A 55,690-nucleotide genomic window follows, 5' to 3' on the forward strand; every position below is an offset into this window, starting at 1 on the left:
GATGACGGCGACTTCGGCGGGGCGGTCCCAGCGCTGGCGGGTGAAGGCGATCACTCCCGCGCGGCTGCCACCGACGCTGAACGAGCCCGAAGCGTAGGGCCGGCCAAGGCTGGTGCCGCCGACCTGTTCGGTCCGTACCCGGATCGTGCCGTCGAGGCTGATCTCGACCAGTGCGGTCTGGCCTTCGACCTCGGCCAGGGCGAAGACGGTCCGCCCGCTGGGCGCAAACACGGGATTGCTGACCGGGTGATCGTAGTCGCCGGTCAGCTTGCGTGGTTCGGAACCGTCGGCGTTCATGACGTACAGGTCGTTCTGCTGATAGGCAAGCAGCTGGTCGTCGAAGCCGGTGTAGGCGATGCGTGCCCCGTCCGGAGAAACCGCGGGGCTGGCATCCGGCCCGTCGCGGCTGGTCAGTGCGGTGCGCGAATCGTCGCTGAGGTCGACGGCGTAGATTTCGCTCTCGATCGGATCGAGTTCGGCCTCGGGCACGTCGTTGCCGACCACGAGCACGGTATCGTCATCGAGCCAGGCGGGGTCGGAGAAATCGTTGTCGCCATCGGTGATCTGGCGCGGCTCTCCGCCCTGCGCGCCGACCACGAACACGTGCGTGGCGCCGTCGCGCAACCACCCCTGGCCGTCGAAGCGGATGGTCAGGTCGTCAAACACCCGCACGGGTTCGGCCCAGTCGGCGCCTTCGGGCGCTGTCGGCGGCGTGGCAAACGACGGTTTCTCACCGGGCACGAACATTGAGAACGCCAGCTGCGAACCGCTGGGCGACCACGCAAACTGACCCGGGCTCTCGATGAACTGGGCGACGGCAAAGTCGGAGCCATCGTCGAGGTAGCGTATCCGGATCTCGGACCCCTGCTCATGGCTGGCCCGGTAGGCGATCCGCCCGCCGGACGGCGACCAGCGCGGCGACGAAACGTGGCCGTCGGTGATCAGCGGCCGATGGCGGCCGCTTTCCACGTCCAGCAGCCACAACGATCCGCGCGGGCGGTCGGCGAGCTTGTCGTAGGCGGTCCGAACGTAGACGATTCGGGTGCCGTCGGGAGAGACCTGTGGATCCGCGGCCCATTCGAGCGCGAACACGTCCATGGGCTCGAAGCGCCGGTAGTCGTCGGCGGCGGCTGACAAGGCCAAAAGCGTGGCCGCAGCGATGATCGTGGTCAGGATGAATTTCATGCCAGGTGTCCTCAGCGAATGGCGGCAAAGCCGTAGCCGCGTCAGTTTAGCGGAATGGCCACCCGGGCGAAGACCGGTCCGGGTGTCATCAGAGCACTCAACCAGGCTGGTAGTCAACGGATCGCCTTGGACTGCCCGCCGTCGACGAGCAGGGCCGCGCCGTTGACCCAGCCGGCGCGCGGCGAGACCAGCCATACGGCCGCGTCGGCGATTTCCTGCGGGGTGCCGAGGCGCCCGGTGGGTACGCTCTGGCGGACCATCTTGTAGATGTCGGGCTGATGCTCTCGCATCATTTCCCAGCCGCCGCCGGGGAATTCGGTCGAGCCGGGCATCAGGACATTGGTTCGTATCCCGTGCGAGCCTTCGACGACGGCCAGCTTCTTGGCGAAGGCATTCAGGGCGGCCTTGGCGGAGGTGTAGGCAAAATCCGACATTGGCGCGGCCTCGATCGCCGAGCCCGAGGACACCAGCAGGATCGTGCCTTGTTGCCTGTCACGCATCAGCGGCAGTACCGCCTCCACCAACCGCACGGCACCCATCACATCGACGTTGAGGCTGGCGTCCCAGCTTGATCGTTCTCCGGTCACGGCCAGCGCCGAGGCGTTGCTGATCAGGATATCGATCGTTCCGAAGCGCTCGCAGGCTTTGGCCACCAGTGCTTCCACGCCGGCGTCATCACCGACATCGGTCGGCACCGCCAGCACCTCGGCACCCATTGCTTCCAGCGCGCGTTTGGCCTCCTCCAGCGCCTCGGCACCGCGCGCCGCGATCACCAGTCTTGCCCCTTCTGCGGCCAGTCCTTCGGCGATGGCCCGTCCGATGCCGCGGCTTGCGCCGGTCACCAGTGCGACCTTGCCGGTCAGTTCAAGATCCATGTTGGTCCCTCCGCATACTTTGAACAGGGAACAATCACGAGCGCAAGCGCTTGGTCAGAACTTCCCATCATCGACATTCCTCAAGAACTGCACCAGGCCAGGAAAAAAGTGCTGCCGATCGTCGTACTGCGACAGGTGGCTGCCGTTCGGGCAGTGCAGGTAGCGACCGTGTTGGACCTGGCCGGCCATCCACTCCATGTGCTTCGGGTCCATGGTGTCGTGAGCCGCACCGATGGTGAGCGTCGGGACCTGGATCTTTGGCAGGTCGGCCGAACGGTTCCAGCGGCCCAGAGTGGCGTTGGGCGTCATGCCGAACTCGCTATGGCCTTGCATGTGCACATACAGATCCTTGTTGAGATGCTTGAAGGTGCGCAGGATCGAATCCGGCCATTCATCGAGCGGCATGCGCAGCACGTGCTCGGTGTAGTGGTGCTGCATCAACAGTTCCTCGTAGCGCGGATTCTCGTAGTCTTCATTGGCTTCGAGTTGCCGGATCTCGGCAAACACGGCCGGGTCCATCTGCGGGCCCAGCACCTCGCGCGCATAGCGGTTGTAGCCCTGCACGTCGGAGACCATGTTCGAGATGATCAGGCCCTTGAGGTGCTGCTGGTGGGCGAGCGCGTACTCGAGGGCCAGCATGCCGCCCCAAGACTGGCCGTAGAGAAAGAAGTTGTCCGGGTTCAGTCCCAGCGCTTGCCGGACCTGTTCGACCTCGTCGACGAAATGCTCGATGGTCCAGAGATCCGGGTCCCTGGGCTGATCGCTGTAATACGAGTCGAGCTGGTCGTAGTAGATGTACTCGATGCCTTCGGTCGGCAGATAGCCGTCGAAACATTCGTAGAGCTCATGCGTCGCCCCAGGGCCGCCGTGGAGCAGCAACAGGCGGATCTTCGGGTTGTTGCCGACGCGCTTGATCCAGACGGAGAACTCGCCCTTGGGTGTGGAGATCGGGATGCGGCGCACGCCGCCGGTGAGTTGGTCGGGTGCGTTCGAATAATCCAGATATTCTGTCAGAGTGGTCATTCAGAGGCCTCCAGCTTCACCAGCGCGTTGCCCAGCCCGGTCAGGTAGATCGGACCACCCTCATGGGTGAGGATCAAGCCGGTGAACAGCCCGGGCAGGGGCGCCCACATGTCCGGACCCATGACCGCCAGGCGTGACTCGCCGGTCTGGCCGCGGCGCTGCCACTCGATCATGGCGTGTTGGTGTTCGGCGGTTTCCGGATAGAACGCCGTGGACCAGGATCCGGAGTCGGGATCGACGACCAGCAGCGCGTTGGCGATCGGCGCGGCGACCCAGAGGCGCCCGGCTTCATCGAGTTCGATGTTGTCCGGGGTCGGCAGTTCGGCCACGACGCGGCCTTCGGACAAGCGTCCGTCGGCCACCGAAAGCTCGTAGCCAACGATCCGGTCGGCCATGGTCTCGGCAACATAGATCTGACCGCGGGCCTCGTCGATCGCCACGCCGTTGCCGAAGGTCAGGCCGGACAGCTTGAGTTCGGCCACCGATTCGCTTGTGCCGTCGGCCGGTGGCGGCAGGCGAAACAGCGCGCCATCGAGAAACCCCTCATCGACCGCCGCGAACATCCGCGCTTCGGAATCGGGACCGGCGCGGTTACGCGTCGACTGACTGAACCAGATCGCGCCGCTGCTGTCGCGTCGGGCCGAGTTGGCGCCGAATTCGTGCTGGTGAATTCGAACCACCTGCTCGGTTTCGGTGTTGATGCGGTAAATGGCTCCGGTCAGGATATCGGCGACCAGTACGTGGATGCCATCCGGTTCCATGGCCACCCCGTTGGGGCCTGCGCTGCGCTCGGGCGGCTCGTGCACGTAGCCGGCCGCGGCGAAATCGCCGAACGGCCGCTTCGCGCCTTCCGGATCCAGCGCCACCAGGCCATGGACCTGGTCGGCAACCAGCAGCGTGCCGTCGGCCAGCATGACGCCGTCTTCGGGACGCACCAGGGAGCGATCGGCCGGGAACAGTGCGGATTTTTCGTAGGATTGTGTAGGCTCGGCAGTATCAGCCTGCACGGTAAACGCCACAGCAAGGGCGAATAGAGCAAGACAGGTTCGTCGCATGGTGTTGATCCTTGTAGGGTTGATTTGGGTAGGATTTGGCCTTCGTCATCAAGCCCGCATATAGCGAATCGATACGCTCCTGGAATTACTCCGGATGAAGGTAGAACACCTTGCTCATGATCTGCCATGGGCCTTCAATCTTGACCAGCGTGAAAAAGTCGGTGAAGCGGTGGCCGTTCCAGTTGTCGAGTTCGACGCGCACCGAAGCCGCGCTGCCTTCGATGTCGATGCGGATGTCGCCGGCGACCAGGTTGGCGGCCTGACCAGTCTCGGCGAGCCAGTCGTACATCATCTCGATCGGGCCTGCGAACAGGTCCGGGCCCACGTAGCCGCAGATGGTGGCTAGTTCATGGAAGATCGGGCGCAGGGTATCGATCTTGCCGGTTCGGCCGCCTTCGACGTAGGTCTGCATAACCGCTTCGATCTGGCGGAAATCTGCACTGGAATCGTTCATGCGTGCTGCTCCTGTGTTATCGAAAACGTGGGTTGTTCAAAGCAGTGCACTGATCGCACCCCGGATCGGCGAGACCGGCTCGTGAATCTTGCGCATCCGGAAGTCGTTGAGTGAGGCACCGCTGGCAACCGCAGCCAGCCATTCTTCCGGATCGAATTCCACCCCGACCGGGTTGACATCGAACGCCGGTCCGGAGATGTAGGCATTGCACTCTTCGGCGGTTTCGAAAGCGTCGACCTGGAACTCCATCTGGTTTCCGTCGGGGTCGGCGTAGTACATGGAAACCGTCACCCCGTGATGGATACACCAGTAGGGCTCGATGCCATGCTTTTTGCAGTGCTGGTAGTTCTTGAACAGGTCTTCCAGCGAGGCGAGCGTCCAGGCCAGGTGGTCGACCCCAACCCAGGCCCGGCTTTCCGGCTCGCAGCCGGCGGGGTTGACCACTGAGAGATCAAGCAAGGCAAAGCGATGATGCTCGTCGTCGAAGGTCAGAAAAGCCATGGCCGGGTTCTGACTCTGAACGGTAGCGCCGAACACGGTGCGATACCAATCCATCATTTCGGCGAAGCGACGCGTGCGGTAGACGACGTGGGCCAGGGCTACGGGTTTTACAGGCATGATGTTTTTCCTCAAGGGTGAAAGTAGCGTTCTTCGATGATCTTGCCATCGCGCACGGCAAACACGGCGATCTGGCTATGCGGCGTCCGTTGCCCGGCGTGAAAGATCAACATGTCGGCAAACAGCGCGAAGTGATCACCGGTAACGAAGGGCCCGTCCACGCTCAGGTCTTCGATGGCGTGGGTGGAAAACCAGTGAAGGTTTCTCGCGCGTACTGCTTCGATGCCTCGATAAACGCAATCAGAGTCATCGGCTTGCGGGTACGGTTCGATGCTAACCACGTCCTCGGCCCAGTATTTCTCCCCGGCCGCGCGGTAGTCGCCGGCAAGCAACAGTTCGGTAAAGTTGGCGGCAACCTCCGCCGTAGTCGGCAGATGTTCGGTCATGGCTTCTGTTGTAAACCCAGAGCAGAGTTTGCTTCGATGTCTTTACTGGCGGCGGTCACCATGTTGTTCATCATGGAACTCCAGAGATCGCAAAGCGACGAAAGGGGTCCAAACACGCTGCAAGGAACGCAGCCCTTGCAGCGTGATGGACGATAGTCGAACTACTTGAGCATGATTTCGCGAATCATGTATTCGCCCTGGATTTCACGAATCTCGTTGTATAGTTCGAGCACCGTTTCGTTGCTGTTGTCCATGTTTTCTTCGCCCCAGGCTTTCATGAACTCGTTGTAGCGTTCCCGATCCGGTCCCATCGAATCCGAGTTGGGATATTTGATGACCAGCATCAGATCGAATGAGCCCCGCGCAACGGCCTGATTGGCATAAATGGCATAGTCTTCAATGTGCCCTAACTCTTTAGCAACCTCATTAGCTGCCACCCAGGTTGCTTTCAAACCTTCCAGATAGATATTGAATGTGCCGGGCTTCAGTTTCACCGTAGTCAGTGACCAATAGGCGTCGGAAGGCTCATAGTCTTCCCAAACCTTGAGTTGGGCAGATGCCGATGAGGCGAAGGTCAGTGTGATGAGGCCCAACAAGGCCAGCGAGCTGAAACGCAATGATTTTGACTGAAACATAAATTTTCCTCGAATTGTTGTTTGGATAGAACTGCTTGAATAGCGATCGCGGCATGCGGTCGCATCTTCTGGTGTGCCACGGAGGCCACCAAAAGTTCTTTCGGCCATGACAGCGATGCTGCTCATGGCAATGCAATGCGCTTCATCTGAGGCGCTTTGCCGTAAGTCAGTGAGCGCCATAGCCACTCCATCGGTCCGTATCGGAACGACTTCAGCCACAGCAGCGAGAAAACGATTTGGCTGGCATAGATCACGCCAGAGAAGACGACCAGGGATTGAATCGACCAGAGACCCGCCTGATTCAGTCCGATGCCGTAGAAGACCGTCAGCCCGATCACGGTCTGGCTCAGATAGTTGGTCAGCGCCATGCGACCGGGCGCGGTAAGGACTCTCAGGACGGGCGCTGCCTTCTGCCAAAGCAGCACAAATCCCGCGGCATAGGCAATACCGAGCGGGATCACGGCAAAGGTGTAGGCCATGACAGCAAGCAGCAGGGTGGACAATACGTACTGGATGCCGAACAGGATGCTGAAGATACGAGCGTCCTGCCAGTCATTGAGGGTCAGGCCGCCAGCCAGCGCGGTCAGGCCCAGACCGATGAACAGACCAAACATCGTATTGCGCAGTCCAAAAAACTTCACCAGGAAAGGTGTTGCGGCCGCTCCGATGACTGCCGCGAGCAGGCTCATGGCGCTGGCGAAACTGCTGTACTGCTCGCTGGTCCAGCCCAACTGTTGTACGGCAAGCGTCGGCGCCACGGCGTCGGTGAAGGTGAACGTGGCCTGAGACAGGCCAATACCGAGCAGAAAAATGATGGTTGTCGGCACCATCAGGGCTTTGAACAAACCTTTGAGAATCGGCCACCACGCGTCCTGCTGGCGCGCCTGGCATTCGGCTGAGGGCTGGCCCTTGTTCCAGGGCATCAAACGCTCGCCGGGGCGCTCACGAAACAAGCTGACGAATCCGGAAGCCACGGCAACAAAACCCGCCAGCAGCAGCGCCATGAGGGTGATCTGGCCGGATGCCAGCAGCTGACCGGCGATGAACGCGGACGCGGAAAGCCCGAGTGTTTGGGCGGCGAACATGCAGCCGTTGATCGTCGTGCGCTCTTCGTGCGGGACGATATCCATCGTCATGCCGTCGACCGCCACGTCATTGAAAACAGCGCACAGGTTGAGGGCAAAGAAGAACGCGGTGAGCGCGAAGATGTCAGCCGAGCCGGGGGCGCTCGCAGCCAGCGCCAGCAAGACCACCAGCATCATGTCCTGGCCCCCCAGAATCCAGGATCGTCGCCGACCCATGGGCTTGAAGGTGAAGCGGTCCATCAACAGGCCGTTGAAAAGCTTCAGCGACCACGGCAGCAGCGCGGTGCCCACAAACGCGCCCACGGCGACCGGAGAGGCTCCGTCAGCAGCCAGCCAGGCCGGGATCGCGATGATCGACAGACCCACGGGAATGCCCTGCATGAAGTACAGCAGGACGATTGCAGCGAAGCGCGCGAGCCTGCTTTCCGACATGGCGGGCAGAAGGTGGGAGCGTGGAAGTCGATCAGTGTGTAAGACAACGCTCATAAATGGGCCCGAAGTGAGGTATATATCTCGTTGAGAAAGCTTGGCCCTGATGCTTCGTGGGGGCAACGACGAAAGCGTCAATAGTTCGTCAAAGTTGTCCGCTGGCCAGACACACGGCAGCACTCAGCGCCGCTATTGCCGAGAATCGGCTCGTATTGGCCCAGAGATTGAATGCCGACTGAGCCGGCGGTGGCCCTGATGTCAGCCATTCTGTTGCGCGAGCGTGGAGAATTCGGTCATGCCGAAGGCCTCCAGCACGTCCCTGTCGAACGGCTCGACGGCCGCGTTGCGCTCGCGTACGCCGACGTCCACGCCGACCACGGTGCGGAAGGGGCGTCTGCCGGCCGGGGTATCGATCAAGGCGATGATCTCCGTGACGACCATGGCCGGATCAGTGGGGGTGTCGGGGTCGTTGAACATGCCGTCGAAGGCATCGCCGACCGACTTGTAGGCGGTGCGTGCGACCTCTGGATAGTCAGCCACGCGCTGGTCTGCGTCTGCCGGCTGGGGGCTGACTTCAAACAAGGCGGTGGCGAATGGGCCCGGTTCGACCACGACCACGTCGACGCCGCAGCAGGCCAGTTCGCCGCGAAGCGCCATGGAGTAGCCTTCCACCGCCCACTTGCTGGCATGGTAGACGCCGAAGAATGGCGCGCTCAGGCGCCCGGCGATCGAGCTCAAGTTGATGACCAGGCCGCTGCCGCACTTGCGCATTTCCTGGCGAAAAGGCCAATTGATTAGGCGATTACGGAAATGTCCTGTAGGCGTAACGCGTGTCGTTGCCGTTGCCGCATTCGCCGAAGCGGGCCATCAGCCGAGCCGGTACGCTGCCTGCGTTGGTCAAGCCGGATTCCCATGCTTCATGGGCTCTGCCGAAAACCTCGGCATTGGCGCTGCGACCCAGCCAGTAGATCGTTTCGAGGTTGGAGATGTCTCCCGATTCGGTTCGAGCGCGTCACGCGACGAAAGGTCGGTAAATCACGTTTCAAACCATGGATGCAATCGGAGCAGAATGCGGGCTGCGGCACAACTGCGTCAGCGTCAAACTATCGTCATTTCTACGTGGTTCGTTGCCGGTAAGAGCTAGCGTTACGACTTCGGCGTTCAGGCATCCGGGTTGGGCAGCAGATCCGGCCAGCCGTACTTGTCCCAGGCCGCCACAAGACCGATGCGCTTGGCAAAAGGTAGGAAGTCCGGATGCAGCCGGGTGTGCCGAATGGGCTCGATATCCGCCCAAAGCGACATCAGGCAGTACATATTGGCTGGCGTGATCTGGATACCGAGGGTGTTGAAGACCATCTTGCTGTAGCCCATCCAGATCGCCGGTGCGACGATGCTGGTGTCGCAGGGATCGGGTAGGGTGGCGTGCAGGTAGTCGAGCATGGCGCAGTAAACCGCGCGATGGATTTTTCTTCCGCTGCAAACACCCTTGGCGGCAAGCTTCCAGTAAGTATTCAGCGCCGGCCCGCTCAAGGGGCGGGTGCCGGCGGGCGGGAAGATCACGGTGTTCATCAAAAGCCGGGTCTGCCAGTACTGCTCCACGGCCAGCTCGCGATCGCCGGCGGCTGCTGTGGCGACGGCCATCCACATCGACGGCAGGCCGAGATCGACCATGCGCTGGCCGGCGGCAATGGCAGCCTCGAGGTTACCCAGATTAAGTTGAGCCACGCTTAGCATGGCGAAGTTTCGCCCGTTGACCGGGTCCTGTTCGATCGCTCCCTCGATATAGGGCAGGGCCTCGCGCGTCCGGCCGATATAGAGCAGAAAAGACCCGAGCCGTAGAGTCACGTCCGGGTTGTCGGGCTCCAGGCGATGGGCCTCATGCGCCAGGTCCAGCGCGCCGACCGGATCATTCTCGGTCCAGCGATGGATGCCCAGCAGGGCACGGGCATGACCCTGGCCGGGGTCAAGTTCGATCGCTTTGTCGGCGCATTCGGCCATGCGGATAGACTGGGCGACTCGGTCGAGACAAGGTGTGTAGACAGCGGTGTAAGCATGGGCCTCGGACAGTGCGGTCCAGCCGGCGGCGAACTCGGGTTCGAGTTCCAGCGCCTTTTCCAGCAGTTCAATGGCCCGGGCCAGGACACCGTCGCCGATCGCGCGCATGGTCAGGGCCCGGCCCTGCAGATACAGTTCCATCGCTGTCTGGCGGCGCGCAGTATGACGAAGTTCGGGCGGGCGAACTTCGAGTTTGAGCTCGCGGCCGATCTCGCCTGTGACCGACTTTGCGACCTCGTCCTGCAGGGCGAGAAGGTCGCCGGTTGAGCCACGGTAAGTCCGAGCCCAGAGTTCGAAGCCGGAATGTCCGTCGACCAGGCTGACGTGGACGCGCAGCTGCTTGTCCTGACGCTGGATCGAGCCATCAACCAGATAGGCGACGTTCAGAGCCTGAGCGATTTTCGTCAGCCGACGACCCAGTGATCTGCCATGCATGGAAGAGGTGCGTCCGGCCACCAGCAGGCGCGGCGCCTGCCCTAAAGAACTTATGAGCTCATCGAACAGTCCCTGAGCGATCAGCGTTTGTTCGCTATCGATTTCCGGCGACTGGAAAGGCAGCACGGCAATGCGGATGCGACGGTCAGTACCCGTCACGGCAGTGGAGGACGTACGCAAGCGCCAGGCGTCGCGCAAACGTCCTTCCGAGAGCCGATCGTTCCGGCGCTGGTAACCGGCCAGGGATTGTTCGACAGCAGTGAGCAAGCGCTGCTCGACCTGTTCGCGCTGACCGGCCAGCCACTGCTTGAAGGCTTCGCCCAGATCAAGCTGGTCCAGCAGCGCCTTGCCGCTCACGGCGAGCAGCTGCTGGCTGGCGCTGGCGTCGGTGCCGTTGCCGAGAGAGCGTTCCAGCTCGGACAGGTCTGACGTCACGGCCGCGGCGTTGACGCTTACCCGGTCACGCGTGATTTCAAGGAAGTCCGCGCGAATCGCGGACAGTTGTCTTTTCAGCCCGAGCAGGGTCTGGCGCAGGCTCGCCCGGGCGTGGGCCCTGAACTTGCCTGGCCACAACAGCTGGCTGAGCCGCTCCCGATCCATGGCTGAGCCGGGGCTGAGGCAAAGCATGCCAAGCAACGCCTGGGGTCGCTTTCCGCTGATGACAATTTCAGTCCCATCCGGTGCGAAGAGACGAAAGTTGCCGAACAGTGAGGCCCGCAGCCTCAATCGAACGGGTTTTGCATGCTGTTCTCCCTGATCAAAGCAGCCTCGGAAGTCGATCGCGCAAGAACACGGCACGACGTCAGGCTGTGATCGATCTCACAGTATAGAACGCACCCCTGCCTGAACCAAGTCCTGGAAGAACGGGGCGGTGATCAGCCGGTTGAAAGCAGCCTGATGACCATTTGAGCCTGCGGTGCTTCGACGCGCATGCCGTCGTATCGGCTGAATGGTCCAGTACCCGTTTCGGGCTTTCCGCCGTCGTGGTAGCCGATCGCCCGGAATGTCCAGCAGCCTCGCAGGTTCTTGACCAAGCCAATATGACGTCCGCGACGGTCGAACACGGCGTACAGATCATTGCGCAGGAAAAACAGGTCCAGCCCGTCGGCTGAGGCGGCGTCTTGGACGGGCTCGAAACGGAAGCGCTGCCAGGCCGTTGCCATGGGCGAAAAAATCGTGTTCACCGGCGCGAAACTCCGGCGGTGGTGCTCGGTGGGTCCCTTGCGCAGCAGGCCAAGGTAGTGGGCGTCAGTGCCGTAGCCGACATTGGTATGCCAGCCGTAATCCGGAAAGCGGCCGGCGAGCTCGCGCATCATCCGGTCGCGCGTGACCTTGGCTACTACCGAAGCAGCAGCGATCGACAGCGAACGGCGATCGCCCTTGACGATGGCCTCGACATTGCAGCCCAGCGCCGGCTTTGATCGACCATCCACCAGCGCGTGATCCGGCGATGCCGGCAAGGCCTCGAAAGCGCGCTTCATTGCCAGCAGGTCGGCGTGGTGGATGTTGAGCGTGTCGATCTCTTCGACCGACGCCATGCCGACGCCAACCTGGGCAATATCCTGAATGCGCCGGAAGAAATCTTCGCGTTTTTCGGCCGAGAGGAGTTTCGAGTCGGTCAAGCCGCGGAGCGCAGTCGGTTTCGGACCCGGTGGCAGGACCACCGCCGCGGCCACGACCGGACCGGCCAGCGGCGCGCAGCCGGCCTCGTCAATGCCGCATACGCGTCCGTCGCTGCGGCGCTCGAGGTTCAGCGTGGGCCATCGCGGGAGGGACGATCGAGAGGTCATGGCGTCATTATGGCGCGTCCAGCAAGGGCAAGCCGGCAATAAATTTGGTCTCATGGGCGAATGCACGGCCTAAATAATTGACCTGGTGCCCGTCATCCGGTAATATTTCCGCTCTTTGCTGAAGCACTTTCATCTGGAGCACGCATCATGTACGCGGTATTTACCACCGGCGGCAAGCAGTACCGGGCAGCGGAAGGCGACGTCCTTCGCGTCGAAAAGCTGGACGCCGACAAGGGCGCGACCGTCGAAATCAACCAGGTTCTGATGGTTGGTGAAGGCGAGGATGTGCGTATTGGCACGCCCAACCTGGAAGGCGGCAAGGTCACGGCCGAGGTGGTCGATCATGGCCGCGGCGACAAAATCCGGATCATCAAGTTCCGGCGCCGCAAGCACCACATGAAGCAGATGGGCCACCGCCAGTATTACACTGAACTCAAGATCACCGGAATTGAGGGCTAAAGACGATGGCACATAAAAAGGCAGGCGGCTCGACACGCAACGGCCGCGACTCCAATCCGAAATACCTGGGCGTCAAGCGCTACGGCGGTGAGCACGTGCTGGCCGGGAATATCCTGGTTCGCCAGCGCGGCACCCGGTTCCATGCCGGCGACAACGTCAAGGTCGGCCGCGATCACACCCTGTTTGCGCTGGCCGAAGGCAAGGTAACGTTCGAGCAGCGCGGCAAGCCGTTGCGCAAGTTCGTCTCGGTCCAGCCGACCGAATAAGCGGTTGCGCTCAATGCGTTGACGAAAAAAGCCGGCCGGTGGGCCGGCTTTTTGTTTGGGCTTGCTTTACCGCGGATGAACGCAGATGAACGCGGATTTCGCTTTTCATCTGCGTTAATCTGCGTTCATCCGCGGTCAAATCTCTCTTCGCCTAAGCCGGAATCCCACTCATGAAGTTCGTCGACGAAGCCACCATCGAAGTCCGCGCCGGCAAGGGCGGGCCCGGCAGCGTGAGCTTCCGGCGCGAGAAGTTCATCCCCAAGGGTGGCCCGGACGGCGGCGACGGGGGTGACGGCGGCAGTGTCTGGCTGCAAGCAGATTCCGGCTTGAACACCCTGGCCGACTTTCGCCACGCCCGCTTGTTCAAGGCCCGCAACGGCGAGCCCGGGGCGGGGCGACAGCGGACCGGCAAGTCGGCCGAAGACATCACCATCCGCGTCCCTCTCGGGACCATCGTTGTCGCCAGCGAGACCGATGAGCGCATCGGCGAGTTGACCAAGCCGGGCCAGCGCATGCTGGTCGCGCGCGGTGGCGAGGGCGGGAGAGGCAACGTCAACTTCAAGTCGTCGGTCAATCGGACCCCGCGCCAGTTCACGCCCGGTACGCCTGGAGAGGAGCGCGCGCTGCATCTGGAATTGAAGGTGCTGGCAGACGTCGGTTTGCTCGGCTTTCCCAACGCCGGCAAGTCCACGCTGATCAGCGCGGTCTCGGCGGCCCGGCCCAAGGTGGCTGATTATCCCTTCACCACGCTGTATCCCAATCTGGGCGTGGTCAGTCTGGAAGCGGGCCGCAGCTTCGTGATCGCCGATATTCCCGGTCTGATCGAAGGCGCGGCCGAAGGCGCCGGGCTGGGGGTGCAGTTTCTCAAGCATCTGCAGCGAACCCGTCTGCTGCTGCATCTGGTCGATATCGCGCCGATCGATGGCGCCGACCCGGTTGATCAGGTGCGGGCACTGGAGCGCGAGTTGGTCCGTTTCGACGAAGACCTGGCCCGGCGCGAGCGCTGGCTGGTGCTGACCAAGACCGACCAGGTCGGCGAAGACGAGCTGGACGCGCTGATCGATCGGATTGTTGGTGGCCTGAACTGTCAGGGGCCCTGGTTTGCGATCTCTTCGGTGGCCCGGCGCGGTCTGGAGCCGCTGGTCGGGCGCATCATGGAGCACCTGGAGCGGGTCGGAAAGTCCGATGCGCCCATCGATGAAGAACCGAGGTTTTCTGATGACCGACAATGAGCCGACGCGTTTCGACGCCCTTGGCCTGCCCCAGAGCCTGATCGTAACCCTGGACGAGCTCGGCTACGAAGCGCCGTCACCCATCCAGGCCGAGACCATTCCGGCGCTGCTGGCCGGGCGCGATCTGGTCGGCCAGGCCCAGACCGGCACCGGCAAGACCGCGGCGTTCGCCCTTCCCATCCTGGCCCGGCGCCAGGCCGATGCGCCAAAACCCTCCGCGCTGGTGCTGGCGCCGACGCGCGAGTTGGCCATCCAGGTGGCCGAGGCCTTTCACCGGTATGCCGGCCGGGTGGAGGGGTTTCACGTCCTGCCGATCTACGGCGGTCAGTCCTACGGCCCGCAACTGGCCGGACTGAGACGCGGCGCCGACGTGGTGGTGGGAACGCCGGGCCGGGTCATCGACCATCTAAACAAGGGCACCCTCGACCTGAGCGCGCTGTCCACGCTGGTTCTCGACGAAGCCGACGAAATGCTGCGCATGGGGTTCATCGACGATGTCGAGCAGGTCCTGGCCAAGCTGCCCGGCAGCTGTCAGATCGCGCTGTTTTCGGCCACCATGCCGACCCAGATCCGGCGCATCGCCGAGCGCTATCTGAAATCACCCCAGCAGGTCACGATCCGTTCCAGGACCACGACTGCTGCCGGCATTCGCCAGCGCTACTGGCTGGTCAGCGGAATGCACAAGCTCGACGCCTTGACGCGCATCCTGGAGGTCGAGGAGTTCGACGGCATGATCGTGTTCGCCCGCACCCGGATCGCGACCGAAGAACTGGCCAGCCGGCTGGATGCGCGTGGTTTCGCCGCCGCAGCCCTGAACGGCGACGTGCCGCAACCGGTTCGCGAGAAGCTGGTCGAGAAGCTGCGCAAGGGCGAGATCGACATTCTGGTGGCCACCGACGTGGCCGCCCGTGGTCTGGACGTCGAACGTATCTCCCACGTGGTCAACTACGACATCCCCTATGACACCGAGGCCTACGTGCATCGTATCGGCCGCACCGGCCGGGCCGGGCGTACCGGCGAGGCCATCCTGTTTGTCGCACCCAGGGAGCGCGGCATGCTGCGGGCCATCGAGCGGGCCACGCGGCAGCCGATCGAAGTCATGGGGCTGCCCTCGGTGGCTGATGTCAACGAACAGCGAGTGGCCAGGTTCAAGGCCGCGGTGCGCGGCGCGCTGGAGACCGAGGAACTCGACATCTACCGCAAGGTCGCCGTGGCCTGCCAGGCCGAAACCGGTGCCGAGATGGTCGACATTGCCGCGGCGCTGGCACGTCTGCTGCGCGGAGGGGATGACCTGCTGCTCAGCGAGCGCGTCGAGTCGCCCGCCCGACCGGAGCGGTCATTGCAGCGGCCCCGTCGGGAAAAGCGAGCCGGCGATCGCGGCGAGCGTTCACGCGACGACAGCGACAAGACGACCTACCGCATCGAGGTCGGACGCGTACACGGGGTCAAACCGGGCAATATTGTCGGCGCGATTGCGAACGAGGGTGGTCTCGACGCGGATGCGATCGGCCGGGTCGTCATCCGCGACCAGTTCAGCCTGGTCGACCTGCCGCAGGCGCTGGATCCCGCGGTGCTGCAGCATTTGGGTGGCGTTCGGGTCGCAAGCCAGGCGCTGAAGATTCGTCCTGATCGCGGCCCCGGCCACCAGCCGGAACGCTCCGACAGAAATGCCGGCTTCGACCGGCCCCGGCGTCCCGATCGCCGCGACAGCTCGGGCGAGGGCAAATCTCGTCCCGCGCCGTCTTCCGAGCGCAAGTCCCAGGGCAAGACCAACCGGGCGGCGGCTGCAAAGACCACAGCTGGCCAGGACGTCCGAGGCAGCGAAGACAAGTCCCGGCGCGGACGACCCGTCGTCACGCGGGCTCAGCGCAAGGCCGGCCACGGTTCGCGCAGCAGGTTCAGGAAATAACCGCAGCATCGGCCCACGCCCGGGTTCATGGCATCCTCGACAGTGGCATGGGATAATGCCGCCATGGATGAACAAGCCCGTATTCCAATTGCCGTGAAAAGTGGCCACAAGGTCACCAAGCCTCAGGGGTATACCGCCATCCTCGACGGCATCAAGGCGCGCCCGAACGCGCAGCCGACGCCGATCGGCCGCAAACCCGCCTGGCTGCGCGCCCGTTTGCCGGTGGCCGGCAGCAAGTACGAGGCCGTCAAGCGCAATGTGAACGAGCATCGCCTGGCCACGGTCTGCCAGGAATCGAAGTGTCCGAACATCGGCGAGTGCTGGTCCAATGGTGTGGCCACCATCATGCTGATGGGCGATGTGTGCACCCGCGCCTGTCGCTTCTGTTCGGTCGATACCGGTAATCCGCGAGGCTGGCTGGATGCTGACGAGCCGGCCAACTCGGCCGAATCGGTCCGCCTGATGGACCTGAAATACGTGGTCCTCACCTCGGTGGACCGCGACGACCTCGCCGACGGCGGAGCCGGGCATTACGCGGCCTGCGTGCGCGAGATCAAGCGGGTCAACCCCGGCACGGCGGTCGAAGCCCTGACCCCGGATTTCCAGGGCCGGCCGGCGTGCGTGGAGACCGTGGTGGATTCCGGTCTGGATGTTTTTGCCCAGAACGTCGAGACCGTGCGGCGCCTGACCCATCCGGTGCGCGATCCGCGCGCCGGATACCGTCAGACCCTGGACGTACTGGCCCATGCCAAGCGGCACCGGCCCGGCGTTTTGACAAAGACCAGCCTGATGGTCGGCCTGGGAGAGAGTATGGAAGAACTGGTCGAAACCATGGACGATTTGCGCACCATCGGCGTGGATATCGTGACGTTTGGCCAGTACCTGCGGCCCACCATCAACCACCTGCCCGTGGCCCGCTACGTCACACCCGAAGAGTTCGCCGAACTGCGGCGAATCGGTCTGGCCAAGGGTTTTCTCGAAGTCGTGTCCGGGCCGCTGGTGCGCTCCAGTTACCGCGCCGACCGGGTGTTCGAAAAGAACAACTGCGGCCTGGACGAGAGCCTGGCCTGAACGGAACTTCCGGCCATGGCGACACGCCTGACTCAAAGCGAGCGGGAAAAATACCTGGCCAGCATCGGCGCGGTGCTGGATCAGCAGGCTCGTCGACAACAGACCCTGACCTATCTGGAATTGGCCGACGCGGTGGCCATGCCGGGTCCGCAGCGTATCCATCGCGTTACCCGCCTGCTGGAGATTCTGATGCAGCGCGATGCCACGGCAGGCCGACCGATCCGTTCGGCGTTGGCCGTCAGTCGCGTGGGCCAAGGGCTGCCGGCCGCCGGGTTCTTTGATCGCGCCGCTCGCCTGGGCTTGTTCGACGGCAAGGATCCGGCTGGTTTCCATCGCCGCCAGTTGGAAGCCCTGTTCGCCGGTGCCGGGTCGGCTCGGGTTTCACCGGTTGAGTTGTGAGCTCACAAAGATGGTACGCTCGGGAGCGGAAGGCTGGTCGGCTGCGCGCACGGGGAGCGGCGAGGCCGGACCGGCGACGACGCCGCTCTTTATTCTTGGTGCGTGAATGAAGCTTGAGGAGTTCATTTCTGAGCTGGTCTCGGCCTATGAGTCGTTTACCAGCAGCGACCGGGACGCGCCCTCGGGCTGCTTCTGTCTGATGCTCGATCACTGGGATCGATTGCGGGGGCAGCATGGTTACCGCGGCCTGCTCGAAGTCCTGCGCCAGTTCTTCGATCTGGTCGACAAGCACCTGGATGTCGAGGTCTGCGTGACCCGACTCAATGAGCGCTGCATCGTGGGATTGTTGCCCCACAGCTCGGTCCGGACGACCGAAAAGCAGATGGCGAAGCTGTTCAAGCTGCTGGCAGAGTCCACTTTTGACGTCCGTAAAGAATCGCTGGCGGTCTCGGTAACGCTGGGCTACGTCGAGTTCGATCACCGTTTTACCGACGCCGACCGCCTGCTGCTCAGCCTGGTGCGCGGGACGGAAAAGACCTCGGCGGCCGGTGGCAACGAGATTCGTCAGATCAAGCCGGATGTTTCGGCCGACCAGGCGTCCGGCAGCGATCGCCAGATGCTCGGTTTGCTGATGGAGTCCTTGCGCAAGGACGCTATCAAGGTCCTGTTCCAGCCGATCATGGCAACGGCCAGCGAACCCGCCCAGAGCTTTCAGGCCCTGCCCCGACTTGTGGCCGCCGACGGGTCCCTGATTGCGGCTGCGGCGTTCATTTCGCCTGCGCGCGAGGCGGGCGTGCTCGCTACCCTGGACCGCTGGATGATCAGCCACTGCGCCAACCTGCTGGCCAACGAGTACCAGTTCTTGCCGATCAGGCTGTTTCTCAGTCAGGGCGATAGTTTGATCCAGCAGCCGGAACGACGGGACTGGCTGGAGAAGCTGACCGAAAAGAACCGATCCCTGTCGGGCAAGCTTGCGCTGGATTTCGCCTTGCCCGATGTGTTGGGCAACATCAAGGGCGCACGCGAATTGTTTGTTCTGCTGGACCGGCTGGGGATCGAAATCTGTGTCTCCCAGGTTGACGAGCACAGCCGCTGGGACCTGCTGGTCGACGAGCTTCCGGCCGATTTCATCAAGATGTCCCCGGGGTTCGTGCGGCGACTGGCCGAGGAGGAAACGCTGGAGCACGCTTTTCGCAAAGCCAGCACTCCGGCCCGCGAGCGCGGTGCCAAAATCATCATGCCCATGGTCGAGGATGCGGGCATGGCCGCCAATCTGTGGCGTGTGGGCGCCGATTACATGCAGGGGTTCATGATCCAGGAAGCCCAGGACAAGATCGACCTCGGCGACTGAACGGTCGACCGCGTTGCGGTCAGTTCAGCGGCAGCCGGGCCAGCATCACGCCAGTATCCACGTCGCTGGGGCCGAGATGGAAACCCATTTTCCGCATCAGATCCAGCATCGGCCGGTTTTCGGCGAGGATGAATCCATACATTGCCTTCAGACCCTGCGTGCGGCACCAGTCAGCCAGTTGCCCGACCAGGTAGCGGCCCAGCCCGAAGCGTCGAATTTCACGTCCCAGGATGACGGCAAACTCCGCTTCCTGGCCGTCGTCATCGATGGCGACCCTGGCGACGGCGGCAATCCGGGCTTCAGAGGGGGGCTTGGCCTCGACCAGCACCAGCGCGAACTCGCTTTCCGGATCGATGCGGCAGAGCCGTTCGGCATACCCTGCGGTCAGCTCGTTGAGCGGATGGAGGAAGCGCATCCGGATCTCCTGCGGCGTCAGGGTAAGGAAGCCCGCCTGAAGCATCTGCGCATCCGACGGCTGGATGGGACGCATCAGCAGCCTAGTGCCGTCGGTCAGCTCGATGGCCTGGCACCACGGCCTGCCCAGGGCGTGGCTCGTGAAAGCCGTGCCGCTCATCCGGTCAAAGCGCCGCCGCAGCTGGAGCCCTGGCCGGCCGTACAGCCATAGCAATGCTCGGCGATGCCGATAGCGCGCGGTGTTTTTCCATCCTCGAGCAGGTCGGCCAGTTGGGTGCGCCGCTTGCTGCCGCCCAGCGGCAGGCCAAGCATCTGGTTGAAGTCGCAGTCGTACAGAAAGCCCTGGTAGTCCACGCTGATCAGGTTGCGGCACATCACGGCGGCCAGATTGCCGGGCTGGTAGGCGTTTTTTAGTAGCTTCAGGTAGTCGTCAAACATGCCCTTGGACAGCAGCATCGATCCGAAGCGCTTGATCGGCATGTTGGTGATCGTGAACAGACGATTGAAAACCAGCCCGAACTCCTCGCACAGCAGACGCTTGTAGTCGGCCTCCAGCTCATCCTGCGCGGGAGGCAGTTGCGGCCCGAGCGGATTGTAGACCAGGTTGAGCACCAGCCCGGTGTCGGGCTGGCCGTAGCCGAGCCGGTTGAGCGTGAGCAGCGCGCTGATGGAGGCTTCAAAGACGCCGTTGCCGCGCTGGCTGTCGACGTTTTCTCTGGAATAACAGGGCAGGGAGGCGATGATCTCGACGCGGTGTCGGGCCAGAAAGTCGCCCACCCATTCGTAGCCCGGCTCTTCCATGATGGTCGGATTGAGCCGGTCCAGCACGTGCATACCGCGCGCGCTCGCCTGCTCGACCAGCCAGCGGAAATGCGGATTCATTTCCGGCGAGCCACCGGTCAGGTCCAGGGTTCGCGCGCCGAAACAATCCGCGACTGCCAGCGCCTGCTCCATGGTGGCCCGATCCATCAGCTCGGTGCGCTTCGGACCTGCCGCGACGTGGCAATGCAGGCAGCTGAGATTGCAAAGATAGCCCAGGTTCATCTGCAGCGTTTCGATACGCTGTCGCTGGATGGCGGGAAAATCCGATTCCTTCAGCAGCGGCCAGGTTTCTTTCATTCGGTTGCAGAACTCCAGGGTAAATTGCTTAAGTGACAGCGCAGCCAATCTATCAGACCGCGCTGGTCCGGATGTGGACAGGAGAGGGTTTCCAGTTCCTCGATGACGCCGGGCAGGTCCCCGATGTGATCCAGGTCGCAGCGCCTGGCCAGCCAACGCCACTTCAGCGAGGCGCCGGCGGCGTCCAGAAACTGGTCCAGCACTGTTTCGGTTCCGTAGGCCGGGCGATGCCACAGGGCGGCGGGCAAAGTGCGGTTGGCGCCGATCAGCCAGAAACCGCCGTCCAGCGCGGGTCCGATCACGCCCCGGTCAGCTTCGCCGTCCAGCCAGCTGCTGGCCGACTGCAGGGCGTTTCGGTCAACCTGCGGCAGGTCCGCGCCGAGCAGTAGCCCGCGGCCGTGGCGCTGGATCAGGAGGTCGTGGATGGCGTGCATGCGCGCCCCGAGGCCGCCTTCCGGCTGCACCAGGACGGGCAGATCCTGCCACAGCGGATGCCCAAGCGCGCCCTCCTCGGCGATCGCCCAATATACCGGTCCGACCTCGGCGGCAAGTGCGACCGCGGCGACGGTTCGGGCGCAGCGCAGGTGGCAGGCCTCGGCCCGCCGTGCGCCGACGGCTGCGGCCAGCCTTGACTTGACCGGCGACAGCCCCGGCGTCTTGACGAAAATGGCGATGGCGGTCATTCGGACTCGGGCCGTCTGCGACCGGCCCGGGCCGCTCTCGTCAGTCGCCAGGCGTTGACCTGATGCCGCCAGCTGGTCTTCCACCAGCCCTGTTCGCGATAGCGGCGGGCGCTGGTGTAGATGCGCGCCGGCAGACGGCGAAGCGGCAGTCCGGCGGCACGCGCGCGCACCACGAAGTCAAGATCTTCACCGCGCGCGAGGTCTGTCCGGAACCCGCCGAGGCGTCGAAAGTCCTCGGCGGGCAGGCACAGTCCCTGGTCGCCGTAAGGCAGCCCCAGCAGCCTGGAGCGGAGGTTGGCGCCGATGGCGTTCAGGGCGGTCTGTTTCGGTCCGTCCGGAAGAAACGCCAGATCAAGGTAGGCGAGCACGGCCTCGGTGCCGCAAGTCAGTCGCTGGACCTGAACCAGCGCCGGCTCGGTCAGAATGGAGTCGGCGTGCAGAAACCACAGCCAACGGGCGCGGCTGGCGCTGGCCGCGGCGTTGAGCTGCAGACCGCGTCCAGCAGGTCCCTGCAGCCAGTTGATGCGGTCGGGCAGTCCGGCGGGGCGCTCTTCAACGGCGGAAATGCAGACCGGCCAGGCTGGCGGCAGCTGCTCGAGGAGCCCGCGCCAGCTGACTTCGGCAGGACCGGCCGGGATGATGACCTGGAGCCCGGCCGGTCGGTCACCGAGCATTGCCCGCATCGGGATAGCCTTACTGGTCCGTCGCCCGGCGCCGGAAGAAAATCGCGCCGAAGATCAACACGGCCGCGATGAGCAGCCCGATCCACATTTCCGGCCTGAGCAGATGGGATAGAACGCCCGAAAAGCTCAGGTAGAGATCTTCGCTGAATTGCAGTTCTTCCAGACCGTTGCCGAGGTTGATCGTGGTGTTGCCCGGCAAAACGCCGCTGCCCAGACGCTTGAGCATGATCAAGCCCAGATTGAGCTCGGGCAGGCGGAACCCCGAGATCAGGCTGTAACTGTGCTGGGCAATACTCAAGCCGGCCGGAATGGCGATCGCGATCAGGATGGGGAGCCGCGGTGCCCAGGACGAGCAGAACAGCAGCCAGCCGTAAATCGGCAGCAGCCAAAGCGCCTGGACCAGCAGCCCCAGGGCCATTACCGACCACAGACGCGGCAGGCTTGCCGGCCACCAAAGGTGGGTCAGGGGGTTGATCTCAGCCATCAGGGCATAACTGCTGGCGATCAGCAGCAGGACGATGTGGGTCAGGATGATCGCGCCCAGAAACAGCGCCGGCACCATGATGCAGGCGGTCAGCAGTTTGGACAGCACGGTCACGCGGTCAGAGATCGGCAGCGACTTCCAGAACAGAATGGAGCGATCCTTGCGGTCGTCGTACAGGCTGCCGGCCAGGTAGAACAGGATAATCAGCAGCATGACCTGCAAAACCAGGTTGGAGCTGGCAAACAAGGCACCCGAGACCAGCAGTCGCTTCTGTTCCGGTGGCATGTCGGCAAACATGCGCATGGCGTCCACGGTAAAGGCCATTTGCGCGTCGAAGCGAGAGCCGAGGACCAGCACCACGATGGTGAACAGAATGATCAGTCCGCCGATGCCCAGCGGGGTCCACTTGAAGGCGAAAGGACTCTCCCAGACTTCACGCCGCATCAGCGACCAGAGATTGGCGAGTGTGCTCATGCGTTGTCTCCCATCAACCCAACGAACAGGTCCGCCACGCTGGGTCGATGAATCTCGCCCAGCGACGCGAGCTTTTCGCGGTCCGGCTCGTCGAACAGCAGGATGTGGCGCCCGAACAGCACCCGCTCGTGCAGGGGGGCAAGGGCGCGGGCCTGCTCGACCTGGTCGGGACGGACCATCACTTCGGTATAGCGCTCGTGGATGGCCTCCATCGACTGGTTGAGCACCAATTGTCCATCCTTGATGAAGACCAGGTCGGTCAGGATATGTTCGACCTCCTCGACCTGGTGGGTGGTGATCACGATGGTCCGCTCCTCGTCGAAGTATTCGTTGAGCAGGTTGGAGTAAAAGCGCTTGCGAAACAGGATATCCAGGCCCAACGTGGGTTCGTCGAGCACCAGCAGGCGGGCATCGATGGCCATGACCAGCGCCAGGTGAAGTTGCACCACCATGCCTTTGGAAAGCGTCCTGATACGCGCCTGGGGCCGGATGCGGGTGGCCTCAAGATAATGCAGGCACTGCTTGCGGCTGAAGTTTGGATGCAGGCGCTCGGTCAGGTCGATGATCTGATGCACCCGTGCCCAGCGCGGCAGGACGGCGACATCGGCGATGAAGCAGACGTCCTGCATCAACTGGTCGCGTTGCCGGGCCGGATCCAGACCCAGCACCGACAGTTCGCCCTGATAGCTTGACAGCCCGAGGATGGCCTTCAGGGCCGTGGTCTTGCCGGCGCCGTTGGGTCCGATGAGGCCGACGATGCGGCCGGACGGAATGTCCAGATCGATACCATCCAGAGCGTGCACCTGGCCGAAGCTTCGCCGCAGTCCGCGTGCCTTGATGATTGCATTCATGTTGACTCCTCACCTGATGGGGTCGCTGCCCGGATCAGTTCTTCGACATCCAGGCCCAGCTGGCGGATCTTGTCCGCCTGGCGGGGCCATTCTTCGGTCAGGTAGCGCTCTCGCTCACTGGCCAGCAGTCGTGCGCGAGCGCCGGGGCACACGAACATGCCCACACCGCGTTTCTTTTCCACCAGCTGGTCATCAACCAGCGACTGATAGGCCTTGGAGACGGTCAGTGGGTTGATCTGAAAGTCGACCGCGACCTGTCTCACCGAGGGTAGAGGCTGCCCTTCTTCCAGGGCCCCGTCAAGAATGGCCGCTACCGTGCGTTCGCGCAGCTGCCAGTAGATCGGCTGGTTGTCATCCCATTGAGCGCTCATCCACCACCCGGACGCAGACCCGGAAACCATGGAATCCAGCGCGTGGTCGACCGCGATGACATCTTGTCACCCGGCCTCGCGTCGCCTTTCGGCGTGATGTCGGGGCGCGGGTCATCCGCGGCGGTTGCGACCCACGCGGCGGGATCGGCCTGTGCGTCGAGCACCTGCTTCTGGCGCTGGCTGAAATCAGAGGTGAAAGCGAGAACCAGGCAAACGGCTGCGGCCAGGGCGGCCAGCCCGTGGGGAACGTGAAACGCATTGTTTCTGGCGATTGGCAGCATGAGGTTCTCCTTGATTTAACGTGTTGGTGTAATAGTCTAGTAGCACACCATGACGGAGTCAAGCATTTTTTCGATGCAAGCGTCTCAAGCGGCCAACCGCGGTCGATCTGGTACCATTCACGCTACATCACGTTTTCCCCTGCTCAAGGAGTCAAGAGTCCATGCGTAATCACAAATTGCCTGTTGTCGCGCTCGTTGCCGCGATGTCTTTTCCCGCGCTGGTCGCGGCGATGGAAACACCCGAAGAACGTTTAAGCTACACGATTGGCATGGACATCGGCCAATCGCTGTCCGAGCAAGGCATGGAACTCGATATCGACCTGCTGGTGGAAGCCCTGCGCGCCTCTTATGCTGGCGAAGAAACCCGCCTGACCCAGGAAGAAGCCCTGGCCGAACGCGACGCCTTCATGCAGCGCCGGCAGCAGGAAATGGAGCAGGAGCGTGGCGTGGAAGCCGAGCGCAACCTGGAGCAGGGAGAGGCTTTCCTGGCCCAGAATCGCGATAACCCGGACGTGCAGGAAACCCCGTCCGGCCTGCAGTATCGGGTCATCGAGGAAGGCGACGGAGCCAGCCCCGAGGCCACCGACCAGGTGACCGTTCACTACGTCGGTACCTTGATCGACGGGGTCGAATTCGACAGCTCCCGCGCTCGCGGCGAGCCGGCCACGTTTGCCCTCAACCAGGTCATCCCCGGCTGGACCGAAGGGGTCCAGCTGATGCAGGAAGGCGCGATCTACGAATTCTTCATCCCGGCCGATCTGGCCTATGGTGAGCAGGGTCGCCCGGGCCCGATCGGACCCAACTCGACCCTGATCTTCGAGGTCGAGTTACTTGAAGTCCAGTCGGACTGATCGAACCGCGGCCAGTCGCCATGGGATCGCTGCAAGACGCCCTGCTCAATGCAGGGCTGACCGAAGAAAAGCCCAAACCCTCGCGAAGGAAGCCCAGGCCGGCGCGTAAAGCTGGTGTTTCCGGGCGCGCCGGCTCCGGCAAGCAGCCGCGAGCCAAGGCGGGCAAGCGTCGCCCGATGTCGGCGGCCGAGTCGGACCTGGCGCGCGCCTACAAGGCCCGGGAGCAGGCCGAGGCGGCTGAAAAAGAGCGCATCAAAAAGGAGCGCGTCGCTGCCCAGGAGGCGCGGCGAAAGCGCAACCTGCAGCTCGATGCGCTCATCAGCGGTCAGACCCTGAACCGCAAAGATGCCGACTGCCCGCGCTATTTCGAGCACCTGGGCCGAATCCGGCGCGTCTTGTGCACGCCCGAGCAGCGCGAGCAGCTCAACAACGGCGAACTGGGCGTGGTATCGCTGCGCGGCTCTTACCTGCTGGTCAGCCTGGAAACCATGGAAGCCTTTCGGGCGATCGCGCCTGACCTGGTCCCGGACCTGTCGCCCAAAGAGCCCGAGGACGACGGTTCGGATTACCCGCCGGTGCCGGACGATCTGGTCTGGTAGGGGCATATAGCATCAGCCCTGAGTGGCTTCGGCGGCGAGCCGGTGGGGAGGGCATCGCTTCAGTTCGACGCGTGGCGAGGCCTTCAGCGATGCCTCCCCACCGGCTCGCCTTGAGGTCAGGAGCAATTTAAGACAGGACGACTTCGACGAGGTCGGGAGAGTTTCGGCAGCACCACAGGCCCAACGGCAGGGGCGGGGATGACCCCCTGAAGGCCTCGCCACGCGTCGAACTGAAGGGGGTCATCCCCGCCCCTGCCGGCTCCGAAGCCCAGAATAAGAAAGGCTATCCCGCAGCTGGCTGTCAGGCCTCGTTGGAAAGATTGGGCCGCAGAAACTTCTCGGCCGTCGCCACATCAATGCCCTTGCGCCGGGCATAGTCCTCGACCTGGTCTTTTGCGAGCTTGCCAACCACGAAGTATTTCGAGTCCGGGTGGCCGAAGTAGTAGCCGCTGACCGCGGCGGTGGGCAGCATGGCAAAGTTCTCGGTCAGCTGCATGCCTAGGCGGCCCGGGACGTCGAGCAGGTCGAAGATCTTGGTTTTTTCGCTGTGGTCCGGGCAGGCCGGATAGCCGGGGGCAGGGCGGATGCCGCGGTACTTTTCGCCGACCAGGTCTTCGTTGGCCAGATTTTCGTCGGCCGCGTAGCCCCACAGCTCGCGCCGGACCTTGGCATGCAGCGCCTCGGCCAGGGCCTCCGCGAGACGATCGGCCAGCGCCTTGAGCATGATGTCGGCGTAGTCGTCGTGTTCGGGCAGCCGCTGGGCTGCTTCCTCGATACCGAGGCCGGCGGTCACCGCGAACAGTCCGGCCCAGTCAGGGACTCCAGAGTCGGCCGGGGCGACGAAATCGGCCAGGCACAGGTTCTCGCTGTTCTTGTCGGCCTGCTGGCGCAGGCAGACCAAGCGTTCGAGCACCTCGCTGCGGCTTTCGTCGGTGTAGAGCACAACGTCGTCGCCGTCCCTGGCCGCCGGCAGCAGCGCGCACACGCCGCTGGCGGTCAGCCAGCGTTCGGCCACGATCTTGTCGAGCATGGCGCGCGCATCGTCGAACAGGCTTCTGGCGGTTTCGCCGACCACCTCGTCGTCGAGAATATCGGGATAGCGCCCGGCCAGTTCCCAGGTGCGGAAGAACGGCGTCCAGTCGATGTAGCCAACCAGGTCTTCCAGCGGCCAGTCGTCGATCTGGTGGATGCCGGGCCGGCGCGGGGCTTTCGGCTGATGGGCCGACCAGTCCGGCTGGTAGGCTTTCTCGCGCGCCTTGGCCAGGCTGATCAGCGGCTTGCGCGAGCGCTTGGCGGCCGCGCCTTCGCGATAGTCCTGGTAGTCGGCGGCGATGGTTTCGAGGTAGTCGACCCGGTTTTTCGGGCTGGCCAGCTTGCGCGCCACGTCGACCGAGCGCGAGGCGTCCTTGACCCAGACCACCCCGTGCTCGTAGCAGGGCTCGATCTTGAGCGCGGTGTGGGCTCTGGAGGTGGTCGCCCCGCCGATCATCAGCGGCATCTCGAAGCCTTCGCGCTGCATCGCCTCGGCCACGCTGACCATCTCGTCCAGCGACGGCGTGATCAGTCCGGACAGCCCGATCACGTCGACCTCGTGGGCCCGGGCCTCGGCCAGGATCTTTTCGGCCGGCACCATGACGCCCAAGTCGACGATGTCGAAGCCGTTGCAGGCCAGGACCACGCCGACGATGTTCTTGCCGATGTCGTGGACGTCGCCCTTGACCGTGGCCATCAGGATCTTGCCCTTCTTGTCGCCGACCTTTTTTTCTTTTTCCAGGTAGGGCACGAGGTGAGCCACGGCTTTTTTCATCACCCGGGCCGACTTGACCACCTGGGGCAGGAACATGCGGCCGTCGCCGAACAGGTCGCCGACGTAGTTCATGCCGTCCATCAGCGGTCCTTCGATGACCTCCAGCGAGCTGGCGTGGGCCTGGCGCGCTTCCTCGGTGTCTTCGGTCACGTACTTGTCGATGCCCTTGACCAGGGCGTACTTCAGCCGCTCGGCGACCGGTTTTTCGCGCCAGGCCTCGTCCTTTTCCTCGCGCCGGCCCTCGCCCTTGAAGCGCTCGGCCGCCTCGAGCAGGCGTTCGGTGGCATCGGCGCGGCGATTGAGGACCACGTCTTCGACCAGTTCGCGCAGCTCCGGGTCGATGTCGTCGTAGACGGCCAGCTGGCCGGCATTGACGATGCCCATGTCCATGCCGGCGCGGGTGGCGTGGTAGAGAAAGACCGAGTGCATGGCCTCGCGCACCAGGTCGTTGCCGCGAAACGAAAACGACATGTTCGAAACGCCACCGGAGACGTGGCTGTGCGGAAAGCGTTTCTTGAGCTCGCGCGCGGCGGTGATGAATTCGACCGAGTAGTTGTCGTGCTCCTCGATGCCGGTGGCGACCGGGAAGATATTGGGGTCGAAAATGATGTCTTCGGGCGCAAACCCGGCCTGCTCGGTCAGCAGCCGGTAGGCGCGCGACAGGCACTCGAGCATGCGCTCGGCGCTGTCGGCCTGGCCGCTTTCGTCGAAGGCCATGACCACGACGGCGGCGCCGTAGCGATTGATGCGCCGGGCCTGCTCGAGAAAAGAGGCCTCGCCTTCTTTCAGGCTGATCGAGTTGACCACGCCCTTGCCCTGCAGGCATTTCAGGCCGGCCTCGATGACCTTGAACTTGGACGAGTCGATCATGATCGGGACCCGGGCGATATCGGGCTCGGCGGCGATCAGGTTGAGGAAGGTCACCATGGCGTGCTCGGCGTCGAGCATGCCCTCGTCCATGTTGACATCGATGATCTGGGCGCCGTTTTCGACCTGCTGCAGGGCGACTTCGACCGCCTCGTCGTAGCGTTCGTCGAGGATCAGCTTCTTGAAGCGCGCCGACCCGGTGACGTTGGTGCGCTCGCCGATATTGACAAAACCCAGCTCCGGGGTAATCACCAGCGGCTCGAGGCCGCTCAGTCGGGTGTGGCGTTTTTCTCTGTTGTCGCCGTGACTCATGCCGCCTGGGCCTCTGGCTGTGCTCTTGGGGCGAAGCCGCGAATCGCCTCGGCAATCGCGGCCAGGTGGTCCGGGGTGGTGCCGCAGCAGCCGCCGATGATGTTGACCAGGCCTTCCTCGGCATAGCCGCGGATGACCTTGGCCATGTCCTCGGGGCTCTCGTCGTACTCGCCGAACTCGTTCGGCAGCCCGGCGTTGGGGTGGGCGCTGACCCGCGTTGCCGCGATCCGGCTCAGCGCCCGGACGTGGGCCTTGAGCTGGTCGGCGCCGAGCGCGCAGTTAAAGCCGACGGAAAACGGCCGGGCGTGGGCGACCGAATAGTAGAAGGCTTCCGGCGTCTGCCCGGAGAGCGTGCGCCCGCTGGCGTCGGTGATGGTGCCGGAAATCATCAGCGGCCAGCGCGCCCCGCGCGCTTCGAATTCTTCCTCGACGGCGAACACGGCGGCCTTGGCGTTGAGGGTGTCGAACACGGTCTCGATCATGATCGCATCAGCCCCGCCGTCGAGCAGACCGCGGGCGGCTTCGCGATAGGCCAGCACCAGATCGTCAAAGGTCACGGCCCGGTAGCCGGGGTTCGAGACGTCCGGCGAGATCGAGGCGGTGCGGTTGGTCGGGCCGAGGATGCCGACCGCAAAGCGCGGCTTGGCGGGGTCTTTGACCTCGAATTCGGCGCAGGCCTGTCGGGCAAGTTCGGCGGCGATGCGATTGATTTCTTCCGACCGGTCCTCCAGGGCGTAGTCGGCCTGGCTGATCCGGTTGGCGTTGAAGGTGTTGGTCTCGATCAGGTCGCAGCCCACGGCCAGAAAGCGGTGGTGGATATCGCTGATCAGATCCGGCCGGGTCAGTGTCAGCAGGTCATTGTTGCCCTTGAGATCGTCGCCATGATCGGCGAAGCGCTGACCGCGATAGTCGTCCTCGTCCAGGCCGGCGGCCTGGATCATGGTGCCCATGGCGCCGTCGAGCAACAGGATGCGCTCGGCCAGGGCGGCCTGAAGTTGCTGCACGCGTTCGGGGTTGTACCAGTTCAGCGTCATGATTTATCTGCCAGAAGAGTGATGATCTTGAAGTGCGGGGCGCGCCGCTCGACCGAGGTGATGTCGCAAAAGCGGGTCGCCAGGCCGGTCTCGTCAACCATGGCCTTGAGCTGCTGCGGGCGAAAACCGGTATTGACGTGACCGTAGGCGCGCACCGGTTCGGGGTAGCGGTGCTGGTGCAGGGTGGCGAGCAGCAGCTTGCCCCCGGCGGCGAGCACCCGCCCGGCTTCGCTCAGGGCAAGCTGAGGCTGATGGCTGTAGGTCAGGGCATGCAGCAGCAGCACGGTGTCGAAGGCGCCATCGGCGAAGGGCAGGGCGTGCATGTCGCCGCGATGAAAGTGGACGTGGTCCAGCCCGGCCACGCGCTCGCGCCCGGCCGCGACCACTTTTTCCGACACGTCGATGCAGTCGATGCGCTCGGCGCGTCCGGCCAGCAGTTCGCCCATGACGCCGTCGCCGGAGGCGATGTCGAGCACCCGGCCGGGCGTGAGCAGCTGAACCAGGGCGCGTGCGGTCGCTTCCCAGCTGCGCCCCGGCGAATAGCGCCGCTCCATGTCACCGGCCACCGCGTCCGGCCAGCTGCGGCCGCTGCCGCGCTGCAGCAGCACGTCGGGCAGGCGCTCGGCGTCCTCGCTGATCAGGGCGTCGTCGAGTTCGGTCCTAAACAGCTGCCACAGGCGGTGCAGTTCGGGCTGGTCCGCCACCGCGGCCAGGCGGTAATAGACCGAGACGCCGTCGCGCCGGTCGGCCACCAGGCCCGCCTCGCGCAGCCGCGCCAGGTGGGTCGACACCCGCGGCTGGGCCAGCCGGGTGGCCTGGGCCAGCTCGGCGACGGTCAGTTCCTCGTCCTCCAGCAGCGCCAGCAGGCGCAGTCGCGTGGCATCGGCCAGCAGCGTACAGTGGCGGTTGATGAGCTCGAGATTGATGAGCTTATCCTTCTATCGCGATCAAGCGATAGAGTATAACGCAGCGATGGTTTACGAAAGTTTCGCGCCGCTAGAAAGCGTCCTTCCAGCGCCGGATGACGCCGAACACGGCGGCCGGGTCGTCGCCGGTGCCGGGCTCGCGCCGGTTGGCGGCCTCGATCACACTCGGCTCGCGCGTTCTGAGAAAGGGATTGACCGCGCGCTCGTGGCCCAGGCGCACGGGCAGGGTGATGCGATCGTCCGCGCGCCGTCGCTCGACTTCGGCGGCCCATTCCTGCAGGGCGGCGTTGTCGGGTTCGACTTCCAGGGCAAAGCGGCAGTTGTCGCGGGTGTATTCGTGGGCGCAGTAGACTTCGGTCTGGTCGGCCAGAGGACCGAGCTTGTCGAGCGAGCGCTGCATCTGTTTCGGCGTGCCTTCGAACAGGCGCCCGCAGCCGGCCGAGAACAGCGTGTCGCCGGCCAGCAGGCGGGCCGGGTCGTGAAAAACGATGTGGCTGCGGGTGTGTCCCGGGGTCTCCAGCACCTCGAAGCTCAGCCCCAGTTCGGGCACTTCGGCTCGATCACCCTCCGAGAGCGGGTGGTTGACCTGCGGCATGCGCGTATCTTTCGGGCCCCACACCGGGACGCGCTGGCGTGCCAGCAGCTCGTCGACGCCGCCGATGTGGTCGGCGTGGTGGTGGGTCAGCAGCAGGGCGCACAGGTTCAGCCCGTGGCGGTCGAGGAATTCCAGGGCTTCCGCCGCGCTGCCCGGGTCGACGATGGCGCATCGCTGTTCATCGTGCAGGACCCAGATGTAGTTGGTTTCGAACGCGGGGACGGCCTGGATCTGCAGCGGCATCTTTGCCTCCTTCTGGTATGCTTTCGGCGGTCTTTTGAGATCATCTTACCGTGCCAGCCAAACCCAGCCCCTTCGTCGCCCTGCAATCCGCCGAAAGCCGCCTGGTCGAGGCGCTGCTGGACGGGCAGTCGGCCGAGTGGGTGCTTGAATTTGCCCCGGTCACCAGCCCGTCGCCGGAGCTCGGACTGAAACGCTGCCGCGTGCTGTTCAACGCCGAGGGTTTCTGCTGGCCGTTCCGCTCACCGCTGGACGCGCTGCCGCTGGACAGCGAATCGGTGCCGGCGATGATCCTGCGTCACGCCTGGCAGCCCGGGCGCCCTTGTGATCCGCTGGACGAAGCGCTGCGGATGCTGCGGCCCGGAGGCTGGCTGATCTCGGTGACCGCCAATCCCTGGCATCGCTCAGCCTGGCAGGAGTTGGGACGCCAGGCACTGTGGCTTCCAAGCTGGCCGCAGTTCCAGATGCTGCACGCGCGCCGTCAGCTGACGCTTGGTACCCCGGGGCGCAATTTCTGGCAAGGGCTGGTGCCGGGGCTGACGCCGGTTCTGGCGCTGCTGGCGAGGAAACCCTCGCGCCCGGCGCGCATCCGGCGGCTGAAGTTTCGCGAGCCGCGGTTCGCCGCGGCACCCTCCGCGGCCGCCCAGTGCCGGGCGGCATGAGCGAGCCGGTACGAGTCTGGACGGATGGGGCGTGCCTGGGCAATCCCGGACCCGGCGGCTGGGGTGCCTTGCTGCGCTGGAACGGAACCGAGCGCGAACTGTCCGGCGGTGAGTCAGCGACGACCAACAACCGGATGGAGCTGATGGCCGCCATCCAGGCGCTGGAAACCCTCAAGCGCCCCTGCGAGGTCCTGGTCACGACCGACTCGCAATACGTGCGCAAAGGCATCAGCGAGTGGATGCGGCAGTGGAAACGAAACGGCTGGAAAACCTCGGCCAAAAAACCGGTCAAGAACGTCGATCTGTGGCAGCGACTGGATCTGGCGGTTGCCCGGCATCAGGTCCAGTGGGCGTGGGTCAAGGGCCACAGCGGGCACCCGGAAAACGAGCGCGCGGACCAGCTGGCCAGCGCCGCCGCCCGCCGCGTCATGCCGGGACGCTGATTGATTCCTGAAGGAGTAAAAGTGCGACAAATCGTTCTGGACACCGAAACCACCGGACTCGAGCACGCCGACGGCCACCGCATCATCGAGATCGGCTGCCTGGAAATCAACGACCGGCGGATCACCGAGCGCCACTATCACGTCTATCTCAACCCCGAGCGGGCGGTCGAGAGCGGCGCGCTGCACGTGCACGGCATCACCGACGATTTCCTGGCCGACAAGCCGCGCTTCGGCGATATCGTCGAGGATTTCCTGGATTTCATCCGCGACGCCGAGCTGATCATCCACAACGCCCCGTTCGACGTCGGCTTCCTCAACGCCGAACTGGCGCGGCTGGGCAGCACCGAAGCGGTGCGGGTCGAGCAGGTCGCCTCGGTGCTCGATACCGTCGTGCTGGCGCGCGAACTGCATCCAGGGCAGCGGGTCAGCCTGGATGCGCTGTGCAAGCGCTACGAGATCGACAACTCGCGCCGCGACCTGCACGGCGCGCTGCTCGATGCCGAGCTGCTGGCCGAGGTCTACCTGGCCATGACCGGCGGCCAGGTCGACCTGGGGCTGGAACTGGCGGCAGATCCTGCGATCGAGCTCGGCGGTCAGGACCGCGTCGAAATCGACCGATCGGCGCTGGTGGCGATCTGCCCCAGCGCCGAGGAATTCGCCGCTCACCAGCAGCGTCTGGAATCTATCGCGGCAGCGGCCGGGCATTGTCTTTGGCTGGCGCAGGATCGCGGCTGAACCGGGCCCGGTTCTTTCAGTCTTCTTCCCCGCCCGGGTTGCCGGCGTCGGCCAGCAGCGGGTGCTCGCGGCCCTCCATCCACGACAGGATTTCAAAAAAGGTGCGCACGTTTTCGACGAAGTGCACCGGCTCGTAGCCGCGGGCGTAGCCGAACCGGGTTTGCCGGTACCAGCGTTCCTGAGTCAGCAGCGGCAAATGCTCGCGCACGTCGAGCCAGCGGTCCGGGTCGCCGCCCTGGCGCTGGGTCAGCACGCGCGCGTCCTCGAGGTGGCCATAGCCGATGTTGTAGGCCGCCAGTGCCAGCCAGAGTCGGTCGGGGTATTCGATGCGCTCAGGGACGCGCTCTAGCATGGTCACCAGGTAACGGGCGCCGCCGTGAATGCTCTGGGCCGGATCCAGACGATTCTCCACTCCCAGCTGCTGAGCCGTGCGCCGGGTCAGCATCATCACGCCGCGCACGCCGGTGCGCGAGGTCGCTTGCGGATCCCAGTGCGACTCCTGGTAGCCGACAGCGGCCAGCAGGCGCCAGTCCAGTCCGGTATCCACGGCAGCCTCCTCGAACCAAGAGCGCAGTTCCGGCAGGCGATCGCGCACCTGGCGCATGAAGGTAAAAGTGCCGACCGGCTCGTAGGTGTCCAGGTGGTCGTAGTGGCGCTGGCGGACGTCGGCCAGCATGCCGTTCTGATCGGCCTGGTAAAAGAATTCGCGCATCTGTTGGGCGAGGGAATCGTCGTGACGCCGCCGCGTTGCCCAGGCCAGCTCCTGGGCGACCGGCAACTCGAAGGCCTTGCGCACGGCCGGAAAGAAGCGGCGGTTGAGTTCGAAGACGTTGGAATCGAGAATGGTGTAGGTGATGGTCTCCCCGCTGACGGCGTCAAGCAGGTCCTCAACGCTGGCGTCCGGGTCCTCGCGCAAGCTCACCGCGGGATGATTGCGCGCCAGCCACGGCGCGTAGACGGTGCCGGCGGGAATCACCAGTTCCCCGTCGCTCAGGTCATCGAGGTCTTCCGGGCGTCGGCTACCGCGCCGATAAACCACCACGGGTCGCACGTTTTCGTAAGCCGGCCCGAAACGCAGCGTCTCCATCCGCGCCGGCGTTCGGCTGAAGTTGGCGGCGATGAAGTCTCCGCGGCCGGACTCCAGGGTCGGGATCAGGCTGCCAATGGCGTCGACCGGAATGACCTCCAGCGGCACGCCGATGCGCTCGGCGAAATGTTGGGCCAGGTCGTACTCGAATCCGGTTTCGCCGTCCGCGCCGATGTAGTAGGTGCTGGCGCCGTTGAGCGTCAGCATGACCAGAGTGCCCCGGGCCTGAACTTTTTCGACGAAATTCAGCCCGCTGTCGCCGGACACTCCGAACAGCAGGATGACCAGCCCCAGCAGCACGCGCCCGGGCCCCGGCCCGCGCGGGCGCCAGCGGCGGTGAGAGGCTGCTGGGCCTTCGTGGGAAGGGTCGATGGCGAGTGACTCTGATTGCATGAAATACGCGGTGGTGGCAACACGGTTCCGGACAGTTGCCGTGGCATGCGCGCCAAGGCTTTTGCCGGACGTTATAGCTGATTCGGCCAATCTTCGCTGTGATGACAATACGCTAAAATAAAAGGCTTTTCCGCAGGCACGCCATCTTCCATGACCGACGCTTCGTCTCCCATCCGCACCCGCTTTGCACCTTCGCCGACGGGTTTTCTTCATATCGGCGGCGCCCGCACGGCGCTTTTTTGCCTGCTCGCAGCGCGCGCCACCGGGGGTGAGTTCGTTCTGCGCATCGAAGACACCGACCGCGAGCGCTCCACGGATGCCTCGGTCCAGGCCATTCTGGACGGCATGGCCTGGCTGGGTCTGGAGCACGACGAAGGGCCGTTCTATCAGAGTCAGCGTCAGGAACGCTACCGCGAAGTCATTGATCAGCTACTCGAGGCCGGCCTGGCCTATCGCTGCTACTGTTCGCGCGAGCGGCTTGAGGCGCTGCGGGTTGCTGCCATGGCGGCCGGCGAGAAACCGCGTTACGACGGTCACTGCCGCGACCGTAAAGACGTCCCGGAGGGGGTCGAGCCGGTGATCCGCTTCCGCAATCCCGATGAAGGCACGGTGGTTTTCGAAGACCGGGTACGCGGACGGATCGAGATCGCCAACAGCGAGCTCGATGACCTGGTCATCGCGCGCGGTGATGGTACGCCGACCTACAACTTTGCCGTGGTGGTCGATGACCTGGACATGAACATCAGCCTGGTCATTCGCGGCGACGACCACATCAACAACACCCCGCGCCAGATCAACCTGTACCACGCCCTCGGTGCCGAACCACCGGAGTTTGCCCATGTGCCGATGATCCTCGGCGACGACGGCCAGCGGCTGTCCAAGCGCCACGGGGCGGTCGGCGTCATGGCCTGGCGCGAACAGGGTTATCTGCCCGATGCCATGGTCAACTACCTGGCGCGCCTGGGCTGGTCGCACGGCGACCAGGAGGTTTTCTCGCGCCGCCAGCTGGTCGACTTGTTCCGAATCGAGGACGTCAACCGCAAGGCATCGCGCTTCGATACCGAAAAGCTCAAGTGGCTCAACCAGCATTACCTGCGCGAAGGCGACCGCGACCAGGCCGTGTCTGAACTGGCCTGGCACATGGAGCGCGCCGGACTCAATTCGGCAGCCGGGCCACAGCTGACCGATCTGCTGGCCGTGCAGGCCGAGCGCTTCGATACCGTGGTCGAACTGGTCGAGCAAAGTCGATCGTTTTACGCCGAGTTCGAGGCCTTCGATGCCGGCGCGGCGAAAAAGCATCTTCGTCCGGTCGCGGCCGAACCCTTGCGCGCGCTGCTGCAGCGGCTGCAGGGCCTGTCGGAGTGGTCACCCGAGCGCCTGCAGGCAGCGGTCCAGGAAACCGCCGACGCCCTGGAAATCGGGTTCGGCAAGATCGGCATGCCGCTGCGGGTGGCGCTGATGGGCCACGGCCAGTCGCCGGCCATCGATCAGACCCTGTGGCTGGTCGGGCGCGATCGCAGCCTGGCGCGGATCGAGCGGGCGCTGGCGTGGATTGCCGAGCGCGCTGCCAATGCCTGAAGCGAGAGCGAGGCCTGCTACACTCGAGGTCATGAATGCCAGCAAGGTGATCGGAGAAGTCGAGCGTCAATGCCGGGCGCAAGGCCTGCGATTGACGGCGACTCGACGACGGGTGCTGGAAATGATCCTGGCCGCTGACGGACCGGTCAAGGCCTATGATCTTCTCGATGAGCTCAAGCGCGAGCGTCCGGGTGCCGCTCCGCCCACCGTCTACAGGGCGCTGGATTTCCTGCTTGAAAACCACTTCATTCATCGGCTGGAGACGCTCAACGCGTTTGTCAGCTGCATCCACCCGGACCACCAGCACCAGGGCCAGTTCCTGATCTGCGAGCGCTGCCAGACGGTCACCGAAGTACACGACCACAGTCTGATCCAGGCCCTGGACGATGCCGCCCGCGACCACGGTTTCCGGACTCGTCACCAGGTGCTGGAAATTTACGGGCGCTGCAAGACCTGCCTGGACGCCGGCGGCTGACGGCCGTATGTCCCGCCGGGAGCGCCTCTATCACCTGCACGACATACTGCGCCAGCGGCGCACGCCGGTTTCGCGTCAGGTGCTCATGGAGGAACTGGGCTGCAGCCAGGCGACCCTGTACCGTCTGATCGCAGAGCTTCGCGACCGCCTGGGCGCGCCCCTGGAACAGGCGGAAGACGGACGCGGGTTCTATTACGATCGCAGCCTGGCCGGGCATTTCGAACTGCCGGGTCTGTGGATCAGCCCCGAAGAGCTGCAGGCGCTGCTGATCGCGCGCCACGTGCTCGGCACCGTTCAGCCCGGCCTGCTGGAAGGCGAACTGCTGGGGGTGCAGGAGCGCATCAATCAGCTGCTGGATCAGCAGGGCCTGGATTTTTCTGCTCAGCCCGAGCGCATTCATATCCGCAAGGATGCCGGCCGGCCCGTGCCCGGGGCGCTTTTTGAAGACGTACTGGGCGCCTTGTTCGGACGCCAGCGCCTGCGCATCGAGTACCACGGCCGCCGGCGCGACGACGTCAGCTCGCGCGAGGTCTCGCCCCAGCGCCTGACCAGCTACCGGGATCGCTGGTACCTGGACGCCTGGTGTCATCGCGCCGAGGGCTTGCGCAGTTTCTCGCTGGAGCGTATTCGCTCGCTCAAGCGCCTGGAAGAGCCCGCGCGCGAGGTGGATCCCGATGTGATCGGGCGTCAGCTCGATGCCGCTTTCGGGATTTTTTCCGGTCCCGCCGAACACCGGGCCGCGCTGCGGTTCAGCCCGGAGGCCGCGCGCTGGGCGGCCGAGGAAATGTGGCATCCCGACCAGCGCGGGGCGTGGCAGAGCGACGGCAGCTACGAGCTGGAGTTGCCGTTTGGGCAGGATCGGGAGCTGCAGATGGAAATCCTGCGCTACGGTGACGATGTCGAGGTGCTGGCGCCCGACTTCCTGCGCAGCGCCGTCCAGCGCGCATTGGCCTCGGCGCTGGCGCAGTATCGAGACTGATTGGGGGCGCTTCATTGAGCTGTCATATTGACTTGATGCAATAGCCGGTGAGGAAGTCTGCGAAACAAGGAATCGCCGTGCAGCGCATACTGCTGGTCGAAGATGACGAAGCCATTCGCCGCATGGTGGCCTTCAACCTCTCGCGTGCCGGTTTTGAAACGATCGAGGCCGAAGACTGCCAGTCGGCCCGGGTGGCCCTGGCCGATCAGCGCCCCGACCTGGTCCTGCTCGACTGGATGCTGCCCGACATGAGCGGCCCCGAGTTTGCCCGCGCCCTGCGCCGCGACGATCTGACCCGGGATCTGCCGGTGATCATGCTGACCGCGCGCAGCATGGAAGACGACAAGATTCGCGGTTTCGACAGCGGCGCCGACGACTACATCACCAAGCCCTTCGCGGCGCGCGAGTTGATCGCCCGGATTCGCGCCGTGCTGCGCCGGACTTCGCCGGCCGACGGCGACGACGAGGTCAGCGCTGACGGCCTCGTGCTCAACGTCGCCAGCCACCGCGTGTTCGCCGACAACGAGCCGCTGGATCTGGGGCCGACCGAATATCGTCTGCTGAAGTTCTTCATGTCCCACCCCGATCGCGTCTACTCGCGGGCGCAGCTGCTCGATCACGTCTGGGGCGGCGGCGTGTACGTCGAAGAGCGCACCGTGGATGTCCATATCCTGCGCCTGCGCAAGGTGCTCAAGCCCTATCGCAAGGATCGTTTCGTGCAGACCGTGCGCGGTGCCGGCTACCGTTTCTCCACCAGAGTTCGGACCTGATGCGCAAGGCCTGGCTTGCCGAGGCGTACTTCCTGGCCGGCCTGCTGGCGCTGGCGCTGCTCGGCGGCTGGCTGTTCGGCGCGACCGGGTGGTGGCTGAGCGCGGCGCTCTTGGCCTTGCTGGGGCGGCATTTTGTCCAACTGCGCAAGCTCGAGCGCTGGCTGGGCAGGGGCCGGCAGCGCAATCCGCCGGAGTCCTGGGGTATCTGGGGCGAAGTGTTCGACGACTATTTTCGCCTGCAGAAGCGCTACTACAAGCGCAAGAAAAGACTGGCCAAGGTCATTCGCGAATTCAGAGAGTCGACCGCCGCCATGCCGGACGGCTCGCTGGTGCTCGACGGCGAGCATCGCATGCTGTGGTTCAACAGTGCGGCAGAACGACTGCTGTGCCTGTCCTCCAAGCGCGATCTGGGCCAGCCGCTGGCCAACCTGGTGCGAAGCCCCACCCTGGCGGCCTACCTGGAGGCCAGAGCTTACGACGAGCCGATCATCATCCGCTCGCCGGCCGACGAGACGCGCAGCCTTTCGGCTCGGCTGATCCCTTACGGTTCCAACCAGTATCTCGCCCTGTTTCGGGATGTCACCAAGATTCTTGGCCTGCAGGCGATGCGCCGGGACTTCGTCGCCAACGCCTCGCACGAGCTGCGATCGCCGCTCACGGTGCTTGCCGGTTATCTCGAGAGCCTGGCCGAAGATGGCCCCCTGACCGAAGAATGGCGCGAACCGCTGCAGGAAATGCAGCGGCAAACGCGGCGTATGACGTCCCTGGTCGAGGATCTGCTCGAACTGTCTCGCCTGGAAACCGAGGACGAGCAGGCCGGTGATCAGTCGGTGGCCGTCCCCGCGATGATTCGGCGAATCTTCGACGATTCGCGGCTGCAGGACAGTTCCGGTCACGATCTGCATTTGACCCGATGCGAGCCGGTGAACGTGCTCGGCGCCGAGAACGAACTCTACAGCGCTTTTTCCAACCTGGTGCTCAACGCCATCCGCTATACCCCGGCCGGGGGGCGAATCGAGGTGAGCTGGTGGCGGGAGGATGACGGCGGCGCCAGCTTCGAAGTCGCCGATGGCGGGATCGGGATCGAAGAGCGTCACCTGCCGTTCATTACCCAGCGCTTCTATCGCATCGACAGCGCCCGAAGTCGCAGCAAAGGGGGTACCGGACTGGGTCTGGCCATCGTCAAGCACGTGCTCCAGCGCCACGGCGCGCGGCTGGAGGTCGAGTCCACGCCCGGGCAGGGCAGCACGTTTCGCTGTCGTTTTCCGGCCGATCGGGTGGTCGTTGTCTCGGCGCCTCCGGTGGCGCTGAGCTGACCTCGTGCCGGCTTGAAGCCCGGGTCGACGCTGTAATCAGTCTGTCATGGATCGTCACTAAGCTTGCAAAGAGATAGATTCTGCAGTTCCCTTACCTTCCCGAAAGGAGCCAAGAAAATGTTTGGAAAACTCTGCACCGCCGGAGTCCTCGGTGCCGCCCTGGCCGCTGGCTCGGTCTTTGCCGAGGTGGATCCCGATCTGCCCGAGTATGAGCCGGTCTCCGGCATCTCCGGCAACCTGACTTCCATCGGTTCGGACACGCTGAACAACCTCATGACCCTGTGGGCCGAGGAGTTCCAGGACTACTATCCGAACGTCAATATCCAGATTCAGGGGGCCGGTTCGTCCACCGCCCCGCCGGCGCTGACCGAAGGCACGGCCAATTTCGGCCCCATGAGCCGTCCGATGCGCTCGTCCGAAATCCAGGCCTTTGAAGACAGCCATGGTTATCCGCCGACCATGGTGGGTACCGCCATCGACGTGCTGGCGGTCTACGTCAACAAGGACAATCCCATCGAATGCATGACGCTCGAAGAGGTCGATGCGGTGTTTTCCGTCGGTCGTCGCTGCGGCGCGGCCGACAACATCACCCGCTGGGGCGAGCTTGGACTGAGCGGCGCCTGGGCCAATCGCGACTTTGCGCTCTATAGCCGCAACGCGGTCTCGGGCACCTACGGCTTTTTCAAGGACAACGCGCTGTGCGGCGGTGACTTCAAGCCGTCCATCAACGAACAGCCCGGCTCGGCCTCGGTCGTCCAGGGCGTGACCGAATCGCTCAACGGTATCGGCTATTCGGGTATCGGCTACATCACCTCCGGCGTCAAGGCCATCGATCTCGCGCCGGTCGGCGAAGACAGTTGTTATGCGCCCAATGCGACCAACGCGGCCACCGGCGATTACCCGCTGTCGCGCATGCTGATCGTGTACGTCAACAAGCACCCGAATCGCGACCTCACCCCGCTGGAGCGAGAATTCTTCCGCATGGTGCTCTCCAAGCAGGGCCAGGAAGTGGTGGTGCGCGATGGCTATATCCCGCTACCGGCCCCGGTCGCGCTGCGGATTCGAAACGAGCTGGGGATCTGATCTTCGCCTGACCTCACGCGCCAAATCGCGCCTACCTGCAGCAGCCCCGGTCTTCCGGGGCTGTTGCACAATGGGTCGGGCGGTTGGACATTCTGATCTTTCTGGCCGACAATGACTAACTCCGTCAACCGCACGTCCGAAGCCTTGAGCGACTCATCCTACCTGCCGTCCCGGGAGGCCATGGCCCGTCGCCGCCAGCGGCGGTATCTGGCCGACGGCGCAGCCCGGTGGATGGTGCGCGCCGGCGGCGGGGGCGTGGTCATCGCCCTGGCCCTGATTTTCGTCTACCTGTTCAGCGAGGTTGTTCCGCTTTTGCGCGGGGCGACCGTGGAGCCCGCCTATTCCTACGAGCTGCCGGCTGGGGCGAGCGAGGAAACGCCGCTGCTGGGGCTGGAGCGCTACGGCGAGATCGTGATGCGCTACAGCGCCTCGGGCCGGCTGTTTTACTTCGAGCGCGATACCGGCGCCTTGCTCGAAGAGATTGATCTGAACATTCCCCCCGGGGTCAGCGTGACGAGTTTCGGCAACGGCGAGCCCAGATCCCGGCGCACGGTTTTCGGCCTGTCCGACGGCACCGCCATCGTCGTCGATCATGAGTTCGAGCTGCAGTTTCCCGAAGAGGGTGTTCGGGTCGTCGCCCCGGCGCCGGTTTTTCCGGTCGGTGATGCGCCCGTGGTGGTCGATGAAGACGGGGTCGCGTTGACCGCGATTACCGTCCAGGCAGCGCGCGAGGACATCGGCGTCGCCGCGCAGAGTGCCGATGGCCGCATGCTGTTCGTGCGCTACCAGGTCAAGACCAATTTCATGACCGGGGATCAGCAGATCGAGCGTCGGGCCTACGAGCTCCCGACCCTGCTCGAGCCGGTCGAGCATCTGCAGCTCAGCGCGAATCTCTGGAACCTGATCGGGGCCGACCAGCAGGGTAATCTCATCTACTGGGATATCTCCAGGCCCGGCGACGCCCTGCTTCGTGATCGCCAGATCGCTTCTGAAGCCGGCGAGCAGATCACGGCGATGCAGTTCCTCAACGGTACGTTTTCCTTTGTCGTCGGTACTTCTTCTGGCCGGCTTGCGCAGTGGTTCCTGGTCCGTGACGAGACTGAAGACGCCGGGGACAATATCTTTTTCCTCGAGCAGGCCCGCGAGTTTTCCCGCCACGACGGCGCGATTACCGCGATCCAGCCGGAATACAGCAGAAAAGGCTTCGTGGCCGTGGACGACAGCGGCGGTCTTGGCATTCACTACGGCACCTCGGCGCGCACGCTGTACCTGAAGCAGGTCAGCGATCGCCCGCTGACCGCCGTGGCCGTCTCGCCGGTCAACAACCACGTTGTCGCCCAGGACGACCAGGGTCGGATACACGGGTTCAGCGTCTGGAACGAACACCCCGAGTATTCGCTCAAGGCCTTGTGGGGCAAGGTCTGGTACGAAGGCCGCTCGGACCCGGAGTACGTCTGGCAGGCCTCGTCGGGTTCCGACGCCTTCGAGCCCAAGTACTCGATGGTCCCGCTGACGATCGGCACCCTCAAGGCGGCTTTTTTCGCCATGCTGTTCGCCATGCCGCTGGCCATCGCCGGGGCCATCTACACGGCGTATTTCATGTCGCCTCGACTGCGCGGCTTCGTCAAACCCACCATCGAGGTGATGGAAGCCTTACCCACCGTGATTCTCGGTTTTCTGGCCGGGCTGTGGCTGGCGCCGTTCATCGAAAACCATATTCCGGTGGTCTTTACCGTCCTGGTGGGCCTGCCGGTGGCTTTCTTGCTGGTGGCCTATCTGTTCTCGCGGCTGCCGCGGCACGTACGCAACCGCGTTCCGCCCGGCTGGGAGGCGGTCTTTTTGCTGCCGGTCATCGTCGGCGTGACCTGGCTGATGGTCAGCCTTTCGCCGCTGATCGAGATCTGGTTTTTCGACGGCTCGATGCGCCAGTGGTTTACCGATATCGGGATCACCTATGACCAGCGCAATGCTCTCGTTGTCGGCATCGCCATGGGTTTTGCGGTCATCCCGACGATTTTTTCGATCGCCGAGGATGCGGTCTTTACCGTGCCCAAACACCTGACCCAGGGTTCGCTGGCGCTGGGCGCGACCGCCTGGCAGACGGTGACCATGGTGGTGCTGCTCACCGCCAGCCCCGGCATTTTCTCGGCCGTGATGATCGGCTTCGGGCGCGCGGTCGGGGAGACCATGATCGTGCTCATGGCCACCGGCAACAGTCCGGTCCTCAATTTCAACATTTTCGAAGGCATGCGCACGCTCTCGGCCAATATTGCCGTCGAACTGCCCGAAACGGCGGTGGGCTCGACCCATTTCCGTATTCTGTTTCTGGCCGGGCTGGTGCTGTTTGCCATCACCTTCGTGGTCAACACCATCGCCGAAATCGTCCGCCAGCGCCTGCGCGCGCGCTACAGCAATCTTTAAAGGTTATCGCCATGCGTAACTGGTTCAAATCCGGCGATCCGTGGATCTGGATGATTGGCGGCGCGCTGAGCATCTCGGTGATCATGGTCGTCGGCCTGCTGCTGCTGATCGCGGTGCGCGGTTTCAGCCACTTCTGGCCGTCGCCGATCGTCGAAACCACGGCCGTGGTCGAGGGTGAGCAGGTCCGGGTGCTGGGCGTCGTCACCAACTCCGAAACCCTGCCCGCCGATCGCATCCGCGAGTCGGGCCAGATCATCGACGATGATGCGATCCTGGTGACTCGCCACCTGTTCAAGGTGGGCAATCGTGATATCACCGGGCGCGATTTCGTCTGGTACCTGGAATCGACGCTGTCGGATTTCCGCTATCCCGAAAACGCCATGATGGTCGAGCGTCGGGAGTGGGGTAACTTCTACGGCTACCCGCTGCGGCTGGAAGAGGCCGGCGTGCCGGTCGCAGGGGGCGATGAGCTGTGGCCGGTGCTGCAGGAGCGCATTGTCCGCGCCAACGAGCTGCACGGTCAGATTCAGCAGATCGAGCGCTATGAGATCGGGCGGATCAACGGTGAGCTGGAGCGCCTGCGGCTGGAAGAACGAAAGATGGATCACCGCCAGCTCCCGGCGGCCGAGCGCGCACCGATCCAGCGCGTCATCGACCAGCGCCGCCAGGCGCTGGAGGCCGAATACGAGGTCCTTCGCATCCAGCGCGAGGAACTGCAGGAGCGCGCGCGTCGGGATGTCTTGATCGCACAGACAGCGAACGGGATCGAGACCCCCATCAATCTCTCGAACATCGTCATGGCCTCGCGCAACAACGCCTTGAGCCCGCCCGGAAAGCTGGCCTTCTACGGCCACAGGATCAAGGATTTCCTGACCGGTTTCCCGCGCGAGGCCAACACCGAAGGCGGGATTTTCCCGGCGATTTTCGGCACCGTGACCATGGTGCTGATCATGTCGGTGTTCGTTACGCCGTTCGGTGTCCTGGCCGCGATTTATCTGCGCGAATACGCCAGGCAGGGGCCGCTTTTGAAGATGATCCGGGTCTCGGTCTACAACCTGGCCGGGGTGCCCTCGATCGTATTCGGGGTATTCGGCCTGGGCTTTTTCGTCTACCTGGTGGGCGGGTCGATCGACAACCTGTTCTACCCGGAGCGCCTGCCGGCGCCGACCTTCGGCACGCCGGGTCTGTTCTGGGCCTCGCTGACGCTGGCGCTGCTGACCCTGCCGGTAGTGATTGTGTCGACCGAGGAAGGGCTGGCGCGTATTCCGCGAACCATTCGCGAGGGCTCGCTGGCGCTTGGGGCGACCAAGTGGGAGACGCTGTGGAAAGTGGTCGTGCCGCTGTCGGCGCCGGCCATGATGACCGGTCTGATCCTGGCGGTGGCCCGGGCCGCCGGCGAAGTCGCGCCGCTGATGCTGGTCGGGGTGGTCAAGCTGGCGCCCAGCCTGCCAGTGGACGGACAGTTTCCGTTTATTCACCTGGATCGCAAGATCATGCATCTGGGCTTTCATATCTACGATGTCGGCTTTCAGAGCCCGAACGTGGAGGCGGCCCGCCCGCTGGTCTACGCCACCGCGCTGACCCTGGTCGTGCTGATTCTCGTGCTCAATCTCACGGCCATCGCCATTCGCAACCGCCTGCGCGAGAAGTACCGCGCCGAAGGCGATTGATCCCGTACTGGAAGCATACCCATGAACGAAAAGACCCAACCCGAAGACGCCGTGAAGGTTTCGGCCGGACAGTTCGATCGCAGCCGCAGGTCGCTGAACATCCAGCGCGAGGATATCGCCGTCGAAGTCAAGGATCTCAATCTGTTCTACGGCGCCGACCAGGCCCTGAAAAACATCAATCTGAAGATTCCCCGCAACCGCGTGACCGCTTTCATCGGGCCCAGCGGCTGCGGCAAGTCGACCCTGCTGCGCTGCTTCAACCGGATGAACGACCTGATCGATATCTGCAAGATCGACGGTCAGATCATCATCGACGGCCAGGACGTTCACAGCCGCGACGTCGACGTCGCCGAACACCGCCGGCGGGTCGGCATGGTGTTTCAGAAACCCAATCCCTTCCCGAAGTCCATTTTTGAAAACGTGGCCTACGGTCTTCGCCTGCAGGGGGTCAGCAACAAGCGCACTCTGGCCGAGGTGGTCGAAAAGGCCTTGCGTGCTGCAGCGCTGTGGGACGAGGTCAAGGATCGTTTGCAGGACAATGCCTTCGGCCTGTCCGGCGGACAGCAGCAGCGCCTGGTGATTGCCCGCGCGATCGCCATCGAGCCGGAAATCATTCTGCTCGACGAGCCGTGTTCGGCGCTGGACCCGATTTCCACGGCAAAAGTCGAGGAACTGATGATCGAGCTGAAAGAAAAGTATACGATTGTGATTGTCACCCACAACATGCAGCAGGCGGCGCGGGTTTCGGACTTCACCGCGTACATGTATCTTGGCGAACTGATCGAATTCGACGACACCGCCAAGCTGTTCACCAACCCTGCCAGGAAGGCGACCGAAGACTACATCACCGGACGTTACGGATGATTGACTGTCTAAGCGGGTTGCCAATCTAAGATTTCGCTGGAGCGAATCGAATGGAAAAGTACTTTGATCAGCACATCTCGCGCCGCTTCAACGAAGAGTTGGAGGCCCTGCGCAGCCACGTCATGAAAATGGCGGGCACCACCGAAGAGATGCTTGCCGACGCCATCGCCGCGCTGGTGGAAGGCGACACCGAAAAGGCCGAGGCCGTCATTGCCGCCGACGATCAGGTCAACCTCATGGAAAAGCGCATCGATGAGGAAGCCATGCAGATCCTGGCGCGACGTCAGCCCACGGCCAGCGATCTGCGCCTGGTCATGGCCATCGTCAAGACCGTCAACGACCTGGAGCGCATCGGCGACGAGGCCGAAAAAATCGCCCGTGTGGCGATCGTGTTGACCGAGTCCGAGCGGCCGCGAAACAATTATTACGAACTGGAAAACATGGCCGGGCACGTGCGCACCATGCTGCGCGATGCGCTCGACGGCTTCGTGCGCATGGTGCCGGAAGTCGCGGTCAGCCTTTTTCGCGCCGACAAGAAGGTCGACGACGAGTACGAGGCAATCCTGCGACAGTATTACACCTATCTGGCCGAAGAGCCGCGAAAAACCAGCCGCATACTCAACGCCATCTGGATCGCCCGGTCGCTGGAGCGCATCGGCGACCACGCCAAGAACATCGGCGAGTACATCTACTACCTGGTCGAAGGCCGCGATGTGCGCCACATGCCGAGCGACGAAAAAGAGCAGGCGCTGCTCGACGACGGAAAGGACTAGCGGGCCATGCGGCTAGGTTTTAATGCAGAAAGCTGGCCGCCGTCAGCAGGCTGGCGAACAGCCCGAGAAAAAGGCTGGTCAGCGCCAGCAGTTCCCCGGCCATCTGGCCGCTGCGGCGCACAATGGCGTGGATCGCGTGGCTGGTGGTTGTCCTGCGATAGCGTGCTTGCGGCATGATGCTTGTCCGTGGTGAAGGTTCACCACGGATTCAAACATTGAGGCTTCTCAAAATCTGAGAAAGCGCTCAGGCCGCCTGGTCGACTGCCTTCAGTGGGCCGTTGAGCAGGGCTTCGCGGGTTGCGTCCACGATCAGGTCGACCTCGGCGCTGGTGACGGCAAACGGCGGCGTGTAGCGCAGCGAATTCTCGCCGCCGTGGATGACGTTGATCCCGTGCATGCGTAGATACTCTTCAGTTGAACCCTCGCCGTAGGCCTTGTAGCGCCCGGCGTCGAGTTCCACCGAAAACAGCAGTCCGGTGCCCTGCACCTGGGTAATGCGGCCGCCGAGTTCGTCTTTGAGATGCTCGAACTTGTCCAGGAATTCCCGACCGCGCTCGACGATGTTGGCGCGCAGTCCGGGCGTGACCATGTTGAGCACCGTCACACCCACGTCCAGGGCACGCGGGTTGGCGGTCATGGTGTTGCCGTAGACCCCCTTGCGGTACAGCTCGGCGGCGCGCTGGTTCATGGCCAGCACCGACAGCGGGTACTGGCCGGCGTTGAGCGCCTTGGAATAGGTCTCCAGGTCGGGACCCGGCAGACCCTCGAAGCCCGGGTAGTCGACCGCCGACAGCGTGCCCTGGGCGCGCAGGCCGGCCTGGATGGAGTCCATCAGCAGCAAGGTGCCGTGCTCGTCGCACAGCTCGCGGGCCACGGCGTAAAACGCCGGGTCCAACGCCGCACCCGGGTTGCCCTCGCCCATGACGGGCTCCATGAACACCGCCTCAAAGAACACCTGCTCGCGCTCGGCGCGGGCAAAGATTTCGCGCAGCGCCTCGATGTTGTTGGGGGCCACGGTGACCAGGCTGTCGTCGTCGCGGAACGAGGCCAGGTGACGCGCGTAGGTTCGGCGGGTGGAGTCGGAATAGCGCGCCGGTCGCTCGGTGCGGCCGTGAAAGCCGCCGGTGAGCGACAGCCTCTGGATCCGGTAACCCGCTTTCGGCCCGCCCGGGTCGGTCATCAGCTTGGCGTTGATGTCGGCGATGCGCCCGGCCACGGTGACCGCCTCGGAGCCTGAATTCATGCACAGGAAGCGCTCGAACGGGCAGCCGTCCTCGCGCCGGTGGCCGATTTCGCGCCGGAGCGTTTCGACCAGGCGCAGGTGGCTGAAGCTCGGGGTCATGACGTTGGCCATGACGTGCGGCTGGCTCATGGCCTGAATGATCTTTTCGGGTGCGTGGCCGAAGCCCAGCATGCCGTAGCCGCCCGAGTCGTGCAGCACCGCGCCCTTGGCGGTGATGATCCAGGGCCCGCGTCCGGCCAGGGCGACAAAGGGATTGACCGCGTCGTCGGCGTAGAAGTTGACGAACCCGGCCTGCAGGGCGTCGCGCTGGTCTGCTTCGTCGGCCTCGATCAGGTCGGGGTAGGCCGAGCGCCAGCACTCGATGACGCCGAGGGCGTCGTCGACGGCCTGCTCCAGGCGCGAATCCTGCTCGGCGAAGCGTTCGATAACTGAGTCGGCCAGGCCGCGGGTCAGCGTTTCGCCGCCTGCGCTTCGCAGTGTTTGCAATTTTTCGAGAATCGCCATGAAAAGGTCTCCCGACTGGTTTCAAAGTTAATTCGCCATTCTAGCAAGCTCCCGTTAGCGGGGCTGGGGCGCTCGCTTCGACCTTGCCGGTGATGACTATGGCTTCGAGGCCGGTTGGGGTGGGGATGACCTCCTTCAGTTCGACGCGTGGCGAGGCCTTCAGGAGGCCATCCCCACCCCAACCGGCTTGACGTTGGTGCATCAGCGCCGGCGACGGCGTCTTCGAAGTCGGCCGGTGGGTTTTTGCCGAGAACGTAGGCGAGGGGGCGGGGAGACGTCGCTGAAGGCCTCGCCACGCGTCGAACTGAAGCGACATCTCCCCGCCCCCTCGCGGTCGAAGCCTATTGGCCCAGATGCTTTGACAGAGGCTTCCGGTCAGTGCGGGTGTTGCTGCAGCGCCCAGGCGACGTGCTCGCGGACCAGGGCGGAAGCATGATCGATGCGCGCCTGCAGCGCGCTCAGGACGGCGGGGCTTGTGGGCGCGTTGCCCAGGGCCACGGCGATGTTGCGCAGCCAGCGCTCGTGGCCGATGCGGCGGATGGCCGTGCCCTCGGTGCGCGCCAGGAAGGTGGCCTCGTCCCAGGCGAACAGTTCGACCAGGTCGCCGGCGTCCAGGTCCTGGCGCGGCTGAAAATCGTCCTCGCCGCTGAACTGGGCATAGCGGTTCCAGGGGCAGACCATCTGGCAGTCGTCGCAGCCGTAGATGCGGTTACCCATGGCGGCGCGGAACTCGACCGGGATCGAGCCTTTCAACTCGATGGTCAGGTAGGAAATGCAGCGCCGGGCGTCGAGCTGGTAGGGCGCGATGATGGCCTGGGTGGGGCAGATGTCGATGCAGCGTCGGCACGAGCCGCAGTGATCGCGCACCGGTTCATCGGCCGGTAGCGCTAAGTCGGTATAGATTTCGCCCAGGAAAAACCAGGAGCCGGCGCGGCGGTTGAGCAGGTTGGTGTGCTTGCCGATCCAGCCCAGGCCGGCTTTTTCAGCCAGCGGCTTTTCCAGCACCGGGGCCGAATCGGTAAACACGCGGTAGCCGATGGGGCCGAGGGCTTTTTCGATCCGCTGGGCCAGTTTCTTCAGCCGCGAGCGCATGACCTTGTGATAATCGCGCCCGACCGCGTAGCGCGAGATGCAGGCCCGCTCGGGCTGCTCGAGAAGGGACTCGACCGGCGTGGCGTCGGGCGGCAGGTAGTCCATGCGCGCAGCGATCACCGAGCGCGTGCCCGGATGCAGCAGCTGGGGCCGCGAGCGCTTGCGCCCGTGGGCGGCCATCCAGCCCATCTCGCCGTGGTGGCCCTCGTCCAGCCACCGATCCAGGCGCCGCTCGTAGGCGGCCAGATCCACATCGGCGATACCGATCTGCTGAAACCCCAGCTCGAGACCCCAGCGCCGGATATCCGCCACCAGTGCGCTGGATTGCTCGTTGGTGACGGGATTGGCCTGCTGTTGTGGCATCTGCGCAGTATATCGGGCCACGCGGGCAGACTCAGGCCACCGGCCTCTATAATCGGTGGCGATGGATATTGGCAATCGTCTTTATCGCGCCGAGCAGGTCCAGGCGCTCGATCGCCAGGCGATCGAGGGTCACGGCATCGCCGGCTACGAGCTGATGCAGCGCGCCGGCCGCGCGGCTTTCCGGGCGCTTCGCGCGCGCTGGCCCGAGACCGGCGCGCTGACGGTGTGCTGCGGCGGCGGCAACAACGGCGGCGACGGCTACGTCATCGCCCGCCTGGCGCTTGAGGCCGGCATGGCGGTGCAGCTGATCGCGCTGAAGGACCCGGGCGAACTGGCCGGCGATGCGGCCACGGCCGCAGCCGACTGGCGCAACGCCGGCGGTAGTCTTGCCGATCCCGAGCAGCCGCTGTCCGGCGAGGTCATCGTCGATGCCCTGCTCGGCACCGGCCTGGACCGGGCGCCGGCCGGCGCCTACGCCCGCCTGATCGAGCGCATCAACGCCAGCGGCAAGAAGGTGCTGGCTGTCGACGTGCCCTCGGGCCTTGATGCCGATACCGGGATGCCGCTCAAGCCGGCCGTCAGGGCCGACGTCACCACGACCTTCATCGGCAACAAGCGCGGCCTCTACACCGGCCAGGCCGGCCACTGGTGCGGTCAGCGTTTGTATTTCGACCTGGCAACGCCGGCGGCCATCCACGCTGACATCGACGCCGACGCCCGGCTGCTCGCGGTTGCCGACCTGCGCGGCTGGCTGCCGCCGCGCCGGCCGGACACCCACAAGGGCGATCTCGGCCACGTGCTGGTGATCGGCGGCGATGCCGGCATGGCCGGCGCGCCGGTGCTGGCCGGGCAGGCCGCGCTGCGCACCGGCTCGGGTCTGGTCTCGCTGGCAACGCGCGCCGAGCACGTCGGCCTGGCGCCAAGCGTGCAGCCGGAGCTGATGGCCCATGGCGTGGAAACCCTGGATGCGCTGGATGCGCTGATCGAGCGCGCCGATGCGCTGGCGCTGGGCCCCGGCCTGGGGCAGGGCGAGTGGTCCAGGTCGCTCTGGCAGCGCGCGCTGATCGGCGACCAACCGCGCGTGGTGGACGCTGACGCGCTCAACCTGCTGGCCGCCGACGACGGTCCGATCGCATGCCCGGGCGCCGTTCTGACCCCGCACCCTGGCGAGGCGGCACGCCTGCTGGAGGTGAGCGCGGCCAAGGTGCAGTCAGATCGCTTCGCCGCCGCCCGCGCGCTGGCCGAGCGCTTTTCTGCGGTGGTCGTGCTCAAGGGCCACGGCACGCTGATCGCCGAACCCGGCGGCGCGGTGGCCGTTTGCCCCTACGGCAATCCGGCCATGGCCTCGGCCGGCATGGGCGATGCCCTGACCGGCATCATTGCCAGCCTGCTCGGCCAGGGCTGCAAGCCGTTCGACGCCGCCTGCTGCGGCGTGCTGGCCCACGCCCTGGCCGGCGATGCCGCCGCTTCGGGTCGGCGCCAGATCGTGGCCGGCGACCTGATCGACCGCCTGGCCGATATCCTGCCGGCATGAGCGAGACCTTCATCCTCCCGACCGAGCAGGACATGCTCGACTTCGGTGTTCCGCTGGCCGCGCGCCTGGCCGACGGCGGCGTGGTGTATCTGTCCGGCGATCTGGGCGTGGGCAAGACCACCCTGGTGCGCGGCCTGCTGCGCGCAATGGGTCACGCCGGGCGGGTCAAGAGCCCCAGCTACGGCCTGGTCGAAAGCTACGATCTTGAGGGCCTGACCGTCCACCACCTCGATCTTTACCGCCTCGGCGAGGCCGAGGAAATCGAGTTTCTGGGCATTCCCGACCTGCTCGACGAACAAAGCCTGCTGCTGGTCGAGTGGGCAGAGAAGGGCGTAGGCTACCTGCCGCCGGCGACCTTGCATATCGCCATCGAGGACCTGCCGGACCAGAGTCGCCGGCTGACCATCGAAAAAACCGTCGCGACATGACTCGACAGCTGACCTACCTGGCTTACGGCTCCAACCTGCATCCCCTGCGCCTGCGCGAAAGGGTACCGTCCGCCGATCTGCTCGGCGTGGTCAACCTCAGCGGCCAGCGCGTGGTTTTTCACAAGATCAGCCCGGACGGATCGAGCAAGTGCGATCTGGTCGACGCCGGTCGTTCCGCGCTGGCCTTCGGTGCTTTGTATACCCTTGATGCCTCTGATCTGCCCGCGCTGGACGCGGTCGAAGGCGTGGGTTCGGGCTACGATCGGATGCCTTTCCCGCTGTACTTTCGAGGCCAGGCGCTGCGGCCGTTTACCTATCGGGCGTCGGCCACTCATATTCACCCCCGCCAGCAGCCGTTTGCCTGGTACCGTGACCTGGTGACAGAAGGCGCTCGCTACCTCGGGCTGCCTGATTGCTACTGCCGCGACCTGGCCGCCGTGGCCGCCCAGCACGATCCGGATCCGGCCCGGCAAGCCGAGCACGCGGCCCTGGTGGCCCGCATTCGACGCTTTGCTCGCTCCGCCAGGCCCAGGCCTGTGTCATGATTTGTACTGGCTGCCGGCCTGGCGAATCCCGAGAGACCGAACCGACATGATGAAAATACTCGCCCGCCTCGTTCTGATCACCGCGCTGGCCGCGCTGTTGCTGCTGCTGATTGCCGGCCCCGGCACGCGGCTGGCGTTCTGGGACTTCCGCTTCGGCTTCACGCTGATGCGCTGGGCGGTCTACCTGGGTGCCGCCAGCGCCGTGGTGGCGCTGGTTCTGATGCTCGTTCCCAAGCTGCGCGCCGGTCGCGCCGGGCTGCTGGCGCTCAGCCTGATTGTGGGGCTTGCCGCGGCCGCGGTGCCGGCCTGGCAGCTCAACCAGGCGCGCAGCCTGCCCAGGATTCACGACATCACCACCGATTTTTCCGATCCGCCGGCTTTCCGCGCGATCGCGCCGTTGCGCGCCGATGCGCCCAATCCGCCCGAGTACCAGGGCGAGGAGATCGCCAGCCAGCAGCGCGAGGCCTACCCGGACATCCAGCCGCTGCTCACCGAGGCCTATCCGGCCATCGTCTTCGATCACGCACTGGACACCGCCCGCGGGATGGGCTGGGAGATCGTCGCCGCCGAGCCCGAACTGGGCATCATCGAGGCCACCGACACCACTTTCTGGTTCGGCTTCAAGGACGACGTGGTCGTGCGCATCTCGGCCGAAGGCGACGGCAGTCGGGTCGACGTGCGCTCCAAGTCACGTGTGGGCTTGAGCGACGTCGGCGCCAACGCCGCGCGCATCCGGTCTTTCATGGAGCGGCTGGCCGAGCGGATGAACTAGCCGCATGGCCCACTGGCCGCTCAGTCTGACTGCGCCACCGTCGCCGGCCCGCTGTCCGGGCACACGGTCGGGGCCGTGTAGTCGAGGTCGAGCAGGCGGAAATAGTTTTCCCCCAGGGCGATGTTGCGGAAGGCCTCGTTGTCGAGAAACCGCAGCGCCCGGCTGGTGATCTCGAGCTCTTTTGCATACTGCTGATATTCCTTGTAGCCGGCGGCGACAAAATCCGAGCCGGCCAGAATCCGGGTGGAATATTCGTTGAAGAACGGCACGAAAGTGCCACCCCACTGGTGATAGGAGTTGTACAGGACATCCCAGGAGATATCCAGCATCAGGTTTGGGTAGTCATCCAGCAGCCTGCTCATGATCGCGACATGCTGCTCCGGTGACATCGTAGACAGTTCTTTCGATAATCCCATATGGGCCCAGACAATGGGATTGTCAGGATACTGATGCAACACATGCTCCATCAGGTACAGGTACTTGGTTGGATCGGCGTTGTTGCCCAGATCGGAATGGAGCGTGATGGGAATATTGCGTTCGCGCAGGATTTCCATGAACGGCGCCCAGTCATCGATGTTCTTGGTTGTTACCGCCTGATGATGATTCCCCATCAAAGCCTGCTTGACCACGTTCACCTCTCCGGCCCAGGTAAACATGCCCGGGTATTCCTTGTCGTACATCGCAATGGTGTCGACGATCGAATCCGGATCTGCCAGATCCATGAAGGTCATGGATAGCGTGATGTGCAGGTCGTCATGGGAATACATTTCGACTTCCATGCCGTTGAGAAAATCGTTCTTGACGCTGGGTCTGGCGGCAACGCCTGGGCAGTCCAGGTAATACACGCAACCGGAACCCATGTCCAGGAGCTGACCAATACCCATGTAGGTTACGAAGCGAACACCCATCTCTCCGAAATAGTCGAACAGTTCGGGCGGGGACATCGCGGGGCCTCCAAATGGCTTCGGGTGAAAATGAGCATCGACCACGGTGGTGTAGGGCTCGTTTTCCCGATCAAAGCAGGCCTGCTGGTTCTCGGGTTCGGCGAACGATGCCAGGCTGCGTTTCGAGGGGGGCAGGGGGTTGTCGGATTCGGCTGCCGTCCAGGGCAGGCTGGTGCAGCCGGCCAGCGCCAGGAGCAGCACGGTACACGCGCCCAGATACACGCTTTGGCGCAGGCACGTGCGGGTGGATTCGAAAGGCTTTGTCTTCATGATCAGTCTCCGGAAATTAAGGCGCGTGGTCCACTAGCCGCGATCAGAACATCATCTCCAGGTTGGTGTGGAACACGAAGCCGTTTCCGCCGAGTACGAACGGCACGCTGGCGTAGCCGACCGGGGAATCTTTCAGATACATCAACTCCGTGTTGACCCGGAACAGCCGGCGCTCGTTGGGATACCAGTTCAGGCCGCCGGCCAGATCCCAGGGCTTGCCGTACTCACCGAAGATCTTCGAGCCGGCCACGTAGGCCTGCAGTTTTTTCGGCATCAGCATCGTGCCGAGCTGGACCTGGAACCCGTGATCGAACAGATCGTCCACGGGCACGTCGCCCTCGGTCGCGAATTTGTCGACCCAGCGCCAGTAGTACTCGCCCTCCAGCGACCAGCCGCGGTATTTGTAGCCGGCATCGACGGCGGTCATCATGTAGGTGGCGCGATTGACCCGGCCGTCGGTACCGAACGCGCCGGGCTGGAACAGCAGGGTGCCGTCGGACAGGCGAATCTGGGCGTTTTCGATGGCGTCCGTGCCCGGCTGGCTCTGGCGATCCTCGCGCGAATGGGTGAAATGAATGCCGAAGGTGGTGGCCGGCGTTTCGTGGAACTCGAAGTCACCGTAGCCGCCGGCCGGGCCATAGTCGCCCTGCGGGGTCCACCACAATGCGCCTGAGACGGTGTTGAGGCCGTCGTCGAGCTGATCGGCGCTGACGCCGACCTGGCTGAGGTTGTTGCCGACCATGACGCGGTAGTTGAGGTTATTTTCAAAGGATCCAGCGGCCCAGATGCCGGAGGTGTAGCTGGGCCGGAAGAACTCGTCGGCAATGGTGCGGCTGTCGACCTTGTTCCAGTAGGGGAAGGTCCCGCGCAGCGTGCGCGTACCGGGCAGACCGCCGATGCCCACGCCCAGATCCAGCGCGCGCGAGATCCGGTAGCTCAGATTGCCCGCGATGACGACCGAGGCCGATTCGCCCTGGCTGGCGTTGGAGGTCCAGGTGTAGAAGGTATAGCGCAGCGACGGATCGAAGACCCAGCCCTTGAAGTAGAGGTTGATCTTGTTGAGCTGGAAGTCGTTGCGCTGGTTGATCTCGCGCTCGCGGCCGAAGGCGTCGACGTAGGTGTCGTCGAGGTCCTGGGTGTTGAGATAGCGCACGTAGGCCCAGGCGCTGAAGTTGAGATCGCCGTGCGGCGTATCGACCAGCTTGAACCCCTGGCCGCCCGGCTGAAACACGCCGTAGCTGTCGCGCTCGGGGGTGAGATCGACCGGCGGCGCGGTGCGCGGCCCGGCGCTTACCGAGGGTTCTGTTTCCAAGGGTTCTCTCTGCGCCACCGCTGGCGCTGCCGGTTCGGGTGTGCCGGCATCGCGCTCATCACGGCTCGAGGCGTCGTCCGCGACAGCGCCCTTCTCGAGCTCGCGGATGCGTTGGTCGCGTTCGGCCAGCG

Annotated in this window: 54 protein-coding genes and 1 pseudogene (2 of these 55 cut by a window edge); 26 read left to right on the top strand and 29 right to left on the bottom strand. The window is 64.2% G+C overall.

The genetic code is table 11. The features are described from left to right. From G3I74_RS14230 to G3I74_RS16370, 12 genes are all read right to left on the bottom strand, one after another. Positions 1-1,185, bottom strand: the 5' portion of a protein-coding gene (locus G3I74_RS14230) for a S9 family peptidase (protein ID WP_164212273.1). The gene continues 855 nt to the left of window position 1, outside the view; only the first 1,185 of its 2,040 coding nucleotides appear in the window; the start codon lies at positions 1,183-1,185; its stop codon lies beyond the left edge, outside the window. Positions 1,186-1,298: 113 nt separating this feature from the next. Continuing rightward, positions 1,299-2,060, bottom strand: coding sequence for an SDR family NAD(P)-dependent oxidoreductase (locus G3I74_RS14235; protein ID WP_164212274.1), 762 nt, complete (start codon positions 2,058-2,060; stop codon positions 1,299-1,301). A gap of 54 nt (positions 2,061-2,114) precedes the next feature. Next, positions 2,115-3,083 carry a proline iminopeptidase-family hydrolase gene (locus tag G3I74_RS14240; RefSeq protein ID WP_164212275.1) on the bottom strand — a complete coding sequence of 323 codons (969 nt, stop codon included), beginning with the start codon at positions 3,081-3,083 and terminating at the stop codon, positions 2,115-2,117. Next, positions 3,080-4,138, bottom strand: coding sequence for an SMP-30/gluconolactonase/LRE family protein (locus G3I74_RS14245; protein ID WP_164212276.1), 1,059 nt, complete (start codon positions 4,136-4,138; stop codon positions 3,080-3,082). The genes G3I74_RS14240 and G3I74_RS14245 overlap by 4 nt, the downstream gene beginning before the upstream one ends. 85 nt (positions 4,139-4,223) lie before the next feature. Then, positions 4,224-4,592, bottom strand: a complete 369-nt coding sequence (locus G3I74_RS14250) for a nuclear transport factor 2 family protein (RefSeq protein ID WP_164212277.1) — start codon at positions 4,590-4,592, stop codon at positions 4,224-4,226. Positions 4,593-4,628: 36 nt separating this feature from the next. After that, entirely contained in the window at positions 4,629-5,210 is a 582-nt protein-coding gene (locus tag G3I74_RS14255) for a VOC family protein (RefSeq protein WP_164212278.1), read from the bottom strand. A gap of 11 nt (positions 5,211-5,221) precedes the next feature. Beyond that, positions 5,222-5,596 carry a SnoaL-like domain-containing protein gene (locus G3I74_RS14260; protein ID WP_164212279.1) on the bottom strand — a complete coding sequence of 125 codons (375 nt, stop codon included), beginning with the start codon at positions 5,594-5,596 and terminating at the stop codon, positions 5,222-5,224. A gap of 161 nt (positions 5,597-5,757) precedes the next feature. Beyond that, positions 5,758-6,357 (bottom strand): hypothetical protein, encoded by a 600-nt coding sequence (locus tag G3I74_RS14265; RefSeq protein WP_164212280.1) that lies wholly within the window; start codon positions 6,355-6,357, stop codon positions 5,758-5,760. Beyond that, on the bottom strand, positions 6,354-7,748 hold the full coding sequence (locus G3I74_RS14270) for an MFS transporter (protein ID WP_164212281.1): 1,395 nt from the start codon (positions 7,746-7,748) through the stop codon (positions 6,354-6,356). The genes G3I74_RS14265 and G3I74_RS14270 overlap by 4 nt, the downstream gene beginning before the upstream one ends. A 255-nt stretch (positions 7,749-8,003) precedes the next feature. Continuing rightward, positions 8,004-8,516 (bottom strand): SDR family NAD(P)-dependent oxidoreductase, encoded by a 513-nt coding sequence (locus G3I74_RS14275; protein ID WP_164212282.1) that lies wholly within the window; start codon positions 8,514-8,516, stop codon positions 8,004-8,006. A 390-nt stretch (positions 8,517-8,906) separates the two neighbouring features. After that, positions 8,907-10,862 (bottom strand): AfsR/SARP family transcriptional regulator, encoded by a 1,956-nt coding sequence (locus G3I74_RS14280; protein ID WP_164212283.1) that lies wholly within the window; start codon positions 10,860-10,862, stop codon positions 8,907-8,909. Positions 10,863-11,110: 248 nt separating this feature from the next. Next, a complete protein-coding gene (locus G3I74_RS16370) occupies positions 11,111-12,025 on the bottom strand; it encodes a ribonuclease HII (RefSeq protein ID WP_164212284.1) in 915 nt (304 codons plus the stop codon). A gap of 147 nt (positions 12,026-12,172) precedes the next feature. Here G3I74_RS16370 and rplU point away from each other — a divergent pair, with 147 nt between their 5' ends. The 7 genes from rplU (at position 12,173) to G3I74_RS14320 (ending at position 18,712) form a co-directional block, all read left to right on the top strand. Continuing rightward, positions 12,173-12,484, top strand: a complete 312-nt coding sequence (gene rplU / locus G3I74_RS14290) for a 50S ribosomal protein L21 (protein WP_164212285.1) — start codon at positions 12,173-12,175, stop codon at positions 12,482-12,484. A gap of 5 nt (positions 12,485-12,489) precedes the next feature. Continuing rightward, entirely contained in the window at positions 12,490-12,750 is a 261-nt protein-coding gene (gene rpmA, locus G3I74_RS14295) for a 50S ribosomal protein L27 (protein ID WP_164212286.1), read from the top strand. A gap of 170 nt (positions 12,751-12,920) precedes the next feature. After that, positions 12,921-13,982: an Obg family GTPase CgtA gene (gene cgtA / locus G3I74_RS14300; RefSeq protein WP_164212287.1), complete on the top strand. Its 1,062-nt coding sequence runs from the start codon at positions 12,921-12,923 to the stop codon at positions 13,980-13,982. Further along, positions 13,969-15,891: a DEAD/DEAH box helicase gene (locus tag G3I74_RS14305; protein ID WP_164212288.1), complete on the top strand. Its 1,923-nt coding sequence runs from the start codon at positions 13,969-13,971 to the stop codon at positions 15,889-15,891. The genes cgtA and G3I74_RS14305 overlap by 14 nt, the downstream gene beginning before the upstream one ends. A 63-nt stretch (positions 15,892-15,954) precedes the next feature. Beyond that, a complete protein-coding gene (gene lipA, locus G3I74_RS14310; RefSeq protein ID WP_164212289.1) occupies positions 15,955-16,962 on the top strand; it encodes a lipoyl synthase in 1,008 nt (335 codons plus the stop codon). A gap of 15 nt (positions 16,963-16,977) precedes the next feature. Further along, the gene (locus G3I74_RS15760) at positions 16,978-17,361 is read left to right on the top strand and encodes a hypothetical protein (protein ID WP_203594774.1); all 384 of its coding nucleotides are present in this window, start codon (positions 16,978-16,980) and stop codon (positions 17,359-17,361) included. Between the two features lie 106 nt (positions 17,362-17,467). Next, positions 17,468-18,712: an EAL domain-containing protein gene (locus G3I74_RS14320; protein ID WP_164212290.1), complete on the top strand. Its 1,245-nt coding sequence runs from the start codon at positions 17,468-17,470 to the stop codon at positions 18,710-18,712. A 19-nt stretch (positions 18,713-18,731) separates the two neighbouring features. Here G3I74_RS14320 and G3I74_RS14325 read toward each other — a convergent pair whose 3' ends face one another. Genes G3I74_RS14325 through G3I74_RS14360 form a run of 8 tightly spaced genes read right to left on the bottom strand, consistent with a single transcriptional unit; the run spans position 18,732 to position 24,072 of the window. Continuing rightward, a complete protein-coding gene (locus tag G3I74_RS14325; protein ID WP_164212291.1) occupies positions 18,732-19,286 on the bottom strand; it encodes a GNAT family N-acetyltransferase in 555 nt (184 codons plus the stop codon). Then, positions 19,283-20,245 carry an arsenosugar biosynthesis radical SAM (seleno)protein ArsS gene (arsS, locus tag G3I74_RS14330; RefSeq protein ID WP_164212292.1) on the bottom strand — a complete coding sequence of 321 codons (963 nt, stop codon included), beginning with the start codon at positions 20,243-20,245 and terminating at the stop codon, positions 19,283-19,285. The genes G3I74_RS14325 and arsS overlap by 4 nt, the downstream gene beginning before the upstream one ends. After that, positions 20,242-20,928 carry a TIGR04282 family arsenosugar biosynthesis glycosyltransferase gene (locus tag G3I74_RS14335; protein WP_164212293.1) on the bottom strand — a complete coding sequence of 229 codons (687 nt, stop codon included), beginning with the start codon at positions 20,926-20,928 and terminating at the stop codon, positions 20,242-20,244. The genes arsS and G3I74_RS14335 overlap by 4 nt, the downstream gene beginning before the upstream one ends. Next, entirely contained in the window at positions 20,925-21,611 is a 687-nt protein-coding gene (locus G3I74_RS14340; RefSeq protein ID WP_164212294.1) for a glycosyl transferase family 2, read from the bottom strand. The genes G3I74_RS14335 and G3I74_RS14340 overlap by 4 nt, the downstream gene beginning before the upstream one ends. 10 nt (positions 21,612-21,621) lie before the next feature. After that, positions 21,622-22,569 carry a hypothetical protein gene (locus G3I74_RS14345; RefSeq protein ID WP_164212295.1) on the bottom strand — a complete coding sequence of 316 codons (948 nt, stop codon included), beginning with the start codon at positions 22,567-22,569 and terminating at the stop codon, positions 21,622-21,624. After that, positions 22,566-23,420, bottom strand: coding sequence for an ABC transporter ATP-binding protein (locus G3I74_RS14350; RefSeq protein WP_164212296.1), 855 nt, complete (start codon positions 23,418-23,420; stop codon positions 22,566-22,568). The genes G3I74_RS14345 and G3I74_RS14350 overlap by 4 nt, the downstream gene beginning before the upstream one ends. Next, positions 23,417-23,791 (bottom strand): GntR family transcriptional regulator, encoded by a 375-nt coding sequence (locus G3I74_RS14355; RefSeq protein WP_164212297.1) that lies wholly within the window; start codon positions 23,789-23,791, stop codon positions 23,417-23,419. The genes G3I74_RS14350 and G3I74_RS14355 overlap by 4 nt, the downstream gene beginning before the upstream one ends. Further along, entirely contained in the window at positions 23,788-24,072 is a 285-nt protein-coding gene (locus tag G3I74_RS14360) for a hypothetical protein (protein WP_164212298.1), read from the bottom strand. The genes G3I74_RS14355 and G3I74_RS14360 overlap by 4 nt, the downstream gene beginning before the upstream one ends. Before the next feature lie 161 nt (positions 24,073-24,233). On the opposite strand from G3I74_RS14360, the gene G3I74_RS14365 reads away from it, so the two are divergent. Continuing rightward, positions 24,234-24,923 (top strand): FKBP-type peptidyl-prolyl cis-trans isomerase, encoded by a 690-nt coding sequence (locus G3I74_RS14365; protein WP_203594775.1) that lies wholly within the window; start codon positions 24,234-24,236, stop codon positions 24,921-24,923. Between the two features lie 20 nt (positions 24,924-24,943). Next, positions 24,944-25,522, top strand: a complete 579-nt coding sequence (locus G3I74_RS14370; RefSeq protein ID WP_164212299.1) for a DUF2058 domain-containing protein — start codon at positions 24,944-24,946, stop codon at positions 25,520-25,522. 301 nt (positions 25,523-25,823) lie between these two features. Here the strand turns inward: G3I74_RS14370 and metH are convergent. The 3 genes and pseudogenes from metH to gloB form a co-directional block, all read right to left on the bottom strand. Continuing rightward, positions 25,824-29,542, bottom strand: a pseudogene (gene metH / locus G3I74_RS14375) (methionine synthase). Further along, complete coding sequence (locus G3I74_RS16045; protein WP_164212530.1) at positions 29,539-30,468, bottom strand: metalloregulator ArsR/SmtB family transcription factor; 930 nt, start codon at positions 30,466-30,468, stop codon at positions 29,539-29,541. The pseudogene metH and the gene G3I74_RS16045 overlap by 4 nt, the downstream one beginning before the upstream one ends. 70 nt (positions 30,469-30,538) lie before the next feature. Continuing rightward, entirely contained in the window at positions 30,539-31,306 is a 768-nt protein-coding gene (gene gloB, locus G3I74_RS14390) for a hydroxyacylglutathione hydrolase (protein WP_203594776.1), read from the bottom strand. Positions 31,307-31,356: 50 nt separating this feature from the next. Here gloB and G3I74_RS14395 point away from each other — a divergent pair, with 50 nt between their 5' ends. The 3 genes from G3I74_RS14395 to dnaQ are packed head-to-tail and all read left to right on the top strand — an operon-like array spanning position 31,357 to position 33,143. Then, on the top strand, positions 31,357-31,965 hold the full coding sequence (locus G3I74_RS14395; protein WP_164212301.1) for a class I SAM-dependent methyltransferase: 609 nt from the start codon (positions 31,357-31,359) through the stop codon (positions 31,963-31,965). Then, positions 31,962-32,408: a ribonuclease HI gene (gene rnhA, locus G3I74_RS14400; protein ID WP_164212302.1), complete on the top strand. Its 447-nt coding sequence runs from the start codon at positions 31,962-31,964 to the stop codon at positions 32,406-32,408. The genes G3I74_RS14395 and rnhA overlap by 4 nt, the downstream gene beginning before the upstream one ends. A gap of 21 nt (positions 32,409-32,429) precedes the next feature. Continuing rightward, complete coding sequence (gene dnaQ / locus G3I74_RS14405) at positions 32,430-33,143, top strand: DNA polymerase III subunit epsilon (protein WP_164212303.1); 714 nt, start codon at positions 32,430-32,432, stop codon at positions 33,141-33,143. Positions 33,144-33,159: 16 nt separating this feature from the next. On the opposite strand, the gene mltF is transcribed toward dnaQ, so the two are convergent. Continuing rightward, entirely contained in the window at positions 33,160-34,623 is a 1,464-nt protein-coding gene (mltF, locus tag G3I74_RS14410; RefSeq protein ID WP_164212304.1) for a membrane-bound lytic murein transglycosylase MltF, read from the bottom strand. Positions 34,624-34,773: 150 nt separating this feature from the next. Between mltF and gltX the strand changes: the two genes are divergently transcribed. From gltX to phoU, 10 genes are all read left to right on the top strand, one after another. Further along, positions 34,774-36,201, top strand: a complete 1,428-nt coding sequence (gene gltX / locus G3I74_RS14415) for a glutamate--tRNA ligase (protein WP_164212305.1) — start codon at positions 34,774-34,776, stop codon at positions 36,199-36,201. Between the two features lie 31 nt (positions 36,202-36,232). Then, entirely contained in the window at positions 36,233-36,676 is a 444-nt protein-coding gene (locus tag G3I74_RS14420; protein ID WP_203594778.1) for a Fur family transcriptional regulator, read from the top strand. Between the two features lie 7 nt (positions 36,677-36,683). Continuing rightward, a complete protein-coding gene (locus G3I74_RS14425) occupies positions 36,684-37,655 on the top strand; it encodes a helix-turn-helix transcriptional regulator (RefSeq protein WP_164212307.1) in 972 nt (323 codons plus the stop codon). Between the two features lie 71 nt (positions 37,656-37,726). After that, entirely contained in the window at positions 37,727-38,425 is a 699-nt protein-coding gene (phoB, locus tag G3I74_RS14430) for a phosphate regulon transcriptional regulator PhoB (protein WP_164212532.1), read from the top strand. Further along, positions 38,425-39,741, top strand: a complete 1,317-nt coding sequence (gene phoR / locus G3I74_RS14435) for a phosphate regulon sensor histidine kinase PhoR (protein ID WP_164212308.1) — start codon at positions 38,425-38,427, stop codon at positions 39,739-39,741. The genes phoB and phoR overlap by 1 nt, the downstream gene beginning before the upstream one ends. Positions 39,742-39,858: 117 nt before the next feature. Further along, positions 39,859-40,824 carry a PstS family phosphate ABC transporter substrate-binding protein gene (locus G3I74_RS14440; protein WP_164212309.1) on the top strand — a complete coding sequence of 322 codons (966 nt, stop codon included), beginning with the start codon at positions 39,859-39,861 and terminating at the stop codon, positions 40,822-40,824. Between the two features lie 111 nt (positions 40,825-40,935). After that, a complete protein-coding gene (locus G3I74_RS14445) occupies positions 40,936-43,245 on the top strand; it encodes an ABC transporter permease subunit (RefSeq protein ID WP_164212310.1) in 2,310 nt (769 codons plus the stop codon). Between the two features lie 11 nt (positions 43,246-43,256). Beyond that, positions 43,257-44,915 (top strand): phosphate ABC transporter permease PstA, encoded by a 1,659-nt coding sequence (gene pstA, locus G3I74_RS14450; RefSeq protein WP_164212311.1) that lies wholly within the window; start codon positions 43,257-43,259, stop codon positions 44,913-44,915. Between the two features lie 21 nt (positions 44,916-44,936). After that, positions 44,937-45,779: a phosphate ABC transporter ATP-binding protein PstB gene (pstB, locus tag G3I74_RS14455; protein ID WP_164212312.1), complete on the top strand. Its 843-nt coding sequence runs from the start codon at positions 44,937-44,939 to the stop codon at positions 45,777-45,779. A gap of 50 nt (positions 45,780-45,829) precedes the next feature. Then, a complete protein-coding gene (gene phoU / locus G3I74_RS14460; RefSeq protein ID WP_164212313.1) occupies positions 45,830-46,552 on the top strand; it encodes a phosphate signaling complex protein PhoU in 723 nt (240 codons plus the stop codon). A gap of 19 nt (positions 46,553-46,571) precedes the next feature. On the opposite strand, the gene G3I74_RS14465 is transcribed toward phoU, so the two are convergent. The 3 genes from G3I74_RS14465 to queG all read right to left on the bottom strand — a co-directional run bounded on the left by G3I74_RS14465 (position 46,572) and on the right by queG (position 49,754). After that, positions 46,572-46,727 carry a hypothetical protein gene (locus G3I74_RS14465; protein ID WP_164212314.1) on the bottom strand — a complete coding sequence of 52 codons (156 nt, stop codon included), beginning with the start codon at positions 46,725-46,727 and terminating at the stop codon, positions 46,572-46,574. A 69-nt stretch (positions 46,728-46,796) separates the two neighbouring features. Continuing rightward, complete coding sequence (locus G3I74_RS14470; protein WP_164212315.1) at positions 46,797-48,299, bottom strand: aminotransferase class III-fold pyridoxal phosphate-dependent enzyme; 1,503 nt, start codon at positions 48,297-48,299, stop codon at positions 46,797-46,799. Between the two features lie 375 nt (positions 48,300-48,674). Beyond that, entirely contained in the window at positions 48,675-49,754 is a 1,080-nt protein-coding gene (queG, locus tag G3I74_RS14475) for a tRNA epoxyqueuosine(34) reductase QueG (protein WP_164212316.1), read from the bottom strand. Between the two features lie 61 nt (positions 49,755-49,815). Between queG and G3I74_RS14480 the strand changes: the two genes are divergently transcribed. Genes G3I74_RS14480 through G3I74_RS14495 form a run of 4 tightly spaced genes read left to right on the top strand, consistent with a single transcriptional unit; the run spans position 49,816 to position 53,033 of the window. Then, positions 49,816-51,288 (top strand): NAD(P)H-hydrate dehydratase, encoded by a 1,473-nt coding sequence (locus tag G3I74_RS14480; protein ID WP_164212533.1) that lies wholly within the window; start codon positions 49,816-49,818, stop codon positions 51,286-51,288. Beyond that, on the top strand, positions 51,285-51,716 hold the full coding sequence (gene tsaE / locus G3I74_RS14485; protein ID WP_164212317.1) for a tRNA (adenosine(37)-N6)-threonylcarbamoyltransferase complex ATPase subunit type 1 TsaE: 432 nt from the start codon (positions 51,285-51,287) through the stop codon (positions 51,714-51,716). The genes G3I74_RS14480 and tsaE overlap by 4 nt, the downstream gene beginning before the upstream one ends. Beyond that, entirely contained in the window at positions 51,713-52,261 is a 549-nt protein-coding gene (locus G3I74_RS14490; RefSeq protein ID WP_164212318.1) for a gamma-glutamylcyclotransferase family protein, read from the top strand. Before tsaE ends, G3I74_RS14490 begins: the two co-directional genes overlap by 4 nt. A gap of 49 nt (positions 52,262-52,310) precedes the next feature. Then, positions 52,311-53,033, top strand: a complete 723-nt coding sequence (locus G3I74_RS14495; RefSeq protein WP_164212319.1) for a DUF1499 domain-containing protein — start codon at positions 52,311-52,313, stop codon at positions 53,031-53,033. A 20-nt stretch (positions 53,034-53,053) separates the two neighbouring features. Here G3I74_RS14495 and G3I74_RS14500 read toward each other — a convergent pair whose 3' ends face one another. Both G3I74_RS14500 and G3I74_RS14505 read right to left on the bottom strand, forming a co-directional pair. Continuing rightward, positions 53,054-54,247: an amidohydrolase family protein gene (locus G3I74_RS14500; protein ID WP_164212320.1), complete on the bottom strand. Its 1,194-nt coding sequence runs from the start codon at positions 54,245-54,247 to the stop codon at positions 53,054-53,056. Between the two features lie 43 nt (positions 54,248-54,290). Beyond that, positions 54,291-55,690, bottom strand: the 3' portion of a protein-coding gene (locus tag G3I74_RS14505) for a carbohydrate porin (RefSeq protein WP_203594779.1). The gene runs 184 nt beyond the window's last position; 1,400 of the gene's 1,584 nt are visible here — the last part of the coding sequence; its start codon lies beyond the right edge, outside the window; it ends in the stop codon at positions 54,291-54,293.

This window comes from Wenzhouxiangella limi (assembly GCF_010499265.1).
Lineage (GTDB): Bacteria > Pseudomonadota > Gammaproteobacteria > Xanthomonadales > Wenzhouxiangellaceae > Wenzhouxiangella > Wenzhouxiangella limi.

Coding starts and splice junctions, on each gene's coding strand:
- G3I74_RS14235 (WP_164212274.1), bottom strand. CDS start 2,060: ATGGATCTTGAACTGACCGGCAAGGTCGCACTGGTGACCGGCGCAAGC.
- G3I74_RS14240 (WP_164212275.1), bottom strand. CDS start 3,083: ATGACCACTCTGACAGAATATCTGGATTATTCGAACGCACCCGACCAA.
- G3I74_RS14245 (WP_164212276.1), bottom strand. CDS start 4,138: ATGCGACGAACCTGTCTTGCTCTATTCGCCCTTGCTGTGGCGTTTACC.
- G3I74_RS14250 (WP_164212277.1), bottom strand. CDS start 4,592: ATGAACGATTCCAGTGCAGATTTCCGCCAGATCGAAGCGGTTATGCAG.
- G3I74_RS14255 (WP_164212278.1), bottom strand. CDS start 5,210: ATGCCTGTAAAACCCGTAGCCCTGGCCCACGTCGTCTACCGCACGCGT.
- G3I74_RS14260 (WP_164212279.1), bottom strand. CDS start 5,596: ATGACCGAACATCTGCCGACTACGGCGGAGGTTGCCGCCAACTTTACC.
- G3I74_RS14265 (WP_164212280.1), bottom strand. CDS start 6,357: ATGAGCAGCATCGCTGTCATGGCCGAAAGAACTTTTGGTGGCCTCCGT.
- G3I74_RS14270 (WP_164212281.1), bottom strand. CDS start 7,748: ATGTCGGAAAGCAGGCTCGCGCGCTTCGCTGCAATCGTCCTGCTGTAC.
- G3I74_RS14275 (WP_164212282.1), bottom strand. CDS start 8,516: ATGCGCAAGTGCGGCAGCGGCCTGGTCATCAACTTGAGCTCGATCGCC.
- G3I74_RS14280 (WP_164212283.1), bottom strand. CDS start 10,862: ATGCTTTGCCTCAGCCCCGGCTCAGCCATGGATCGGGAGCGGCTCAGC.
- G3I74_RS16370 (WP_164212284.1), bottom strand. CDS start 12,025: ATGACCTCTCGATCGTCCCTCCCGCGATGGCCCACGCTGAACCTCGAG.
- rplU (WP_164212285.1), top strand. CDS start 12,173: ATGTACGCGGTATTTACCACCGGCGGCAAGCAGTACCGGGCAGCGGAA.
- rpmA (WP_164212286.1), top strand. CDS start 12,490: ATGGCACATAAAAAGGCAGGCGGCTCGACACGCAACGGCCGCGACTCC.
- cgtA (WP_164212287.1), top strand. CDS start 12,921: ATGAAGTTCGTCGACGAAGCCACCATCGAAGTCCGCGCCGGCAAGGGC.
- G3I74_RS14305 (WP_164212288.1), top strand. CDS start 13,969: ATGACCGACAATGAGCCGACGCGTTTCGACGCCCTTGGCCTGCCCCAG.
- lipA (WP_164212289.1), top strand. CDS start 15,955: ATGGATGAACAAGCCCGTATTCCAATTGCCGTGAAAAGTGGCCACAAG.
- G3I74_RS15760 (WP_203594774.1), top strand. CDS start 16,978: ATGGCGACACGCCTGACTCAAAGCGAGCGGGAAAAATACCTGGCCAGC.
- G3I74_RS14320 (WP_164212290.1), top strand. CDS start 17,468: ATGAAGCTTGAGGAGTTCATTTCTGAGCTGGTCTCGGCCTATGAGTCG.
- G3I74_RS14325 (WP_164212291.1), bottom strand. CDS start 19,286: ATGAGCGGCACGGCTTTCACGAGCCACGCCCTGGGCAGGCCGTGGTGC.
- arsS (WP_164212292.1), bottom strand. CDS start 20,245: ATGAAAGAAACCTGGCCGCTGCTGAAGGAATCGGATTTTCCCGCCATC.
- G3I74_RS14335 (WP_164212293.1), bottom strand. CDS start 20,928: ATGACCGCCATCGCCATTTTCGTCAAGACGCCGGGGCTGTCGCCGGTC.
- G3I74_RS14340 (WP_164212294.1), bottom strand. CDS start 21,611: ATGCGGGCAATGCTCGGTGACCGACCGGCCGGGCTCCAGGTCATCATC.
- G3I74_RS14345 (WP_164212295.1), bottom strand. CDS start 22,569: ATGAGCACACTCGCCAATCTCTGGTCGCTGATGCGGCGTGAAGTCTGG.
- G3I74_RS14350 (WP_164212296.1), bottom strand. CDS start 23,420: ATGAATGCAATCATCAAGGCACGCGGACTGCGGCGAAGCTTCGGCCAG.
- G3I74_RS14355 (WP_164212297.1), bottom strand. CDS start 23,791: ATGAGCGCTCAATGGGATGACAACCAGCCGATCTACTGGCAGCTGCGC.
- G3I74_RS14360 (WP_164212298.1), bottom strand. CDS start 24,072: ATGCTGCCAATCGCCAGAAACAATGCGTTTCACGTTCCCCACGGGCTG.
- G3I74_RS14365 (WP_203594775.1), top strand. CDS start 24,234: ATGCGTAATCACAAATTGCCTGTTGTCGCGCTCGTTGCCGCGATGTCT.
- G3I74_RS14370 (WP_164212299.1), top strand. CDS start 24,944: ATGGGATCGCTGCAAGACGCCCTGCTCAATGCAGGGCTGACCGAAGAA.
- gloB (WP_203594776.1), bottom strand. CDS start 31,306: ATGCCGCTGCAGATCCAGGCCGTCCCCGCGTTCGAAACCAACTACATC.
- rnhA (WP_164212302.1), top strand. CDS start 31,962: ATGAGCGAGCCGGTACGAGTCTGGACGGATGGGGCGTGCCTGGGCAAT.
- mltF (WP_164212304.1), bottom strand. CDS start 34,623: ATGCAATCAGAGTCACTCGCCATCGACCCTTCCCACGAAGGCCCAGCA.
- gltX (WP_164212305.1), top strand. CDS start 34,774: ATGACCGACGCTTCGTCTCCCATCCGCACCCGCTTTGCACCTTCGCCG.
- G3I74_RS14420 (WP_203594778.1), top strand. CDS start 36,233: ATGAATGCCAGCAAGGTGATCGGAGAAGTCGAGCGTCAATGCCGGGCG.
- G3I74_RS14425 (WP_164212307.1), top strand. CDS start 36,684: ATGTCCCGCCGGGAGCGCCTCTATCACCTGCACGACATACTGCGCCAG.
- phoR (WP_164212308.1), top strand. CDS start 38,425: ATGCGCAAGGCCTGGCTTGCCGAGGCGTACTTCCTGGCCGGCCTGCTG.
- G3I74_RS14440 (WP_164212309.1), top strand. CDS start 39,859: ATGTTTGGAAAACTCTGCACCGCCGGAGTCCTCGGTGCCGCCCTGGCC.
- G3I74_RS14445 (WP_164212310.1), top strand. CDS start 40,936: ATGACTAACTCCGTCAACCGCACGTCCGAAGCCTTGAGCGACTCATCC.
- pstA (WP_164212311.1), top strand. CDS start 43,257: ATGCGTAACTGGTTCAAATCCGGCGATCCGTGGATCTGGATGATTGGC.
- pstB (WP_164212312.1), top strand. CDS start 44,937: ATGAACGAAAAGACCCAACCCGAAGACGCCGTGAAGGTTTCGGCCGGA.
- phoU (WP_164212313.1), top strand. CDS start 45,830: ATGGAAAAGTACTTTGATCAGCACATCTCGCGCCGCTTCAACGAAGAG.
- G3I74_RS14465 (WP_164212314.1), bottom strand. CDS start 46,727: ATGCCGCAAGCACGCTATCGCAGGACAACCACCAGCCACGCGATCCAC.
- G3I74_RS14470 (WP_164212315.1), bottom strand. CDS start 48,299: ATGGCGATTCTCGAAAAATTGCAAACACTGCGAAGCGCAGGCGGCGAA.
- queG (WP_164212316.1), bottom strand. CDS start 49,754: ATGCCACAACAGCAGGCCAATCCCGTCACCAACGAGCAATCCAGCGCA.
- G3I74_RS14480 (WP_164212533.1), top strand. CDS start 49,816: ATGGATATTGGCAATCGTCTTTATCGCGCCGAGCAGGTCCAGGCGCTC.
- tsaE (WP_164212317.1), top strand. CDS start 51,285: ATGAGCGAGACCTTCATCCTCCCGACCGAGCAGGACATGCTCGACTTC.
- G3I74_RS14490 (WP_164212318.1), top strand. CDS start 51,713: ATGACTCGACAGCTGACCTACCTGGCTTACGGCTCCAACCTGCATCCC.
- G3I74_RS14495 (WP_164212319.1), top strand. CDS start 52,311: ATGAAAATACTCGCCCGCCTCGTTCTGATCACCGCGCTGGCCGCGCTG.
- G3I74_RS14500 (WP_164212320.1), bottom strand. CDS start 54,247: ATGAAGACAAAGCCTTTCGAATCCACCCGCACGTGCCTGCGCCAAAGC.